Annotated in this window: 53 protein-coding genes (1 of these 53 running past the window's edge); 31 read left to right on the top strand and 22 right to left on the bottom strand. The window is 61.8% G+C overall.

The window, feature by feature from the left end:
- The 6 genes from AC1DCM_RS18485 to AC1DCM_RS18460 form a co-directional block, all read right to left on the bottom strand.
- A protein-coding gene (locus AC1DCM_RS18485) for an ATP-binding cassette domain-containing protein (protein ID WP_477519257.1) crosses the window boundary here: on the bottom strand, positions 1-387 show its 5' end (the start). Its footprint begins 501 nt before the window's first position; 387 of the gene's 888 nt are visible here — the first part of the coding sequence; the start codon lies at positions 385-387; its stop codon lies beyond the left edge, outside the window.
- The gene (locus AC1DCM_RS18480) at positions 384-2,288 is read right to left on the bottom strand and encodes a dipeptide/oligopeptide/nickel ABC transporter permease/ATP-binding protein (protein ID WP_477519256.1); all 1,905 of its coding nucleotides are present in this window, start codon (positions 2,286-2,288) and stop codon (positions 384-386) included. Before AC1DCM_RS18480 ends, AC1DCM_RS18485 begins: the two co-directional genes overlap by 4 nt.
- Positions 2,285-3,226, bottom strand: a complete 942-nt coding sequence (locus AC1DCM_RS18475; RefSeq protein ID WP_442004133.1) for an ABC transporter permease — start codon at positions 3,224-3,226, stop codon at positions 2,285-2,287. The genes AC1DCM_RS18480 and AC1DCM_RS18475 overlap by 4 nt, the downstream gene beginning before the upstream one ends.
- A 6-nt stretch (positions 3,227-3,232) precedes the next feature.
- A complete protein-coding gene (locus AC1DCM_RS18470) occupies positions 3,233-4,768 on the bottom strand; it encodes an ABC transporter substrate-binding protein (protein ID WP_477519255.1) in 1,536 nt (511 codons plus the stop codon).
- A 244-nt stretch (positions 4,769-5,012) separates the two neighbouring features.
- A complete protein-coding gene (locus tag AC1DCM_RS18465) occupies positions 5,013-6,020 on the bottom strand; it encodes a Gfo/Idh/MocA family protein (RefSeq protein WP_477519254.1) in 1,008 nt (335 codons plus the stop codon).
- 51 nt (positions 6,021-6,071) lie between these two features.
- Positions 6,072-6,917, bottom strand: a complete 846-nt coding sequence (locus AC1DCM_RS18460; RefSeq protein ID WP_477519253.1) for a sugar phosphate isomerase/epimerase family protein — start codon at positions 6,915-6,917, stop codon at positions 6,072-6,074.
- A 211-nt stretch (positions 6,918-7,128) separates the two neighbouring features.
- On the opposite strand from AC1DCM_RS18460, the gene AC1DCM_RS18455 reads away from it, so the two are divergent.
- Positions 7,129-8,145 carry a LacI family DNA-binding transcriptional regulator gene (locus AC1DCM_RS18455; RefSeq protein WP_477519252.1) on the top strand — a complete coding sequence of 339 codons (1,017 nt, stop codon included), beginning with the start codon at positions 7,129-7,131 and terminating at the stop codon, positions 8,143-8,145.
- Positions 8,146-8,571: 426 nt separating this feature from the next.
- Here AC1DCM_RS18455 and nadE read toward each other — a convergent pair whose 3' ends face one another.
- Together nadE and AC1DCM_RS18445 are read right to left on the bottom strand one after the other, a co-directional pair.
- Complete coding sequence (gene nadE / locus AC1DCM_RS18450; protein ID WP_442002714.1) at positions 8,572-9,393, bottom strand: ammonia-dependent NAD(+) synthetase; 822 nt, start codon at positions 9,391-9,393, stop codon at positions 8,572-8,574.
- Positions 9,394-9,574: 181 nt separating this feature from the next.
- Positions 9,575-10,291, bottom strand: a complete 717-nt coding sequence (locus AC1DCM_RS18445) for a FadR/GntR family transcriptional regulator (RefSeq protein ID WP_477519251.1) — start codon at positions 10,289-10,291, stop codon at positions 9,575-9,577.
- A 305-nt stretch (positions 10,292-10,596) separates the two neighbouring features.
- Between AC1DCM_RS18445 and eat the strand changes: the two genes are divergently transcribed.
- The 9 genes from eat (at position 10,597) to AC1DCM_RS18400 (ending at position 19,335) form a co-directional block, all read left to right on the top strand.
- Positions 10,597-12,027, top strand: coding sequence for an ethanolamine permease (eat, locus tag AC1DCM_RS18440; protein WP_477519250.1), 1,431 nt, complete (start codon positions 10,597-10,599; stop codon positions 12,025-12,027).
- A gap of 50 nt (positions 12,028-12,077) precedes the next feature.
- Complete coding sequence (locus AC1DCM_RS18435) at positions 12,078-13,460, top strand: glutamine synthetase family protein (RefSeq protein ID WP_477519249.1); 1,383 nt, start codon at positions 12,078-12,080, stop codon at positions 13,458-13,460.
- On the top strand, positions 13,441-14,211 hold the full coding sequence (locus tag AC1DCM_RS18430) for a gamma-glutamyl-gamma-aminobutyrate hydrolase family protein (RefSeq protein ID WP_477519248.1): 771 nt from the start codon (positions 13,441-13,443) through the stop codon (positions 14,209-14,211). Before AC1DCM_RS18435 ends, AC1DCM_RS18430 begins: the two co-directional genes overlap by 20 nt.
- The gene (locus AC1DCM_RS18425; protein WP_477519247.1) at positions 14,208-15,578 is read left to right on the top strand and encodes an aldehyde dehydrogenase family protein; all 1,371 of its coding nucleotides are present in this window, start codon (positions 14,208-14,210) and stop codon (positions 15,576-15,578) included. The genes AC1DCM_RS18430 and AC1DCM_RS18425 overlap by 4 nt, the downstream gene beginning before the upstream one ends.
- A 32-nt stretch (positions 15,579-15,610) precedes the next feature.
- Entirely contained in the window at positions 15,611-16,393 is a 783-nt protein-coding gene (locus tag AC1DCM_RS18420) for a 3-oxoacyl-ACP reductase (protein ID WP_280626356.1), read from the top strand.
- 143 nt (positions 16,394-16,536) lie between these two features.
- Positions 16,537-17,193 carry a PadR family transcriptional regulator gene (locus tag AC1DCM_RS18415; RefSeq protein ID WP_477519246.1) on the top strand — a complete coding sequence of 219 codons (657 nt, stop codon included), beginning with the start codon at positions 16,537-16,539 and terminating at the stop codon, positions 17,191-17,193.
- Positions 17,194-17,273: 80 nt separating this feature from the next.
- Positions 17,274-18,032, top strand: a complete 759-nt coding sequence (locus tag AC1DCM_RS18410; protein ID WP_477519245.1) for a MerR family transcriptional regulator — start codon at positions 17,274-17,276, stop codon at positions 18,030-18,032.
- 44 nt (positions 18,033-18,076) lie between these two features.
- On the top strand, positions 18,077-18,682 hold the full coding sequence (locus AC1DCM_RS18405) for a TetR/AcrR family transcriptional regulator (RefSeq protein ID WP_477519244.1): 606 nt from the start codon (positions 18,077-18,079) through the stop codon (positions 18,680-18,682).
- A 101-nt stretch (positions 18,683-18,783) separates the two neighbouring features.
- Positions 18,784-19,335 (top strand): hypothetical protein, encoded by a 552-nt coding sequence (locus AC1DCM_RS18400; protein WP_477519243.1) that lies wholly within the window; start codon positions 18,784-18,786, stop codon positions 19,333-19,335.
- A gap of 403 nt (positions 19,336-19,738) precedes the next feature.
- On the opposite strand, the gene AC1DCM_RS18395 is transcribed toward AC1DCM_RS18400, so the two are convergent.
- Positions 19,739-20,107 carry a nuclear transport factor 2 family protein gene (locus AC1DCM_RS18395; protein WP_477519242.1) on the bottom strand — a complete coding sequence of 123 codons (369 nt, stop codon included), beginning with the start codon at positions 20,105-20,107 and terminating at the stop codon, positions 19,739-19,741.
- Positions 20,108-20,293: 186 nt separating this feature from the next.
- Between AC1DCM_RS18395 and AC1DCM_RS18390 the strand changes: the two genes are divergently transcribed.
- The 16 genes from AC1DCM_RS18390 (at position 20,294) to AC1DCM_RS18315 (ending at position 37,875) form a co-directional block, all read left to right on the top strand.
- Positions 20,294-20,890, top strand: coding sequence for an RNA polymerase sigma factor (locus tag AC1DCM_RS18390; RefSeq protein WP_477519241.1), 597 nt, complete (start codon positions 20,294-20,296; stop codon positions 20,888-20,890).
- The gene (locus AC1DCM_RS18385) at positions 20,856-21,872 is read left to right on the top strand and encodes a CU044_5270 family protein (protein ID WP_477519240.1); all 1,017 of its coding nucleotides are present in this window, start codon (positions 20,856-20,858) and stop codon (positions 21,870-21,872) included. The genes AC1DCM_RS18390 and AC1DCM_RS18385 overlap by 35 nt, the downstream gene beginning before the upstream one ends.
- Before the next feature lie 138 nt (positions 21,873-22,010).
- Positions 22,011-22,619, top strand: coding sequence for an RNA polymerase sigma factor (locus AC1DCM_RS18380; RefSeq protein WP_477519239.1), 609 nt, complete (start codon positions 22,011-22,013; stop codon positions 22,617-22,619).
- The gene (locus tag AC1DCM_RS18375; protein ID WP_477519238.1) at positions 22,616-23,416 is read left to right on the top strand and encodes a peptidase M56 family protein; all 801 of its coding nucleotides are present in this window, start codon (positions 22,616-22,618) and stop codon (positions 23,414-23,416) included. The genes AC1DCM_RS18380 and AC1DCM_RS18375 overlap by 4 nt, the downstream gene beginning before the upstream one ends.
- A gap of 814 nt (positions 23,417-24,230) precedes the next feature.
- On the top strand, positions 24,231-24,524 hold the full coding sequence (locus tag AC1DCM_RS18370) for a DUF3311 domain-containing protein (protein ID WP_477519237.1): 294 nt from the start codon (positions 24,231-24,233) through the stop codon (positions 24,522-24,524).
- Positions 24,521-26,197, top strand: a complete 1,677-nt coding sequence (gene mctP / locus AC1DCM_RS18365) for a monocarboxylate uptake permease MctP (protein WP_477519236.1) — start codon at positions 24,521-24,523, stop codon at positions 26,195-26,197. Before AC1DCM_RS18370 ends, mctP begins: the two co-directional genes overlap by 4 nt.
- Positions 26,198-26,257: 60 nt before the next feature.
- Positions 26,258-27,097, top strand: coding sequence for a sulfurtransferase (locus tag AC1DCM_RS18360; protein ID WP_477519235.1), 840 nt, complete (start codon positions 26,258-26,260; stop codon positions 27,095-27,097).
- 83 nt (positions 27,098-27,180) lie between these two features.
- Positions 27,181-27,339 carry a hypothetical protein gene (locus AC1DCM_RS18355; protein ID WP_477519234.1) on the top strand — a complete coding sequence of 53 codons (159 nt, stop codon included), beginning with the start codon at positions 27,181-27,183 and terminating at the stop codon, positions 27,337-27,339.
- Positions 27,340-27,580: 241 nt separating this feature from the next.
- Entirely contained in the window at positions 27,581-29,314 is a 1,734-nt protein-coding gene (locus tag AC1DCM_RS18350) for an FAD-dependent oxidoreductase (protein WP_477519233.1), read from the top strand.
- Positions 29,315-29,431: 117 nt separating this feature from the next.
- The gene (locus AC1DCM_RS18345; RefSeq protein ID WP_477519232.1) at positions 29,432-30,328 is read left to right on the top strand and encodes an RNA polymerase sigma-70 factor; all 897 of its coding nucleotides are present in this window, start codon (positions 29,432-29,434) and stop codon (positions 30,326-30,328) included.
- Positions 30,329-30,417: 89 nt separating this feature from the next.
- Positions 30,418-31,161, top strand: coding sequence for an SDR family oxidoreductase (locus tag AC1DCM_RS18340; protein ID WP_477519231.1), 744 nt, complete (start codon positions 30,418-30,420; stop codon positions 31,159-31,161).
- Positions 31,162-31,269: 108 nt separating this feature from the next.
- The gene (locus AC1DCM_RS18335) at positions 31,270-32,013 is read left to right on the top strand and encodes an SDR family oxidoreductase (RefSeq protein WP_477519230.1); all 744 of its coding nucleotides are present in this window, start codon (positions 31,270-31,272) and stop codon (positions 32,011-32,013) included.
- Between the two features lie 207 nt (positions 32,014-32,220).
- Positions 32,221-32,514, top strand: a complete 294-nt coding sequence (locus AC1DCM_RS18330) for a hypothetical protein (RefSeq protein WP_477519229.1) — start codon at positions 32,221-32,223, stop codon at positions 32,512-32,514.
- Between the two features lie 174 nt (positions 32,515-32,688).
- Positions 32,689-34,200: an aldehyde dehydrogenase family protein gene (locus tag AC1DCM_RS18325; protein WP_477519228.1), complete on the top strand. Its 1,512-nt coding sequence runs from the start codon at positions 32,689-32,691 to the stop codon at positions 34,198-34,200.
- Positions 34,201-35,841 (top strand): GMC family oxidoreductase, encoded by a 1,641-nt coding sequence (locus AC1DCM_RS18320; RefSeq protein WP_477519227.1) that lies wholly within the window; start codon positions 34,201-34,203, stop codon positions 35,839-35,841.
- Positions 35,842-36,246: 405 nt separating this feature from the next.
- Positions 36,247-37,875, top strand: a complete 1,629-nt coding sequence (locus AC1DCM_RS18315) for an APC family permease (protein WP_477519226.1) — start codon at positions 36,247-36,249, stop codon at positions 37,873-37,875.
- Between the two features lie 78 nt (positions 37,876-37,953).
- Here AC1DCM_RS18315 and AC1DCM_RS18310 read toward each other — a convergent pair whose 3' ends face one another.
- Positions 37,954-39,174, bottom strand: coding sequence for an acyl-CoA dehydrogenase family protein (locus AC1DCM_RS18310; protein WP_477519225.1), 1,221 nt, complete (start codon positions 39,172-39,174; stop codon positions 37,954-37,956).
- Between the two features lie 136 nt (positions 39,175-39,310).
- On the opposite strand from AC1DCM_RS18310, the gene AC1DCM_RS18305 reads away from it, so the two are divergent.
- From AC1DCM_RS18305 to AC1DCM_RS18295, 3 genes are read left to right on the top strand one after another with little or no spacing between them, the layout of a single operon-like run.
- On the top strand, positions 39,311-41,029 hold the full coding sequence (locus tag AC1DCM_RS18305; RefSeq protein ID WP_477519224.1) for an AMP-binding protein: 1,719 nt from the start codon (positions 39,311-39,313) through the stop codon (positions 41,027-41,029).
- Between the two features lie 24 nt (positions 41,030-41,053).
- Positions 41,054-41,563, top strand: coding sequence for a MarR family winged helix-turn-helix transcriptional regulator (locus AC1DCM_RS18300; protein WP_477519223.1), 510 nt, complete (start codon positions 41,054-41,056; stop codon positions 41,561-41,563).
- A 57-nt stretch (positions 41,564-41,620) separates the two neighbouring features.
- Entirely contained in the window at positions 41,621-42,625 is a 1,005-nt protein-coding gene (locus AC1DCM_RS18295) for a hypothetical protein (protein ID WP_477519222.1), read from the top strand.
- A gap of 482 nt (positions 42,626-43,107) precedes the next feature.
- On the opposite strand, the gene AC1DCM_RS18290 is transcribed toward AC1DCM_RS18295, so the two are convergent.
- The 7 genes from AC1DCM_RS18290 to AC1DCM_RS18260 form a co-directional block, all read right to left on the bottom strand.
- On the bottom strand, positions 43,108-43,404 hold the full coding sequence (locus tag AC1DCM_RS18290) for a DUF4190 domain-containing protein (protein ID WP_477519221.1): 297 nt from the start codon (positions 43,402-43,404) through the stop codon (positions 43,108-43,110).
- 131 nt (positions 43,405-43,535) lie between these two features.
- Positions 43,536-44,315 carry an enoyl-CoA hydratase gene (locus AC1DCM_RS18285; protein ID WP_442002745.1) on the bottom strand — a complete coding sequence of 260 codons (780 nt, stop codon included), beginning with the start codon at positions 44,313-44,315 and terminating at the stop codon, positions 43,536-43,538.
- Positions 44,316-44,350: 35 nt separating this feature from the next.
- A complete protein-coding gene (gene mmsB / locus AC1DCM_RS18280) occupies positions 44,351-45,292 on the bottom strand; it encodes a 3-hydroxyisobutyrate dehydrogenase (RefSeq protein WP_442002746.1) in 942 nt (313 codons plus the stop codon).
- 71 nt (positions 45,293-45,363) lie between these two features.
- Positions 45,364-46,434, bottom strand: coding sequence for an enoyl-CoA hydratase/isomerase family protein (locus AC1DCM_RS18275; RefSeq protein ID WP_477519220.1), 1,071 nt, complete (start codon positions 46,432-46,434; stop codon positions 45,364-45,366).
- Entirely contained in the window at positions 46,434-47,933 is a 1,500-nt protein-coding gene (locus AC1DCM_RS18270) for a CoA-acylating methylmalonate-semialdehyde dehydrogenase (RefSeq protein ID WP_442002968.1), read from the bottom strand. The genes AC1DCM_RS18275 and AC1DCM_RS18270 overlap by 1 nt, the downstream gene beginning before the upstream one ends.
- 168 nt (positions 47,934-48,101) lie before the next feature.
- Positions 48,102-49,472, bottom strand: coding sequence for a cryptochrome/photolyase family protein (locus tag AC1DCM_RS18265; protein ID WP_477519219.1), 1,371 nt, complete (start codon positions 49,470-49,472; stop codon positions 48,102-48,104).
- Positions 49,473-49,565: 93 nt separating this feature from the next.
- A complete protein-coding gene (locus tag AC1DCM_RS18260) occupies positions 49,566-49,907 on the bottom strand; it encodes a hypothetical protein (protein ID WP_477519218.1) in 342 nt (113 codons plus the stop codon).
- Between the two features lie 288 nt (positions 49,908-50,195).
- Here AC1DCM_RS18260 and AC1DCM_RS18255 point away from each other — a divergent pair, with 288 nt between their 5' ends.
- Complete coding sequence (locus tag AC1DCM_RS18255) at positions 50,196-52,349, top strand: amylo-alpha-1,6-glucosidase (protein ID WP_477519217.1); 2,154 nt, start codon at positions 50,196-50,198, stop codon at positions 52,347-52,349.
- 107 nt (positions 52,350-52,456) lie between these two features.
- Here the strand turns inward: AC1DCM_RS18255 and hxlA are convergent, their stop codons facing one another.
- Both hxlA and hxlB read right to left on the bottom strand, forming a co-directional pair.
- Positions 52,457-53,080: a 3-hexulose-6-phosphate synthase gene (gene hxlA, locus AC1DCM_RS18250; protein WP_442018248.1), complete on the bottom strand. Its 624-nt coding sequence runs from the start codon at positions 53,078-53,080 to the stop codon at positions 52,457-52,459.
- A gap of 86 nt (positions 53,081-53,166) precedes the next feature.
- Complete coding sequence (gene hxlB / locus AC1DCM_RS18245) at positions 53,167-53,757, bottom strand: 6-phospho-3-hexuloisomerase (RefSeq protein ID WP_442018249.1); 591 nt, start codon at positions 53,755-53,757, stop codon at positions 53,167-53,169.
- Positions 53,758-53,905: 148 nt separating this feature from the next.
- Between hxlB and AC1DCM_RS18240 the strand changes: the two genes are divergently transcribed.
- Positions 53,906-55,198 (top strand): helix-turn-helix transcriptional regulator, encoded by a 1,293-nt coding sequence (locus AC1DCM_RS18240; protein WP_477519216.1) that lies wholly within the window; start codon positions 53,906-53,908, stop codon positions 55,196-55,198.
- Between the two features lie 28 nt (positions 55,199-55,226).
- Here AC1DCM_RS18240 and AC1DCM_RS18235 read toward each other — a convergent pair whose 3' ends face one another.
- The 3 genes from AC1DCM_RS18235 to AC1DCM_RS18225 form a co-directional block, all read right to left on the bottom strand.
- The gene (locus tag AC1DCM_RS18235) at positions 55,227-55,850 is read right to left on the bottom strand and encodes an MBL fold metallo-hydrolase (protein WP_477519215.1); all 624 of its coding nucleotides are present in this window, start codon (positions 55,848-55,850) and stop codon (positions 55,227-55,229) included.
- Positions 55,850-56,953 (bottom strand): S-(hydroxymethyl)mycothiol dehydrogenase, encoded by a 1,104-nt coding sequence (locus tag AC1DCM_RS18230; protein ID WP_431117795.1) that lies wholly within the window; start codon positions 56,951-56,953, stop codon positions 55,850-55,852. The genes AC1DCM_RS18235 and AC1DCM_RS18230 overlap by 1 nt, the downstream gene beginning before the upstream one ends.
- Before the next feature lie 51 nt (positions 56,954-57,004).
- The coding region (locus tag AC1DCM_RS18225; protein ID WP_477519214.1) for a beta/alpha barrel domain-containing protein at positions 57,005-57,671 on the bottom strand (667 nt) is incomplete at its 5' end.

The raw sequence follows: 57,671 nt of genomic DNA, 5'->3' as shown, positions 1-57,671 counted from the left end.
CATGCCTTGCACGCCCAGTGGTTCAGCCAGGATGTCGCCGATTTCCAGCGCCGGGTTCAGCGAAGTGTAGGGGTCCTGGAACACCACCTGGAGGTCCCGGCTCAGCGTCCGGCGTTCCTTGCGCGAGGCGTTACTGATGTCGTTGCCTTCGAAAATCACCTTTCCGGAAGTGACGGGGGCGAGTCCCAGAACGGCCCTGCCCAAGGTGGTCTTGCCCGAGCCGGACTCCCCCACCAGACCAAGGGTTTCGCCTTGGCCGATGGTGATGTTGATGTCCGTCAGCGCCCGGAAAGGCTTGGCCCGGAACCGCTTGCTGGGATACTCGACCACCAGGTTCTCTACGGAGAGCAACGGGGCGCTTTCCGGCGATGTAACTGAGATGCTCATGCCACCGGCTCCTTCTGTGCTGCTGATCCAGGCTTGGATACCAGCATCGTCATGGGGGTCTTTCCTTCGAGCATGGACCCAAGAAGGGTCTGGGTGTACGGCTCTTTCGGGTTTCGGAGGATATCCCGGACGGTTCCTTCTTCAACAAGCCGGCCGTTCTGCATGACCACAACACGGTCGCAGAGATCGGCGACGACGCCGAAGTTGTGGGTCACCAGGATCACGCCGATGTTCAGTCGCTGCTGAAGCTCGCGCAGCAGGTCCAGCACATCCGCTTGGACGGTGACGTCCAGCGCCGTGGTGGGTTCGTCAGCAATCACCAAGTCCGGTTCGCAGCTGATGGCACCGGCGATGAGCACGCGCTGGGCCATGCCACCGGAAACCTCGTGCGGGTAAGCGTTGAAGGTTAGTTCCGGGTTGGCAATACCGACGTCGGTGAGCAGCTTGAGCGCACGCTGGCGGGCTTCGGACTTCGAGATTCCCAAGACACGGACCATGGGCGTGACCAGCTGGTAGCCAATGGTGAAGGCCGGGTCCAGGTTGCTCATGGGTTCCTGTGGAATGTAGGAGATCCTCTTACCGCGCAGCTTGGACAACCGCTCCTGGCTGACGCGGTCCTCGCCCGGGGCAACGGTGTAGTTGCCGTCGAACTGGATGGAGCCGCCCACGATCCTGGCGTTGTCCGGCAGCAGGCCCAGGATGGAGAACGCGGTCTGGGACTTGCCCGAACCCGATTCACCCACGATGCCCAGGATTTCGCCGCGGTCCACGTGGAACGAGACGTCGTCCACTACTTTTTTGATGGAACCATCAGCCTGCGGATATCCGACGCCGAGGTTGGTCACCTTGACCAGGTGGTGTTCGGTTCCGGTCTCGACGGCGGCCACGGACTTACGTGACTGGCGCGCCTTGGCGGGTTCCGCCGTCGTGCGTTCTGCAGCATTACGTTCAGCTTTGGCGACCTTCTTCTTGCGGTGCTTGATCTTTTCGCCGTCTTCCAGGGCGTCGCGGATGGCGTTGCCAAGCAGGACGAGTCCACCGATGGTGAGTGCCATGGCAAGTGCCGGCCAGAGAAGCAAGGTCGGCGTCAGATAGACGTTCTTGAAGCCTTCCGAGAGCATGACGCCCCAGGTTGCCTTGGTCGGATCCCCAAGTCCCAGGAATTCAAGGCCGGACTGGATGGCGATGGCCACGCCCGCGATTGCTGCGGTCTGGATGATGATGGGTGCGCGGACCACGGAGAAGATATGGCGGGCGATGATGCTCATGTCCGAAAGGCCGGAGACACGCGCGGCATCGACGTAGAGCTCGTTGCGGACAGACTGGACTGCTGTGCGTGTCAACCGGAAGTAGGACGGGCTGATGAGGACGCCGAACGCGATCATGGAAATCCACACGGACGGGCCGAAGGCTGCGCGGATGGTAAGCAAAACGATCAGGCCGGGCAGGCTCATCAGGATGCTCACTACCCAGTTGGAGACCGCTTCGAACTTGCCTGCGTAGTAGCCGGCGATCAGGCCCGCGGGGAGTCCGATGGCGATGGCCACACCTGCGCACAGCAGGGCGGACACCAGGGTGAGCTGGGAGCCGAAGAGCAGGCGGCTCCAGGTATCGCGTCCGGCGCTGTCGGTACCCAGGATATTCACCGAGTCCGGAGCGGCCAACGTCTTGGAGATGTTGGCGAAGTTCTCCTCAAAGGGAGCCAGGACCGGGGCGAAAATAGCCAACAAGGCGATGCTGCCCAGGATGACCAGCGAAGCGATACCCAGGGGGTTCCTGATGAGGCGGCGCATCACGCCGGAACGGACCACGGTACCGCTTTGTCCATCGGGGACCTTCGCTGCCACACCCATGGAGTCGGGACTTGCGGAAATTGCCGCTGAATCTACGGAATCGCTCATGACACACGTACTTTCGGGTTGAGCCAGCCATTGAGAATGTCCACCAGGAGGTTCACCACGATGACCACCACTACGGTGTACATCACCACTCCCATGACTACGGGAAGATCGGACTGGCCTGTTGCAGTAACTGCGAGGGGACCCATTCCGGGGAGGGCGAAGATCTGCTCGATGATCACCACGCCTCCCAGCATGCCGATCAGTTGCAGGCTCAATACTGTGAGGCCGGCCGGAGCGGCGCTGCGGAGCACATGCTTGAAGAGGATTTCACGCTCTCCAATGCCCCGGCTGCGCAATGTGCGGACGTAGTCACGCTCGAGCTGCTTGATCACGGCACTGCGGATTTGCTGAGCCCCGCCGGTGACTCCATTGATGAGCAGGGCGATGACCGGAAGGGTCATGGAGTACACCCAGGCCTCGGGCCCTACCTCGGGAGAGATCGTACTGGTGGCCGGGAAGAGGCCCAGCTGGATGGCCAGGATAGTCACAAGGAACACGCCGATCACGTATCCCGGGATGGAATCGCCGATGATGGCGCCCACCTGGACTGCCCTGTCCACCCAGCCGCGCTTTACGGCTGCAGCAACACCGATCAGAGCTGCGCAGATGGCGATCAGGATCATTGCGGAGAAAACCATGGTCATGGTCACCGGGATCCGGGTGGCCAAGGAGTTGGCCACCGGCTCCGACGTGAACCACGAGGTTCCAAGGTTTCCGCTCAAGGCATCGCCCAACCAGGCGAAATAGCGCGTTGCAAGTGGCTGGTCGAGACCGAGCTCCTGTTCCTTCATGGCCACCTGTTCAGGTGTGGCTTGGTCACCCAGGATATTTTGGGCGATGCTTCCGCTGGAGGTGTACAGCAGGATGAAGGTGAGAGCCGAGACTACGAACAACACCACCAGTCCGCTGCCCAGCCTTTTCGCAATGAACTTGATCATGGGTTCCTACTTGGCGGGCGAGTAGTTATAGATGGACGGAACGGCCTGCTGGACTTGCGGGGTGACGTTCACTTTGTCGTTGTGGTAGTACATCTGGTTCACGCGGAAGAGCGGGGCGAACCATGCCTGTTCCACAACATACTTGTTGACTTCCTGGGCCAGCTTGCCGGCCTCATCGCCACCGGTGCGCACAGCCTGGATCTTCGCCTCAAGCTCAGGGGTGGTGTTCTTGAAGGGGTTGTACAACGCCTTGGTGGAGACGATCTGGTCGATCGCAACTGTGGGCTCACCCTGGAAGAGGTTGAAGAAGAGCGCCTGGTACTTCTGTGCCGCGACGTCCGCGGTGAACGTGTTGGTGATGGCGGCGCCCGGTTTCAGGGTGATTCCAACGTCTGCGAGTTGTTGCTGCATGACTGAGATAAGGGTTTCAGCTCCAGGCAGGGTGGGAACGTCAAGGGTTACCTTGCCCTCGAAACCAGAGTCCTTCAACAGTTGCTTGGCCTTGGCGGGATCGTAGCTGTAGTAGTTCTCCAACTCCTCCGTCCAGGCGCCACTTTCCTTGCCGAACGGCTGCGAAGTGGGCGTTCCCTGGCCCAGCATGACCTGGTCCAGAATGGTCTTGCGGTCGAACGCATAGTTGATGGCCTGACGGACCTTGACGTTGGCAAGTGCGGGGTTCTTAGTGCCGTCCCGGTCCAGAAGGAGCAAACCGGACCAGTCAACCTGATTGGTTTCCAGCTTCATCTTGGCACCCTCTGCCTGCTTGCCGTTCTTGGGATCCAGGAGCGTGGCATCAATCTGGCCGGAAACGAGGGCATTGGTGCGGGCCGTTGGATCGGTGAGGATCTTCAGGGTGAGCTTCTTGTACTTCTGCAGGTCCTTGTTCCAGTATCCCTCGCGGGCAGTGAAGACCGTCTGGGAGTCTTTCACGGATGCTGATTTGTCCATCACGTAGGGTCCCGAACCAACCGGTACAGTCTTGATCGCATCAGTGCCGAGTGCTGCGGGGCTGCCCATCAGGCCGGCGGCCTGGCTCAGGAAGTACTCCAAGGCCGGCTCTGGAGCGCTGAGGTTGATGTCGATGGTGTCCTCGTCCACCACGGCGATGTCCGATACGGATCCGAGCTGGGCCATCTGCGGGCCGTTGGCCTTCTTGAAGTGGTCAAGGTTGGCCTTGGCTGCTGTGGCGTCGAACTTGGCGCCGTCGCTGAACGTGACGTCCTTCCGGAGGTCCACGGTGAGCTTGGTGTTGGTGGTGTTGTACTTCCACGCCGTGGCCAGCATGGGGCTGAGCTTGCCATCCGGTTCGCGCAGGATCAGGGAGTCATAGGCTGCTTGATAGGGCTGCAGTGCGTGGCCGACGTGAGCCTGGGCAGGATCCCACGAAGTAATGTCACGGAGCGTGCCCAGCGTCAAGGCTGTGACAGTCTTTCCACCACCAGCGTTTGAGCCGGCTCCGGCGCCTCCGCCGCCACATGCGGTGAGCGCCAGGGAGGCGCTGAGTACGAGGGCGGTTGCTGCCGCCTTTGGACCTAACTTCATTGTCGGCTCCTACTGAATCTTGGCCTGATGCGAATCAGAACGAAGGGTGTGGTGTGAACCACATTTTTGTGGGTGTGGGACTTACATTACGGAAGTAATCCGAGCTTGGCAACCGATTGTCAAAAGTTTCTGAAAATGTTGCCAAGTTGCCAGGAGGCTGGGCGGGGTTCCCTGAATTGGAGACGAAAACGGCCGGAAACCCCCAATGGCTCCCGGCCGGAATCGCCGGCAGGCACTGCTGCGTTCAGCTCACCCGTTCCAACTGGTCCGGATAGCTCTGTGCATAAATATCCTTGACGATCCGGAGCGACTTTCCTGCCTCTGCAGGACTAATCCAGAAAGGTCCCTCGTCGTCGAGTCCGGCGTAAAAGTCCTTGATCAGGAGCTCATGCGAGACGCCCCAATAGGACCTGCCGCCCGTTTCCGCCACCCGCTCCGGGATGACATCCACGGTGCCGTCGTCGTAAGTCACAGTGAGGTCCCCGCGCAGGCTGAGCGTCGCCTTTTCGGTCACGATGTCCAGCGCTACGGGCGCATTGACCGCGTTTGCCAAAGTTGCATAGAAGACGCTGCGGGCACCGTTCACGTGCTCGGCAACAAACTCCGCCGTGTCTTCCACCTCAATCACGCCGCCCAGAGATCGGGTCGACGCCCGGCCTTCCACCTTGGCAACATCGCCCACCAACCACTGGAGCAAATCGACGGTATGGATTGCCTGGTTCATCATCAAGCCACCCCCGCCCTCCAGCCAGGTGCCGCGCCAAGGCCGATCACGGTAGTAGTCGCCGTTCCTATGCCACATAACAGTGGCCGATGCGCCGATTACCCGACCCAGCCCACCGCCGTCGAGCATTTTCCGCATTGCCTGCGATGTCACGTTGTAGCGGTTCTGGAAGCAGACGGCGATCTTCGCCTTGCTCCGTTCAGCCGCTTCAATGAGCCGCTTTCCCTCTTCAAGCGTGTGCGCGAGGGGCTTCTCGACGATTACATTGACGCCGCGCTCCAGGCAGTCGGCTGCCAGTGACGCATGGAGGTGGTGTGGGGTACAAATATGTACGACGTCGGGACGCGCCTTCTCCAGCATGTCCAGGTAGTCCGTGTACCCCGGCACGCTGTGGGCGGCTGCCGCCGCTTGCAACCGCTCCGGATCGGTGTCGCATACCGCCACCAGTTGGACGTCGTCCAAGGTTGAGAGCGCCGAAAAGTGGATCGTTGAGATGTCACCGCAACCGATGACTGCCGCTGTAGGCATTTCCTGCTCCTTTGAAGGATGGTGCTGGTGGGCTTGCGGTCGATCCGGCGGTCAGACCAGTTCGACGCCATTCCTGGCTGCCAGGGCTGCGAAAGCCCGCGCGGCGATGCCGAAGGCTACGGGTCCGGAGTACCCACCCAACTCGTGGGCGTTGTCGAGGTGCGGCTCCAGGGACGCGAAGCCTGTGAAACCGTCGGCCTGGAGTGCGGCAATTGTGGCATCAAGTTCGCCGTCGCCCTGCCCGGCAGGAACCACTTCGCCCGTATCGGCCAGGGCATCCTTTACCTGCAAGTACTCAAGGTACGGACGCAGCATCGCATACCCCTCGGTGTAGGGCTTGACGCCTACCTGTACGAAGTTGGCGTTATCCCACGCCGCGCGAAGTGCCGGGGAGGCCACAGTCTCCATGATGTCCAGGACCCGCTCGGGCGTATCGCCGTAGATGCCTTTTTCGTTTTCGTGGAGCAGAACAATTCCACTGGCTTCAGCCTCTGCAGCCAATGCCCTCATGCGTTCCATTACGTCATCCCGGATTTCTTCCTGGCTCTGGCCTTCCGCGCGGTAGAAGGAGAAGATCCGGACGTACTTGGCGTCAAGGCCCTTGGCCACGGAGATGATCTGGTGGAGCCGGCTGACCTCATGCTCCACGGGAAGGCTGACGTCCACCTTGCCTATGGGGCTGGCAACAGCTGAGACTTTGAGGCCTTTTTCGTCAAAAATCCCCTTGAGTCGCTCTACTGCTTCCTTTTCGAGCTCGGACACGTTGACGTCCCAGGCGCTGCGGACTTCGATGTGGCTGGCGCCCAGGGCCAGGAGTACAGCGGCCTGGACTGCGGGATCGGGGTCTATCTCATCACCGAAGCCGGACAGGCTCCACACGGCATTGGGTTGAGTCACGAAATCTCCTAGATAGTGCCTGTGGCGGCTTGTTCCTGACGCCGCCGCAGGGTGCGGTGACGTAGTTCACAGGCGGTGTTGTCCCCTGAGTTTAGCCAACTTGGCATCCTAATGACAACCGATTGCCATAATCTGCCATGCTGTGGCATTCTTGATAAACGGTGTGGCAGCAATCACAGCCGGATGACCCGTTGTTCAGAGAGGAACACCTATGGCGACGCAACCCGTGGCATCAAACCGGCCCGCCACCATCCATGACATTGCCGCCCTGTGCGGAGTCGCGGCCTCCACCGTGTCCCGGGCGCTCACCAATCCGGACCGCGTCAATATCCGCACCCGGCAGCGGATCCAGGCTGCCGCCGTCGAACTTAACTACACGCCGAACTCCCAGGCAAAGGCGCTGAGCTCAGGCCGAACCGGAGCAGTGGGCGTGCTGGTGCCCGATATCACCAACCCGTTCTACTTCGACCTCATTCGCGGAACGCAGTTGCAGCTCAAGGCTGCAGGGTACACACAGTTACTGGTGGACACCGAGGAATCCGACGAAGTTGAGGCCAGCACCCTCGAGCAGCTGCGCAAGAGTGCTGACGGCGTGATCGTTGCAGCCTCCCGCTTGAATGACGAGTCACTCGCCGCTGCCGCCGCCAAGATGCCCATGGTCACGGTGAACCGGGACGTCGGCGGCGTTCCTGCAGTCATCATCGATACTCCATCGGCCATGCCGCAGGCGTTGGATCACCTTATTTCGCTGGGGCACACATCCGTGGCCTACGTAGCCGGACCTGCAGTCTCGCAATCCAGCGCCCGACGCTGGGTGGCATTGTCCGAAGCCGCCGAGGACCGTGGGGTGGACGTTCGCAGCCTCGGCCCTTTTGCGCCGAAGACGCAATCCGGCGCCGCCGCTGCCGATGCCGCAGTCCACAGTGGGGTGACTGCCTGCATTGTGTTCAACGACCTCATAGCGATCGGCATGTTGCAGCGGCTTCGCGAGCGCGGCCTGCGCGTGCCAGAAGATATGAGCATAGTGGGCTGTGACGATATCTTTGGGGCTGATTTCTGCAATCCCCCGCTCACCACCATGAGCTCACCCATTGAGCAAGCAGGCCGCGTGTCCGTGTCCATGCTGCTGGCCCAGCTGAACCCGTTGGCGGGGGGCGGTAACCGCAGCCGCTCAGTCATGCCCACCCACCTCACGGTCCGGGGTTCCACAGGTCCCGTCCCGGCCTAGGTCCCGCCCAGCGGTTGCTCTCTCACATCCTGCCGGTTTCGGACGTTTCCTCTCTCACGTCCTGCCCGTTTCGGGCGGTTGCTCTCTCACGTCCTGCCCGTTTCGGGCGGTTGCTCTCTCACGTCCTGCCCGTTTCGGGCGTTTGCTCTCTCACGTCCTGCCCGTTTCGGGCGGTTGCTCTCTCACGTCCTGCCCGTTTCGGGCGGTTGCTCTCTCACGTCCTGCTCGACGGCGGGATGGCCGCCGTCGCTAAAGTCCGACGTCGACACTCACTGCGAGTAGTAGGCCTGGGATGAGAAAGGTGCCAACGGTCACCGCGATGCGCGTCGAAGCCCGGTTGTATGTGCGAGAGAATCGACCAAAATCCCGTTGGACGTGAGAGAACGATCGCCAAAAAACCCTTGGATGTGCGAGAGGATCCGGGAGTTATTTCCACCAGGTATCGAAGATCGTGACCGGCACCGTGCGCTTGTGGCGCGTACGGAGGTACTTCTGTTCGATGATTTCAGCGACGCCGTCGGGCACTTCGCGGCCTTCAAGGTAGTCGTCGATCTGGTCGTACGTGACTCCGAGCTCGTCTTCATCGGTACGGCCCGGCTTGTCGTCCAGGAGGTCAGCTGTGGGAACTTTCTGCCAAAGCCGCGCGGACGCACCCAGCTCGGCCAGGAGTTCGCGGTTCTGGCGCTTGTTCAGGCCGAACAGCGGCAGGATGTCCGCACCGCCGTCGCCATATTTGGTGAAGAAGCCTGTGACGGACTCGGCGCCGTGGTCTGTGCCGATGACCAAGTAATTGTGTTCGCCAGCCAGTGCATACTGGGCAACCATGCGCGCGCGGGCCTTGGTGTTGCCCTTGTGGAAGTCGGAGATTTCAGCGCCGGTGGCTTTCTCGAACTCTTCCTCGAATCCATCCACTGCGCGGGAGATGTTGAAGGTCCGCTCGTTTTTGGCCTTGATGAAGTCCAAGGCGGCTTGGGCGTCGTCTTCGTCGTGCTGGATGCCGTAGGGGAGACGCATCGCGACGAAGTTCGCGTTGACGCCTTCAGCTTCCAGTTCCTCGACTGCCAGCTGCGCCAATCGGCCGGCAAGAGTGGAATCAAGTCCACCGGAGATGCCGAGCACAAAGCCGTTGGTGCCCGTGGCTTTCACATATTCTTTCAGGAACGTGACCCGTTTGCGGACCTCCTCTTGGGGATTGATCCGGGGCTGGACGCCCATTTCCTCGATGATCTTGGCCTGGAGTTCGCGCATGTGTCCAACACTAGTCAGCCCCATGACAAAGGCTCAACCATATTGCGCCGTGATTCGGCCTCGCTGTGATTCGGCCCGGCGTGATTCGGCCCCGGCGGCATTGGACGTGAGAGAGCGATGACAAAAAACCCGCAGGACCTGAGAGAAGGATCGCCAAAAAGCAGCAGGATGTGAGAGAACGTCAGGCGAGGAAGCCGCGCAGCAGTGAAGCCGTTCCCTCCAGGTGTTCGATGGTGGCCTGTTCAGCGGCGGGGGCATCGCCGCGCAGGATAGCCTCGGCGATCTCGGCGTGTTGTTCGTTGGCGTGCTCGAGGTTGGTGCTGAGCAAGGGAATCCGGTCCAGGAGTTCGTTGAGCCTGGATCGTGTTTCGGCCACGGCGCCCACCAAGCTTGCGGAGCCGGACAATTCGGCGACGGCGATATGGAACCGGGCATCGCGGGGCCGGTAGCCCACGGCGGGGGAAGCGCTCACTTCGGAGAGGCAAACCTGCAGGTGCCTCCGGGCAGCCGCGGAGAGGTCCGCTTTGGCGGCCAAAGAAGCAGCGGCAGGCTCGATGATGGACCTGAACAGCAGGACGTCCTCCACTTCGGCGGGGTCGAGCGGCCCTTGGTCCGGCTGGCGCTGGACTGCCGTTGTGGAGACATACGTACCGCCGTACCGGCCGCGCTGGACTTCCAAATAGCCGGCGCTCTGCAACTCCCCCAACGCATCCCGAAGCGTGGCGCGGCTGACACCTAATTGTTCGGCCAGTTCGCGCTCGGGCGGCAGTTTTTCGGCGGGAGCGAAGATCCCCAGCTTGATGGTCTGCAGGATGTGTTCGATGGTCTCTTCGAACGCGTTGCCGCCCCTGACTGGGCGCAGCATCGAGAACGACGGGCCAAACGGTGAGTCCGGCACGGCATCTCCTTCCACGGAATGCGGGCTGCGCCCATCAGTGAGGTCATTCACCGATCAGTGAGGCCGTTCACAGGGCGCTGCTGCCTCCATGCTACCCACGCCAACCAATAAAGGTCATCAAAAAAACCATTGGACACGCCCTCAATTGTGATCCAAGTCATCAGGTTTTTCAGAAAAGTCTTGACTCGTGGCGAATCACGCTCCAGACTTTGAAGCACACTTTGGACTGAAAACAGTCCTTTAGGATCTGAATGATCCTCCGCTCGACTCTTCCCAGAAGCATTCCTCAGACGATAGGAAAACGCATGGAAACAGTGCTCCAGCCGCCCGGCGGCGAGGATGAGTATTTGAAGCACCGGCGCCTTAAACGGGGTGCCGCCGGTTGGGTTCTCCTCGCGGGACTTGGGGTGGCCTACGTGATCTCCGGCGATTTCGCGGGCTGGAACCTGGGCCTGGCACAAGGAGGCTGGGGCGGTCTGCTGATCGCCTTCCTGCTCATGGCCGTTATGTACACGTGCATGGTTTTCGGGCTCGCTGAACTTTCATCAACGCTCCCGACGGCGGGGGCTGGCTATGCGTTCGCCCGCCGAGCCCTGGGGCCACTCGGGGGATTCGCGACAGGTATGGCGGTCCTCATCGAATACGCGGTGGCCCCGGCAGCTATTGCCACGTTCATCGGCGGCTATGTTGAAGCGCTTGGCCTCTTCGGCCTCACCAACTCATGGCCGGTCTACCTGGTCACCTACGTCATCTTCATCGGAATCCACATCCGCGGAGTCGGCGAAGCATTGAAGATCATGTTCGCCATTACCGCGGTGGCAACCATCGCACTGGCCGCCGCCGTCGTTGGCCTGCTTCCCAAGTTCGATTCCGCCCGCTTGTTCGATATTGTTCCCGATGGTTCCGCCGGCTCCAGCGCCTTCCTGCCCATGGGTATCGGCGGCATCCTGGCGGCGCTGGTCTACGGAATCTGGTTCTTCCTGGCAGTGGAGGGCGTTCCCCTCGCGGCTGAGGAAACGTCCAACCCCAAGCGGGACATGCCCCGGGGAATCATTGTGGCCGTCATCATCCTGGTCATCTTTGGCGCCCTCATGCTGGTCCTGGTCCCGGGGGCAGCCGGCTCGCAAGCCATGAGCGAATCCGACAACCCGCTCCCTGAGGCACTACGCATTGCCTACGGTGGCAACACTTTCCTGGCCGACTTCATCAACTACGCCGGCCTGGCCGGACTGGTAGCCAGCTTCTTCTCCATCATTTACGCCTACTCACGGCAGCTGTTTGCCCTGTCACGGGCGGGATACCTGCCCCGTTGGCTGTCCCTGACCGGCGCCCGGCGCACCCCGTACTGGGCATTGATCGTCCCGGGCACGGTCGGCTTCCTGCTGGCAGCCCTGACCCGTGACGGTGCCCTGCTCATCAACATCGCAGTCTTTGGCGCCACAGTTTCCTACGTCCTGCTGAACCTCTCGCACATCGTCCTTCGCAAGAAGGAACCCAACCTGGAACGCGGCTACAGGACGCCGGGCGGAGTCGTCACGACGTCGATTGCCCTGGTCCTGTCCGCCGTGGCAGTCGTGGCGACGTTCGTCGTCGACGTCTTTGCCGCTTCCATTACGGCAGCGATTTTTGCCGCTGCCCTCGTTTACTACTGGCTCTACAGCCGGCACCGGATCGTGGCGGGCGCACCCGAAGAAGAGTTCGCCCAACTCGCCATGGCCGAGGCCGAGCTGAAGTAACAGCCAGCAGAACCTGACATCCACTCACAGAACCACACTGCGGAGACATCATGAATTCCCACATCCAAGAGTCCAGCCGGAACCGGCAGCTCACCGTCGACGAACTGCGCGAATCCGTAGCTAGCGGCGAAATTGATACCGTCATTGTCGCCATCACCGATGCGCTGGGTCGCCTCCAGGGTAAGCGTTGTGGTGCACGCTCCTTCCTCGAAGACGTTCTGGACCACGGCGCAGAGGGCTGTAACTACCTGCTGGCCGTGGATGTCGAAATGCAAACCGTGGACGGTTACGCGATGTCGTCCTGGGAGACCGGGTACGGCGACATGGTAATGATGCCGGACATTTCAACCCTCCGGAGAGTCCCTTGGCTCGACGGCACAGCCATCGTGCAGTGCGATGTCCTGTGGACGGACCGGACGCCGGTAACCGCATCACCACGGCAGATCCTGAAGGCCCAGATCGAGCGGCTCGAAAAGCTGGGCTACCGGGCCCACGCAGGGACCGAACTGGAGTTCCTGATGTTCGATGACTCCTACAACCAGGCCTGGCAGAAGAACTACACCGGCCTCGCGCCGTCGACGCAGTACAACGTGGACTACTCGCTCCTTGCCACCGCCCGGCTGGAACCAGTGATCCGTTCCATCCGCAACAACATGGAAGCGGCGGGCCTGGTGGTCGAGTCGTCCAAGGGCGAGTGCAACCTCGGTCAGCAGGAAATCACGTTCCGCTTCGATGAAGCCCTCGCCGCCTGCGATAAGCACACGTTCTACAAGAACGGCGCCAAGGAAATCGCGGACCAGCACGGCAAGAGCATCACGTTCATGTCCAAGTTCAACGAACGTGAAGGCAACTCCTGCCACATCCACTTCAGCCTCACCGACCTGGACGGGAACCCCGCGCTGGCGGGCGACGGCGAACACGGCTTCAGCCCCCTGATGGAACGGTTCGTCGCCGGTCAACTCGCGGCGCTGCGCGAACTCGCCTATTTCCTGGCACCCAACATCAATTCCTACAAACGCTTCGTGGAGGGCAGCTTCGCGCCAACAGCGATCGCCTGGGGCTTGGACAACCGCAGCTGCGCGCTCCGCGTGGTGGGCCACGGCCGCGGCCTTCGCACTGAAAACCGTGTGGGCGGCGGCGACGTGAACCCCTACCTGGCCGTGGCTGCAATGATAGCCGCTGTCATCCATGGCATCGAGAACGATCTCCAGTTGCCGGCAATCACCAAGGGCAATGCCTACGAGTCCGACGCGGAACGGCTGCCCACAACCTTGCGGGATGCGCGGGACCTCCTGGCCGAAAGCAGCATTGCGCGCAAGGCTTTCGGCGACGACGTTGTGGACCACTACGTCCACGCCGCCAACGTAGAGCTCACCGCTTATGACAGCGCCATCACAGATTGGGAGCGGGTCCGTGGCTTCGAACGTCTCTGAAACCTACGGGCAACCGTACAAGCCCAGAATCGCGCTCACCAGTTACCTTCAGGACGCCTCCTGGGGAGTGTGGAATACGACGGCGGCGATTCTCCCCGGATCGTACGTGGAGGCGGTGGTCGCAGCCGGAGCAACACCTATCCTGCTGCCTCCGCTGGGCACCGACGAATCCGTGCTGGATCTGGTGGATGGCTTGATCGTGGTGGGAGGTCCCGACGTCGATCCTTCCCTGTACGGTCAGGCACCGCATCCCACCACCAAGTCCCAACCACTGCGGGACAAGCATGACTCAGCCCTGATCCGTGCCGCGCTTGAACGTGGGCTCCCGCTGTTCGCGATTTGCCGGGGAGCCCAGCTCCTCAACGTGGTTTTAGGCGGGACGCTGATCCAGCACATCCCGGACGTCCTTCCCGGCAGCAACAGTCAGCCAGCACCTGGGGTCTATGGTGAGGCGGCATTTGACACCACGCCGGGCAGCCTCATCCACCACCTCCTGGGTGATTCCGCCACTTCGCCGTGCTACCACCACCAGGCCATGGACGACGTGCCTGAAACCCTGCGGGTGACAGCCCGCTCCGCCGATGGCCTGGTGCAGGCCATTGAAACCACGGAGGGCGGCTGGGTTCTTGGCGTCCAGTTCCATCCGGAACACAACCCCCATGATCTCCGACTGTTCCGTGGCTTTGTGGACGCCGCCGCCGGCTACCGCTCAGACCAGACCGCAACCATGAAAGCGATGTCCCCCGCATGACAGCAACAGTGTTTGATGTGATCAATCCGGCCACCGAGGAGGTCATCCAGACCGTCCCGCTCGCTGGCGTGGCCGAAACAGACGCCGTCATTGCCAAGGCAGCCGACGCCTACGAAACGTGGCGCGCCGTGGCCCCCGCGGACCGGGCGTTGCTGCTGCGACGGTTCGCTGCCGCCGTCGACAATGACCTGGAGAACCTCGCGCAACTGGAGGTGCGCAACGCGGGCCACACCATTGGAAACGCTCGATGGGAAGCGGGCAACGTACGCGACGTCCTCAATTACTACTCCGCCGCCCCGGAACGTCATTTCGGCCGCCAAATTCCCGTGGCAGGCGGCGTCAACATGACCTTCCACGAGCCGCTGGGCGTTGTTGGCATCATTGTTCCCTGGAATTTCCCGATGCCGATTGCCGGATGGGGATTCGCGCCCGCACTTGCGGCAGGCAATACGGTGGTGCTCAAACCGGCGGAGGTGACACCGCTGACCGCGATCCGCCTTGGTGAATTGGCTCTGGAAGCGGGCCTTCCTGAGGGCGTCTTCCAAGTGATTCCGGGCAAGGGTTCCGTGGTGGGCCAGCGGTTCGTCACGCATCCGGCGGTCAGGAAGGTGGTGTTCACCGGCTCAACCGGCGTTGGCAAGCAGATCATGGCAGGCTGCGCTGACCAGGTGAAGCGCGTGACGCTGGAACTCGGCGGCAAGAGCGCCAACATCATTTTCGACGACGCCGATCTTGAGATGGCTGCGGCCGCCGCCCCCGGCGGTGCTTTCGACAACGCCGGGCAGGACTGCTGCGCACGCTCCAGGATCCTCGTGCAGCGCAGCGTCTACGAACGCTTCCTGGAACTGTTGGAGCCAGAGGTCCTCGGCATGCGTGTCGGAGACCCCGCAGATCCGGCCACCACCATGGGGCCGCTCATTTCGGCCCAGCAGCTGGACACGGTTTCGGCTTTCGTGCCCGACGGCGCCCCGGTCGCCTTCCAGGGAAAGGCCCCGGAAGGACCGGGCTTCTGGTTCCCGCCCACTGTGCTCACACCGGATCTGAAGGCGCCGTCCTTTACCGATGAAATCTTCGGCCCGGTTGTTGCAGTGATCGCATTCGACGACGAAGCAGATGCCATCCGGATCGCCAACAACACCGAGTACGGCTTGTCCGGCTCCATCTGGACGTCCAAGGTTGACCGGGCACTCCGTGTGGCCCGGGGAGTCGAATCGGGCAACCTCTCCGTGAACTCCCATTCCTCCGTCCGGTATTCCACCCCGTTTGGCGGCTTCAAGCAGTCCGGCCTCGGCCGTGAGCTCGGCCCGGACGCCCTGGATGCCTTCAGCGAAGTCAAGAACGTCTTCATTTCCACCCAGTCCGCCTGATCTTTTTCCACTTTTTTCAAAGGAGAGCACCCATGCAAGCAGTAGTTTCCAACCGTCTCGCCGGCCGCAGCGCAGTCATCACTGGTGGTGCCAGCGGCATCGGCCTGGCCACGGCACGCCGGATGGCAGCTGAGGGCGCCAACGTGGTGATCGCCGACATCGAACCGACCTCAGGGATTGCGGCCGCCAGCGAAGTAGGCGGCCTGTTCGTCAAAGTAGACGTGACCAGTGAAGAAGAAGTCCGCAACCTCTACGCCCAGACCAAGGAGACGTACGGCAGCGTTGACATCGCGTTCAACAACGCGGGCATCTCTCCCGCCGACGACGCTTCCATCCTGGACACCGGAATCGACGCCTGGCGCCGGGTGCAGGAAGTGAACCTGACCTCCGTCTACTACTGCTGCAAGTACGCCATTCCTTACATGCAGGAGCAGGGCAAGGGATCCATCATCAACACGGCATCGTTCGTGGCCGTCATGGGCGCGGCAACATCCCAGATTTCCTACAGCGCCTCGAAGGGCGGCGTCCTGTCCATGAGCCGGGAACTCGGCGTCGAGTTTGCACGGCAGGGCATCCGCATCAATGCGCTGTGCCCGGGACCGGTGAACACTCCCCTACTGAAGGAACTCTTCGCGAAGGATCCTGAGAAGGCAGCACGCCGCTTGGTGCATGTTCCTCTGGGCCGCTTCGCGGAACCGGAAGAGCTGGCTGCAGCCGTCGCGTTCCTTGCCAGCGATGACGCTTCCTTCATCACGGCCTCCACATTCCTGGTGGATGGCGGCATCTCGGGCGCTTACGTCACTCCTCTCTCGTAGCATCTCTCCGGCTGCCCCTGCCCTCCTTGGGCGGGGGCAGCTTTCGTATTTAATGCTCTTGACGTCGCGATAGTTACCGATATATCGTTAACTATCGCCGATAATCCTTCGGCGAACACTCACACCGAAAGGACGATGCTGTTATGAAAGGCATCCACGAACACGACAACACCTTCCCGGAGCATGGCTCCGGACTCCCCGAACACAGCCAGGGAAGAGGCCGCTTCAATCGGGGCAAGGGGCGCCGCGGTCCCCACGGACACGGCGGACCCGGCTTTGGACCCGGCGGCTTCGGGCCTGGTTTTGGACCCGGCGGCTTCGGCCCGGGCGGTTTCGGCCCCAGGGGCTTTGGTCCCGGTGGCGGGCGGCGGGCAAACCGCGGCGACGTCAGGGCTGCCATCCTGTCTCTGCTGGCCGAGTCGCCATCCAACGGCTATGGGCTGATCAGGACGATTGCAGAAAAGACGTCCGGAACATGGCGGCCCAGCCCTGGATCCGTCTACCCCACCTTGCAGCAGCTTGTTGATGAAGAGCTCATCACGGCCGTGGGCGAGGGACGTCGGACAGAATTCACGTTGACGGACGACGGCCGCGCCTACGTTGCCGAGCATGAGGAAGAGCTCGCCAATGCCTGGAACACCGAGGCCGACGGAAACATGCAGGAGTTCCACCAGAGCATCGGGAAACTCATGGGCGTCGTCCACCAGTTCCGCGCCGCGGCAACCGACGAACAACGGAGGGCAGCAATCGAGAAACTCGATGAAACCCGCCGTGCGCTGTACCTGATCCTGGCCGACTAATTCCCCCTTGACCTTGACGTAACGTCAACCATTACTGTCAAAGGACAAGCCAGGAACGAGAAGGCCAGGACGGAGGACTCATGGACTGGTCGATCCAGGAAATCGCAAAGATGGCAGGGACCACCAGCCGCACGCTGCGTCACTACGACGACATAGGGCTGCTCAAGCCAAGCCGGACCGGGCATAACGGCTACCGCTATTACGACGGTCCGGCCTTGGTGCAGCTCCAGCGGATCCTCCTGCTCAGGGAGCTTGGACTGGGTTTGCCTGCAATTGCCGACGTGCTTGCCCGGGAGACCGACACCGTCAAGGCGTTGAGCGGCCACTTGGAATGGCTTGGGCAAGAGCAGGACCGACTGGCGCGGCAAATCGCGTCGGTCCGGCAAACCATTGACACATTGAAAGGGGATGGAAAGTACATGGCACAGGACATGTTTGATGGCTTCGACCACACGCAGTACAAGGACGAGGTAGAGGAGCGCTGGGGCAAGGACGCTTACGCCACAAGTGACGCTTGGTGGCGCGGTATGAGCGCCGAAGAAAAACAGCAATGGAAGGAACGCTCCCGCAAACTCGGGAACGACTGGATCTCCGCCGCCACGGCCGGAATTGCACCCGACAGCGCTGAAGCACAGGAACTGGCAAGGCGCCACGTCGAATGGCTCCGCGGAATCCCTGGAACCCCGACGGCGGCACCTGGCGGAGACGTGAAGGGTTATGTCACAGGCCTCGGCGAGATGTACGTTGCGGACCCCAGATTTGCCGCGAACTATGGCGGGGAGTCAGGAGCCACGTTCGTTCGGGATGCCCTGCGGGTTTACGCGGAGGAGAACCTGTAGGCAGCCGGGATGCGTTGACCGGGGTTTGGCAATAGTCTGGCCGAATGGGTACTAGCACCGTAAAGTCCAGCGAACAGGTTGACCGGCAGACTCGCATTCTCGAAGCGGCCCTGGAACTGCTGTCCCGCCACGGCATTTCGGGTATTAATATGCGGGCGGTGGCGCGTGAAGCCGGCGTCGCCTTGGGGCTCGTGAACTACTACTACGAAGACAAGTCGAGCTTGATCCGTGCGGTACTTCACCGGATTGAAGAGCACGACCTCATGCTGGTGGAGCCGGAGCCGGCCTCAACCCCTGAGGAGCAACTCCGAGAGTCACTTCGGCGCGTTGCGGACCCCGATCTCCTGACCACGCCGTACCTGTCCCTCCGCCTCCACCTGTGGGCTCTCGCCCAGGCGCATGAGGACTTCGCACGGATCAACGCGGCGGCGTTCGACCGGTATCTGGACGGGCTAGCCACACTCATAGGGAATGCCAAACCCGAGCTTTCCGCCGATGAGAGTAAGGAGCGCGCAGCAGACATCGTCGTCGTGCAAAACGGCATGTGGCTCACCACGCTCCTGGGTATCGACAAGGCTGCCATCGAGCGAGGCATTGCCCGCACGGAGCAGATCGCTTTCGCTCCTTCGCGTCACGCCGACCGGCATTGATGAAGCGCGATTCTGGACCTTCTACGCCCGCCATCCCGCTCTAGTTGACTGGCTGGGGCCTTCCGGGCAGGCTGTGAGGACATCCGGCAAGGGGGACCACGATGACTTATCGACGCTCGTTGGCGGCTACCGCGGTGCTGCTTGGGTTTGCCCTTTCCGGATGCCAGCCTGTTGCCGGGCCGCGCACGGTCGGGTCTCCCGCAGCAGCTGTGCCCAGCCCGTCGTCCTCTGAGCTTTCGGTCATCATCCAGACGGCCGTTGAGGACCGCAACGGCACTGCCCTCGGCGTTCCCCCGGCACCGCATCTCAGCGACGTGCAATCGACGGCGGCCTACCGGGCGAAGCGCGCGAGGGACCTTCCGGTGGTGGCGAGGTCAAAGGCCGGCTTCAAGTCGATGGGTTTCTGGTACACGCACTTTTCGACGACGATCACGGTGGAGTCAATCGAGGTGGCCGGCTCGGAAGCGAGCGTCCATTTCAAGGAATTGACCGAGGAACACCAGGCCTCGGCAGCGAATGGACCAAGCAACATCCCGTCCGGCTACTCGCTGCCGCAGACGGCGATGTTCCGGGCATCCGCGGATGGCTGGCAGCTCGACAGCATCACGCCGTCAGTACATGGTGGCGGCTTACCCATGTCCGTCGTCGAGTAGTGGGAACGGGGCTGGATGCCCTGTAGCGGCTCGGGCCGCGATTAGTACCAGTACCGTCTTCCGGCAAGAGGGCGTCCGATTGCACCGAGCACCAAGAGGATGAGGCCGATAACAGCCACAATCCACCCAATAGTTATCAGGATTCCAATGTTGAAGATATAACCAAGGATTAGTAGAACAACTCCGAGTATGAGCATTTCAGTCCTTACCTTTCCAAATATTCTGACAAACCCTAAGTTGCAAGGGGGTTGCTTGCCCTCGTCTCATTCGTACCACACTGGGTTATCGAGTGGAACAGGAACCTTCAACAGATGTTCGTCCCAGCACCGTCCTTTTTTGGCGCATATCCTGAGCTCGATGAAGATGCCGTTTACACCCGGAACATAGTTAACCCTGGGCGTGGCTAGAGAAGCGGACCTGCATGTCCGGCGACCAGTAGCGTGCTGCCCTCTTCCCGGATCCAGACTTGGGTCATGGGCATGCGATTTTGCCTCCGGCCGGCCGTTGTGGACACATCGTCAGAAGCGATGCAGGTCAAGACAGCTGTTGTACAGAAGATCGTGATCGTGGGCTGTTCGAGGGTTTGCGAGTGCCAATTGTTCTGGCCGCCGATGTTTGATCGAACGTAGGTATCGCGGTCGAATCGCTCGCCTTGATGCGAGATCCAGCAAAACTTGGGGTGCAGCAGACGAATCAAAGATTCTCCGTCACGTCGCGCTAGGGCGTCGGCCCTTTCTACAGCAGCTTTGAGCACCTCGTCCTGAGTGAGCATTCATTGAGTGTGTCAGTCAATGGCTGGTGTTGGGAACTGACAGTTCCGAGAACTAATCAAGAAACGGTCATTTTTCCTTGCCACTTATCGGGTTTTTGCCGTGCCACTTATCGAGTCGTCCGACGATGGTGCGGTTTCGACCTAGACTGCCGTGAACTCTTTTCCTGCCAAGGGGCAATACAGTTTGTGACTACCGATAGCGACTTGATTCGCCGATCCAGCAAGGACCCGCAGGCCTTCGCTGCGCTTTATGACAAGTATTCGCGGGCGGTGTACCGCTACGCGGCTACCCGGGCAGGTGACTCAGTAGCTGAAGACGTCATGTCGCAAACGTTCTTGGTCGCCTATGAAAGCCGGGAGGCTTTTGATTACGAGTGGGATGATGCCAGGCCATGGCTATTCGGCATCGCGACCAATCTTCTCCGCCGGCATCACCGTACTGAAGCAAGGCGGCTAAGAGCCTTCGCGAAAGCTGCAGGCAGAGACAGCTACGAGGACGGTGCCGATCGTGTGGCTGAGCGGCTGGACGCAGCCGTGAAGTCTTCCAATCTGGCCGCAGCGATCAGGACGCTTTCGACAGCAGATCGGGAATGCTTGCTGCTCTATGCGTGGGCTGACCTGACTTACGAGGGCATAGCACTGGCAACCGGCGTTCCCGTTGGCACTGTCCGGTCACGGCTTAACAGGGCGCGGCGCATCATTCGAGGTGCCGCCGGCCTGCTGAACATAGATGAAGAGGAGATTGAGCATGGACGAGCTATCACTCCTGCGCGAAATGCGTGACAGGACTCCCATTGCCACCGATGCGGCTATCGACAGGGGTCGGACCAAGTTACTGCAAGGTATTGATCCCCACGCGGTAAAGCTTCAGAAGAACCCGCGTCGCCGCATGGCAATGAGGTGGGGGCTTGTTTCAGCGGCAACGGCTTTAGTCGCTGGCCTCCTGGTCAGTGGCGACGTCTTTGGGCCCGGCCCACTGCGGGGAGCAGCCACCGCGCAGGCCGCGGAGGTGCTCAACGCCGCTGCCGAGACGACCATCCAGACAGCAGACCTTGTACCGGGCCCTGGACAGTACTTGAAGATCCAAAGCACCAATATGTGGGGTAGTGCCGCGGTTACGGCAGATGGCAGCGAGTATGAGTGGCTGGACACTGAAAAGAGCGCCATGTACATCCCAGCCAACCGCGAGGAGGAGTGGGTCTGGGAAAGATCAGGAAGAATCCCCACAACGTTCTTTGATGAGAAATCGAAAGAATACGCCTCCAGTATGGAACCTGCCGAAGCATACGTGCTCCGGGGCAATAACGGAGGCTTCTACGGCACCCCACCTGAGCAGTCCAGCTTTCCATCGCAGGATGCCCTGGCCACCTTCCCACGCGATCCAAACGCCCTCCTGGCTGAGATCCAGCGGCAAACAAACGGCAAGGGCCAGTCCAAGGATGGCGAGGCGCTGGTGTTCATCGCAGACCTGCTCAGGACGGGCATAGTCCCTGCCGATCTCCGCGCTGCACTGTACAAGTCTGCAGCGCTCATCCCAGGGGTGACCGTCACCGACGAGCAAGCCACGCTCGATGGAAGAAAAGGCATCGCCATCGGGCGAGTGGAGACAGCTTCCAACCGCCGTCAAGACATCATCATCGACCCCAAGACAGGTCTGTTGATCGGCGAACGTGAAGTGCTGACCGAACCCCGGGGATCTATTCCTGCGGGAACAGCTACGACTTGGACCGCGATCGAAACGACCATTTCGGAGACCGCACCGTAACGCTCCGCCTGTTCCCTCATGGATGATGGCAGCGAGACGAGAGTAACGAGGGAAGAAGACCGGCATCGTGTGTGCCGGTCTTCTTTAACTTTTTCTGATTCGGTGAAACCTTTTGGGCATTGCCGGACACTAAAGGGCATGGGGAACAACAGAGACAGCGAAGAGGGGTTGTGGCACCAGAGTCTTTCGGGCCATGGCGATGCCTTTGGCGCCTTGTACGACCTGCATCGGGACCGGGTCTTCCGCCATGCGTACCGGCTCTGCGGGAACCACCACGACGCTGAAGACATCATGGCTGCCTCCTTTCTTGAGCTCTGGCGGCGGCGAAAGCAGGTCCGGGTCGTGGAAGGATCGATCCTTCCGTGGTTGCTGGTTACGACGACGAACATGTCACGTAACAGCGCCCGGACGGCGTTGCGCTACCAACGCCTCCTGAAAGCCCTTCCCCGCAGCGGCGACCTGACGGACCCAACGTCAGATTCTTACCGCTCTTACCAGGACAACCTTGACCATGACCTTGCCCAGGCTCTTGCGACACTGACGCCCGAGGATCTGCACCTGGTCACGCTGGTCGTTTTCGAGGAGCACACCATCGTTGCCGCCGCCACTGTCCTGCATCTGACCCCTGCTGCAGCGAAATCAAGGATGCACCGAGCCCGCCAGCGGCTCAGAGCAGCCCTCAACGGTGATGCATCAACAAACACGCCCACGGCTCCAACCCCGGTCTTGGAAGGAGAACGGCCATGAAGCAGCTCTACGTCGACGATCACTTCAGTGACGCCCTGCGGGCGGAACTCGTCTCCCAGGTCAAGAAGGAAACGCTGTCTGCGAAGCGGAGGCGCACCAGGGTGTGGCTTGGTACCGGCGCTCTGGCCGGTGCGGGACTGCTTGGCATTGGAGCGGCGGCAGCAGGACTCTTCTTCATCCCTGGAAGCGAGAAAGTGACCCCCTTGGCTTCACCTGTGACCACAACCTACGCCGGCACAGCAACCGTTGAGCTGGGCACTCCGCCCGAGGGAACCACGGGGATTCRAATCGAACTTAGGTGCCTGACCCCTGGCCGGTTTGAGTTTCCCGACGGTGCCTCGAGCAGCTGCTCAGATGTGGATGCCGCAAGCGACCGGGTGGGCTGGAGCGGCTACACCATTGCACTCACTCCCGGCCAGGACAGCATCACGATCAAGGCCGACCCCGAGGCCCGCTGGCAGCTCACCGCCGAGTATGTGAAGCAGGAACGAACACCCCTGGGCATCAATGCGAAGGGCGAAACCTACGGCGTCGAAAGCCAGGAGAACGGAACCCCCGACTTGATCGCTGTGATGGCCACCAACGGGCAATCCGGTTACGCCTACGCCAGCGACCTATACGACGGCCCCATGCCGACCAGCCCTGAAGACGCGGTCAAGAACTTCAACAGCCCTCGCCCTCCGCGCGAGGTCCCCGTCTTCCAAAGCGATGGAGAAACCCAAATCGGCGTCTTCATGGCCTCCGGCTCCGGCGGGGGAATAGCCTCCTACCCAACGCGAAGCGCCCCGCCCGGATGAACCGATTAGTCGCTCGGTCAGCATCCACCTTTGAGGGAGCACAATGAAACCCGTTCGGTTATGGCGATGCCTGATCCTGCCCCTTTTTCTCACCATGCTGCTGACATCGTGCGGCAACGAGTTGGCGGGCGATCCGGTAACTACTGAGCCCACGACGAAGGCCACTGGCTCAATCCCTGGTTCTAGCAGTAGCCCCGTTCCAAGTGGTGGCCCCTTTGCGTGCGTGGACTGGGTACGGTTTGCGACCCCTCAGGACCAATACGACAAAGCCGGCCTGGTGCTCATCGGAAAGTCTGTAAGACGGGCAGGAGGGACCACAATTTATGGTCAGGAGGCCACTACCCACGTTGTGGAAGTCGAGCAGGCACTGAAAGGGGATCCCGGACACGGGAACGTGCGCATCACCTCTACACCCCCGACCTGCACGGCAGGAGGGTCCTACCCTGATGGCGACCCACTGGACACTGCTGAAAGAGTCATCATTTTCGCCACCAAGCAGGGCGACGAATGGTTCACCATAACCCCCGCACAGGGAGTGCTGTCTTTCCCCCAGGGGTCAGAACTTCCCTTTCACTGAATCAGCCCATACGTATTGGACTAGCAATAAATCCCGCGCCACCTCCCTAAGGCCTGAACTCAACGGCCCGGAGCCGCGATTTTCGCACCGGACAGACGAAAATAAGGAGCCTTATCTATCAAAGAATTAGTCCAGAATCTATTCTGTGTTTATGGGTATGTTTAGCGCCCATCAGGCCACCGGCACACCCCGGGAAGCCCATCCCGATCCGGGGGCCGTCTCTATAAGGAGGCGTCGATGTCAACTCCCGATCTGCCGACTCGCGGGCCAGCAAGGCCCGGTCCGTATATTGTGGCCGGAATCCTGCTAGCCATCTCCGTTCTGGTTCCCTTGTTCGTCCCGGCGTACGCAATGGATAAGCCACGGCTCGCCGGTATGCCGTTCTTCTACTGGTACCAAATGCTCTGGGTCCCGATCACCGCGGGCCTGGTCGGGGTCTCCTACTGGCTGGTTACCAAGGAGGACCGCCGCCGCCGTGCGGCCGTCCGGGGCACACGCTCGCAGGAACAAGCCGAGGAGCAGGAACAATGAACGCGCTCGCCGTACCGGTAGAGACCACCGGCGATCGTCCCGTCAACGGTATCGCGCTCGCCATCGTCGTCGCTCTCTTTATTCTCGTGGCGGTTTTGGGTTTCTTCGCTGCACGGTGGCGTGCGGACAGAGAGACCGGTTTGCACAGCCTCGATGAATGGGGGCTGGGTGGCCGTGGTTTTGGAACGTGGGTGACGTGGTTCCTCCTCGGTGGCGACCTCTACACGGCCTACACGTTCGTGGCAGTCCCGGCGGCAATGTGGGCAACGGGAGCAGTGAGCGGCTTCTTCGCGGTGCCGTATACGATCGTGCTTTACCCGATCGTGTTCCTGTTGATGAGCCGGCTGTGGTCGGTCTCGCACCGGCATGGGTTCGTTACCCCGGCGGACTTCGTTGGTGGGCGCTATGGCAGCAGGGCGCTGACCGTTGCCGTCGCCCTTACTGGCATTGTCGCCACGATGCCGTACATCGCGCTGCAATTGGTTGGCATCAAAGCCGTGCTCACGGTGCTAGGCCTCGGCAGCGCCGAGAATGCACTGTTGACAGACTTGCCGCTGATCATCGCTTTCGTAGTCCTGGCCGCCTACACGTACACCTCGGGCCTGCGCGCCCCGGCGCTTATCGCCGTCGTGAAGGATCTTTTGATCTATCTGGCCGTCATCGTCGCGGTGATCTATATGCCGATCAAGTTCGGGGGCTGGGACAACATCTTTGGCGCCGCCCAGACGAAACTCGACGCCGTTAGTCCCGCTACAGGCAAACCGGCTGGCATCTTTATCCCAGGCGCTGCCAGCTACTCGGCGTATTGGACGCTCGCTCTTGGCTCGGCGATGGCGCTGTTCATGTACCCGCACTCGGTGACGGGGGTCCTGGCGACCAAGAGCAGGAACACGATCCGCAAGAATGCGGCAGTGCTTCCGTTGTACTCGCTGATGCTGGGATTCCTTGCCCTCCTGGGCTACGCAGCCATCGCTGCTGGCACCAAGCCCGTTGACCTCAACGGTGCCGTAAATCCGCAACTAGTGGTTCCGCAGTTGTTCTTGGACAACTTCCCCGCATGGTTTGCAGGGATCGCCTTGGCCGCCATCGCGATCGGCGCCCTGGTTCCAGCAGCCATCATGTCGATCGCAGCTGCCAACTTGTTTACCCGCAACATCTACCGCGACCTGATAAAGCCCGACGCCGACCCGCGGCAGGAAGCGAGGGTCTCCAAGATCGCGTCGCTCGTGGTGAAGTTCGGAGCACTGATCTTCGTCATCGCGATGGACCAGTCTGCCGCAATCAACATGCAGCTTCTCGGCGGTATCTGGATCCTGCAGACATTCCCGGCGATCGTGGCAGGACTCTACACCCGCTGGTTCCATCGCTGGGCGCTCTTCGGAGGCTGGGTAGCCGGAATCATCTACGGAACCGTTGCGGCTTACAACGTGGTGAATCCGGTGACGAAGGCCAATTTCGGTGGCTCCATCGCCGCCATCCCCGGCACCAACGTGCAGGTTTACATCGCCGTAGTGGCCTTCGCGATCAACCTGATTGTTGCCGTTATCCTGACACTGCTCTTCCGTGCGATGAAGCTCCCCGACGGAAAGGACATTACGCGAAACTCCGACTACGGAGCGGACGAGAACGACCCCAAAGTCGCCAAGCTCCAGCGCGAATACCCACTCAGCTAAGATTCCGCATAATGAGACGTTTTTGCTCGCATAATGGACGCATCCTTTAGCCTGCACTGTATGGATGACAGTCTGATAACCCAAGTGGACCTTCCGCCCTTTGTAGATGCCGCGTGGCTTACGGCGCACCGAAGCAACGTTGTTACCGCTGATGTTCGGTGGTACCTCGACGGCGCGTCGGGCCGTGCAGCGTACGACGGCGGGCACCTTCCAGGTGCGGTGTTCGTGGACCTGGATTCATGGCTGTCTGGGAGTTCGGGACCACACGGGCTGAACCCGCTTCCCGACTATGAGGTGTTCGCACAGGGAATGTCCTCGTTGGGAATCGGCGACGACACGACCGTCGTCGCCTATGACGACGCCGGAGGAGTCATCGCCGCGCGGCTCGTGTGGATGCTGCGTGCGCTCGGGCACCGGGCGGCGTTGCTCGACGGCGGGATTGCCGCGTGGACGGGACCGCTGGAGACGAAGCCCGTGACGCCGACGCCCGCGACCTTCACGCCGTCTCCGTGGCCGGAGGAGCATCTCGCCCAGCTTGGGGACATCACGGCAGGGGTTGCCGGGATCATCGTCGACGCCCGCAATGCCGACCGCTTCGACGGAAGCCTCCAGCTGCCCACCGACCCCCAAGCCGGACACATCCCCGGGGCTGTGAACGTCCCGTGCCGTGGAAACCTGGCCCCTGATGGACGCCTGCGCCCGATCGCCGAGGTCCGACGAGCGTTTGCGAAGGTTGGGATCGAAGACGCGAGTGCCGTCATCTCTTACTGTGGATCGGGCGTCACGGCCTGCCACAACCTTCTCGCCCTGGAGCATGCAGGACTCGGCCGCGGCCGACTCTACGCAGGCGGTTGGTCAGAGTACGGAGCCGAGCCTCACCGCCGAGCCGAGCTTGGCTGACAACTGACCTACGCCTTCCAGCCTCCGTGGGAATCGCTGGTGGCTTGCGTAGCATTGGGGCTCAACAACTATTGGGGGTAGTAGTGAATTTAAGTCCAGCCTTCGGAATCCTCGGGATCCTTTACGCGGTCTTCGTGATCGCGGTGTCCGTCCTGGCGGTGTACGCCCTGGTCTTGGCCATCATCTTCTTACGGCTGAGGATCGCTGAGTTGAAGAGGGCAGCACGGCCCGAGGACAGCTGACGCCGCTGCGCAATTGCGGGATACGGGTGTTCCGGAGTGCCCGCCCTGATCGACCAATACCATTCGCGCGGGTACGCGCAGCCCTGGCCGTCGTTTCTTCTGTCACAAATCCGAGGGCTGTCCGGTCTTAGTCAGTAACGAGACCGGAGGACTTGCTGCGCCAATGAAATCCAAGATGAGATACCGGCGCGCGCCTCAAGGAATCTTAACTTCAGATATCCCGAGTGAATGGAATGTAGTGATGAAGCCTCAGGAACTGCTCGTGTCGACGTCGGTGCTCGTCATTGGCACGGGAGGTGCCGGACTCCGCGCCGCGATCGAACTGGCCGAGCTGGGTGTGGATGTGCTCGCTGTCGGCAAAAGGCCCAGAAGCGACGCCCACACTTCGCTCGCGGCGGGAGGCATCAACGCCGCTCTCGGCACAATGGATGCGGATGACAGTTGGCAGCAGCATGCCGCAGACACAATCCTGGAGAGCTACGATCTTGCGAACCCTGAGATCGTGGAGATTGTCACCAAAGGTGCCGCGCAGGGAATCAGCGACCTGGAACGTTACGGCATGCCGTTCGCCCGCGAGGAAGACGGGCGGATCAGCCAGCGTTTCTTCGGTGCTCATACGTTCCGCCGGACAGCTTTCAGTGGCGACTACACAGGGCTTGAAATTCAGCGCACGCTTGTGAGTCGCGCCGCGGAGCTCGACATTCCAATATTGGACGATGTTTACATAACGCGCATTCTCGTCACCGAGGGCCAGGTCTTCGGTGCCTATGGCTTCCGGCTCTCGGACGGGACGCGCTATCGGATCCATGCCGACGCCGTGGTGCTCGCTGCCGGAGGGCATACCCGCATCTGGCGACGCACGTCCAGCCGGCGGGACGAGAACACTGGTGATTCCTTCCGCCTGGCAGTGCTCGCAGGCGGCCGCATCCGCGACCCCGAGCTGGTCCAGTTCCATCCATCAGGCATTCTTGAGCCAGAGAATGCTGCAGGAACGCTCATCTCGGAAGCCGCGCGCGGCGAGGGCGGCATCCTCACCAACGCCCTCGGCGAACGATTCATGGCCAAATACGATCCAGAGCGCATGGAGCTCTCCACCCGCGATCGTGTCGCATTGGCTTGTTATACAGAGATTCAAGAGGGGCGCGGCACGGCCAATGGTGGCGTGTGGCTGGACGTTTCACATCTGCCTCGGGAGACGATCATGCGTCGCCTGCCGCGTGTTTATCAGACCATGCTCGAATTGCAGATGCTCGATATCACGACGACGCCAATGGAAATCGCACCAACAGCGCATTACTCCATGGGCGGCGTCTGGGTCCGTCCCGACGATCACAGCACGGATGTCGCGGGTCTCTACGCAATCGGGGAGGCCTCAAGCGGCCTGCATGGCGCCAACCGATTGGGAGGCAACTCGCTGATCGAGCTACTGGTCTTCGGTAGGATCGTCGGCAATGCCGCCGCTGAGTATTCAGACTCCCTAACTGCACACGTGCGGTCAGCGGAAGCGGTGGATGAAGCTCGGAAAGAGATAGATAAGCTGCTCAACGCCAAGGGACGTGAGAACGTCCGCGTACTTCAGCGGGCCATCCGAGACACCATGACCGAGCATGCGGGTGTTGTGCGTAACGAAGAAGGTCTTAAGCAGGGCTTGGCCGAGCTCGACGACATTGAGGCCCGCATCATCGACGTGGGCGTGCATCCCGACATTGCCGGATATCAGGATCTTGCACACGCTTTCGACTTGAAGGCAGCCGCTCTTGCCGCCCGTGCGACGCTCGAAGCTGCCCGTGAACGCCGTGAAACACGAGGCTGTCATAACCGCAGCGACTATCCGGATCTTGATTCAAGCTTGCAGGTGAATCTTGTCTGGTCTCCTGCTCGTGGCATCGAGCACGAAGCCATCGCGCCTGTATCGCACGAGATTGCGAAGCACATGCGTCGACCGGTCATGACCGCTGACAAACTCGTCGAGTGAGTGGGGGGGTAAGAATTGGAATACCAATACGCGGCCAGATTCGCCCGCCGTCGTAGGTCACCCAGGCTCAGGCTTCCACGGCCAGCGTCCAATCCTTCGAGCAGTAACATTGGGCGCATGGATGCCGACACGGGGTCAGCGGCCGAATTGGAAACGGCATCGACTATTTTCGCTGAAGTCCGTCCTCGATTGTTCGGGATCGCCTACAGGATGCTCGGAAGTGTCAGCGAGGCCGAAGACATCGTCCAGGAGACGTGGGTCCGGTGGCAGACGTGCGATCGCAGCCTGGTTCGGCATGCGCCGGCCTTCCTGGCGACTACCGCCACCCGCCTTGCCATCAATGTCGGGCAGTCAGCACGTGTCCGTCGTGAGACGTATGTGGGTCCGTGGCTGCCCGAGCCTGTGGACACAAGCGCGGACCCTGAACTGGGTGCCTTGCGTGGTGAAGCGCTCGAATTTGCGGTGTTGCTGATACTGGAAAAGTTATCGCCCACCGAACGTGCAGCGTACGTGCTGCGGCAGGCATTCGACTACCCGTATGAGCAGATCGCTGAGGTCATCCAACAGACAGAAGGCAATGCCCGCCAGCTCGTTAGCCGGGCACGCAAACGCCTTGCTGAGGAGAAACGTGCTGAGGTGAGCGTGAGCGAGCAGCGGAATCTGCTGGAGGCATTCCTGGCTGCTGCGCGAACCGGCAACCTGGCCGCGCTGGAGGCGCTGTTCGCCGCTGACGTTGTCAGTTACTCCGACGGCGGCGGGAAGGTTCGGGCTTCGAAGTTCCCTGTTGTCGGACGGGAACGGGTCGCGAAGTACTATCAGGCGTTCGCGTCGCGTTTCTGGCTTGGTGTCGATACCCAGGCTTTCATGGCCAACGGCCGGCCCTCCGCACGCCTGGCGCGGGACGGGGTGGTTTTTGCGGTGGTGACCCTCACTGCGTCCGCCGACGGTATTGATCGGCTGTTGTGGACGATGAATCCAGACAAACTCTCCGGCGTGACGAGGGTTGGGGGCTGACTGTCACAGATTGATCCGGTATCCGGTCATAGCTGGTGGACGGAATGGCCCTACATTCCGCTACGCCAACATCGGAGGGAAAGATCATCATGAAGATCGTTGTAATCGGCGGCACTGGCCTGATCGGCAAGCAAGTTGTGGAGATCCTCAGCAGTCAGGGTCATGAGGCGAAAGCGGCGTCCCCCTCCACCGGGGTGGATTCGGTGACCGGCCATGGATTGGATGAGGCGATGGTGGGGGCGGACGTCGTTGTCGACTTGACGAACACGTCGGATTTCGACGAGAAGGTAGTCGTTCCCTTCTTCTCCACTTCATCCCGCAATCTTCTCGCTGCCGGGAAAAGGGCTGGCGTGCGGCATCATGTGGCACTGTCTGTCGTTGGAACCGACCGTATCGACGTCGGCTACTTCGCCGGAAAAACCGCCCAGGAGAAGGCTGTTAGAGATGGCGGAGTGCCGTACACCATTCTGCGGGCAACTCAATTCTTCGAGTTCATCCCGATCATCGCCAATGCAGGAATGCGCGACGGCTCCATTTATGCAACAAATTACCTGATGCAGCCGATGGCTGCTGCCGACGTTGCCCGCATCGTGGCGGAGACGGCCGTCTCGCCAGCGATCGACGGCGTCCTGGAAATGGCGGGTCCTGAGCGCTCAGGAATTAATGAATTCGTAGGCCGGGTTCTCGAGGCCCACAATGATCCCCGCCCAGTGGTTGTTGACACCCAGGCCGGCTACTTCGGCATACCGATCGAAGAGACGAGCATCGTTCCCGTGGGTGAATCCCGGATCGGGGACATCACCCTCAAAGAGTGGCTGAACGTGACGTCCTAGCACGGCCTGTCTTTGCTCAGCCTGTCACAGATTGTGTTGGTACCCGGTCATACCTGGTGGACGGATGTCACTGCATCCCTTCACGCCCACTTATCGGAAGGAAAGATCATGAAGATCGTAGTTATCGGCGGCACTGGCCTGATCGGCTCGAAGCTGGTCAGCAAGTTCCGCGAACATGGACACGAAGCAGTTGCCGCTTCCCCTGACTCAGGCGTGAACACGCTCACGGGCGAGGGCCTCGCGGATGTCTTGCAGGGAGCGGACACCGTAGTCGATGTGTCGAACTCGCCCTCGTTTGAAGATGCGGCTGTGCTCGATTTCTTTACAACCTCCACCCGCAACCAGCTCGCTGCGGAGAAGGAGTCCGGTGTCGGGCACCATGTCGCGCTTTCGGTCGTGGGCACCGAGCGACTGTTGGAGAGCGGCTACTTCCGGGCGAAAATCGCTCAGGAGAAGCTCATCAAGGAATCGGGCGTCCCCTATTCGATTGTTCATGCGACGCAGTTCTTCGAGTTCGTCAAGAGCATCGCCCAGGCCGCGACCGAGGGAAACATTGTTCGTCTGTCGCCCGCCCGGATCCAGCCAATGGCCGCGGAGGACGTGGCCACCGCAGTTGCACGCACTGCCGTCGGAAGTCCACAAAACGCCATCGTTGAGGTCGCCGGTCCCGAGCAGTTCGGTCTCGACGAGCTCATCCGCAAGGGCCTCAGCTTCCGTGGCGACCCCCGCGAGGTTGTCACTGACCCCAGCGCGCGCTACTTCAACGCCATGCTCCAGAATGGCGAGCTGCTTCCCGGCACCGAGGCGACCATTTATGACACCCGCTTTGAGGAGTGGCTGAGCCAGCAGTAGCCGGACCGTGTGCGGGGTGTCCTTTACAGAGGACCGTTGAAAAGGGCGCTCCGCTCCCGGCTTTTCGATTAAAAATGTACTCAAAATGGCCCCTGTGGAGGAGACCCCTTACTCAGTGTCAGCAGTCTATTGACCGAGTATTTGGGCAGGTCTAGCGTTGCGAATGGCAGTGGGACTATCCCCCGCCGTTCCCATTGGAGGTCCATTATGGCCGTTGCAGTAATCATGGATTTCACCGAAGGCACACTTGAGGATTATGACAAAGTGGTGCAGCGACTAGGACTCGCTCCCGGCGGACCCGGGGCCCSGGGCGGGCTCTTCCATTGGGCATCAGGGACCGACAACGGTGCCCGGATCGTGGATGTGTGGCGGACCCGCGAGCAGGCCGATTCCTTCTACCAAGAGAAGCTCGGCCCGGTTACAGCCGAACTCGGAATTGCGCAGCCGGAGATCAGCTATTTCGATGTCCACAATTTCCAGACCGCAGGACCTGAGGCCTGACAGCCCTCGCAGGACGCAGACGACGACGGCGCCCTCCGGCAACCGGAGGGCGCCGTTGTTGTCCGCCCGGAAGGGCAGTGCCTGATCACCCCGGAGCGCGCAGCCAGCACCACTTTGAACATTTGTTCATATTTTCTCTTGAACAGATGTTCAAGATGCACTAATCTCCAAGGTATGACCCAAGCCACATTCTCCGATTCCGCATCCACGCTTTTCATCAACGGCTCGTGGGAGCCGGCCGCGTCCGGTGCGGTCCGCCAAATCCACAACCCGGCCGACGGCGAACTGGTCGCCACGGTGTCCGAGGCTGGCCGCGAAGATGCCGAGCGCGCCATTTCTGCCGCTCGTGCAGCCTTCGACTCCGGCGTCTGGTCCTCTGTCCCGGCGCCCGATCGCGGCGCGTTCCTGCTGAAGGTCGCCGCTGAACTGCGCGAACGCCGGGAGAAGTTCGCCCGGGCCGAATCGCTGGACACCGGCAAGCGGATCATCGAAAGCCGCATCGACATCGACGACATCGCTGCCTGCTTCGAATACTTCGGAAGGCTCGCTGGGCAGTCCGCGGGCCGGGTAGTCGACGCCGGGGACAACGCCGTCGTCAGCAAAGTTGTCTACGAGCCCGTTGGCGTCTGCGGGTTGATTACGCCGTGGAACTACCCACTGCTGCAGGCTGCATGGAAGATCGCTCCCGCCCTGGCCGCTGGCTGCACCTTCGTCCTCAAGCCCGCCGAGCTGACCCCGTCCACGGCAATCCTTGCCATGCAGTTGCTTAAGGACCTTGGCCTGCCGGACGGCGTCGCCAACCTCGTGACGGGCCCGGGCGCCAAAGCGGGCGCCCCCCTTTCGGAGCACCCTGACATTGATCTGGTCTCCTTTACGGGTGGCCTGGAAACCGGCAAGCGCATTGCCGCGGCCGCCGCTGGCACTGTAAAAAAGATAGCCCTGGAGCTCGGCGGCAAGAACCCCAACGTTGTGTTTGCGGACGCTGACTTCGACGCCGCCGTCGACAATGCGCTGAACGGCGCGTTTGTGCACTCAGGCCAGGTCTGCTCCGCTGGGGCGCGGCTGGTGGTGGAGGAATCCATCGCCGAGCGCTTCGTCGACGAGCTGGTCCGCAGGGCACAGGACATCCGCCTCGGCGGCCCGTTCGATGAGTCCGCCGAAACCGGACCGCTGATTTCCGCAGCCCACCGCGAGAAGGTCGATGCCTACGTCCAGCGTGGCGTGGCGGAGGGCGCACGCCTGCGTTGTGGCGGCGCGGCGCCTGAAGGCGAGAAGTACGACGCCGGTTTCTACTACCAGCCGACTATCCTGGACCGCGTCCAACGGGGAATGTCGGTTGTCATCGACGAAGCCTTCGGCCCTGTAGTAACTGTGGAAACCTTCCGCACGGAAGACGAAGCCGTCGCCACTGCGAACGACACCATCTACGGACTGGCGGGCGCCGTCTGGACGCAGGATGCAGGCAAGGCACAGCGGGTAGCAGGCCGGTTGCGGCACGGCACCGTTTGGATCAACGACTACCACCCCTACCTTCCGCAGGCCGAATGGGGCGGCTTCGGCCAGTCCGGCGTCGGCCGCGAGCTCGGTCCCACTGGACTCGCTGAATACCAGGAAGCCAAGCACATCTACCAGAACACCAACCCGCAGGTAACCGGCTGGTTCGCTGAGCGCAGCAAGGAGAAATAGATGCACACCGACAACATCGAGAACCTCAATGACCGAGGGTTCGACTACGTGGTCATCGGCGGCGGCTCTGCCGGGGCCGCTGTAGCGGCCCGTCTGAGCGAGGATCCTTCCGTTACCGTGGCGCTGGTTGAAGCCGGTCCGGATGACCGCGGCCTCCCCGAGATCCTGCAGCTTGACCGTTGGATGGAACTGCTGGAGTCGGGGTATGACTGGGACTACCCGGTGGAACCGCAGGAGAACGGCAACTCCTTCATGCGCCACGCCCGCGCCAAGGTCATGGGTGGCTGCTCGAGCCATAACTCCTGCATCGCTTTCTGGGCTCCTCGCGAAGACCTGGACGAGTGGGAGTCAAAGTACGGCGCCACCGGCTGGAACGCTGCTGCCGCCTGGCCGTTGTACCAACGCCTCGAAACCAACGAGGACGCCGGCTCGGATGCTCCCCACCATGGCGACTCGGGGCCAGTGCACCTGATGAACGTGCCACCGACGGATCCCACCGGCGTCGCGCTCCTTGACGCCTGCGAGCAAGCCGGCATCCCCCGCGCAAAGTTCAACGATGGCAGCACTGTGATCAACGGCGCCAACTTTTTCCAGATCAACCGCCGTTCGGACGGCACGCGTTCCTCCAGCTCGGTCTCCTACATCCACCCCATCATCGATCGTGAAAACTTCACGCTGCTGACTGGCCTGCGTGCCCGCCAGTTGGTGTTCGACGCAGACAAGCGCTGCACCGGTGTGGACGTCGTTGATTCGGCTTTCGGCCGGACCCACCGTCTCACAGCGCAGCGCGAAGTCATCCTGTCCACCGGCGCCATCGACTCCCCCAAGCTCCTCATGCTCTCCGGCATCGGCCCGGCCGAACATCTCGCCGCACACGGCATCGACGTGGTGGTCGATTCCCCCGGCGTCGGCGAGCACCTGCAGGACCACCCGGAAGGCGTGGTGCAGTTCGAGGCCAAGCAGCCGATGGTGCAGACCTCCACCCAGTGGTGGGAGATTGGCATCTTTACTCCCACCGAAGAGGGTTTGGATCGCCCGGACCTGATGATGCATTACGGCTCTGTCCCGTTCGATATGAACACCCTTCGGTACGGCTACCCCACMACGGAGAATGGCTTCAGCCTCACGCCGAACGTCACCCACGCCCGTTCCCGCGGGACCGTCCGCCTGCGCAGCCGGGACTTCCGCGACAAGCCGATGGTTGACCCCCGTTACTTCACGGATCCGGAGGGCCACGACATGCGCGTCATGGTTGCTGGCATCCGCAAGGCCCGGGAAATCGCCGCTCAGCCGGCCATGGCTGAATGGGCCGGCCGGGAGCTCTCCCCTGGGATCGAGGCACAGACGGACGAGGAACTGCAGGATTACATCCGCAAAACGCACAACACGGTCTACCACCCGGTCGGCACCGTCCGCATGGGACCAGTAGAGGACGACATGTCACCACTGGATCCCGATCTGCGGGTCAAGGGCGTCACCGGCCTGCGCGTTGCCGACGCCTCCGTCATGCCGGAACACGTCACCGTGAACCCGAACATCACCGTCATGATGATTGGTGAGCGGTGCGCAGACCTCATCAAGGCAAGCCGGACGGATGAAACCACGACGGCGGAGGCGGACTTCAGCTTGGCCCCCGCCTGAGCAGGTGATTGGCGCAGAAACACCGGTGGATGGCGCACCCAGCGCCCCACCGGCGTTTCAGCGCACACGTTTCCATCCCCACGTTTCCCGCCCCACGTTTCCGGCCCGCGAGCGCAAAGCCGGAGAAGGACGCCCGCATTATTCTTGAACATTTGTTCATGCACAAGTCTTGAACGCCTGTTCAATCTGAACTAACCTCTTCTTATGACCCACGCCACACCCATTCGGTTGCGGCTTGGCGGGCGTGGCCTGGGCCTTCGACCACATAGAAGGCCCAGCCAGCCCCGTTACAACAATGGGGAACAGCCGGAGGCACACAGTGGTGCCCGGCCTTTTGATTTCGACTGCGACCAATGGCGGCCGCAGGTCATCACCATTCGGTGCACGTCTGAGTTAGGAGTTCGAATGTCAGAACCCAGCAAATTAGGACCTAGCAAGAGCGATGCCAGTGGCATGGACGAGTTTGGCTACGCCCAAACCCTTGACCGCAGCATCGGCAAGTTCGCCAGCTTCGCCGCCGGCGTCAGTTACATCTCTATCCTCACCGGCGTTTTTCAACTCTTTTACTTCGGCTTTTCCACGGCCGGTCCCGCCTATGCGTGGTCATGGCCAATCGTCTTCGTCGGCCAGCTAATGGTCGCTCTGTGCTTTGCGGAACTTGCTGGCCGCTACCCAGTGGCTGGATCGGTCTACAACTGGGCTAAACGACTCTCCACCGGAACGTGGGCCTGGCTGGCAGGCTGGTTACTCCTCATTTCCTCGATCATGGCTCTGGGTTCCGTTGCCTTGGCCCTTCAAATCACCTTGCCGCAGATCTGGAGTGGCTTCCAACTGGTGGGCGATGGAACAGGCCCATACGACTTCGCCGTCAACGGCGTCATCCTTGCCAGCATCATGATCGGTATTTCCACGCTCATCAATGCATTCGGCGTGAAGCTCATGACCATGATCAACAGCGTTGGCGTATTTGTGGAACTGGTTGCGGCCGTCCTGCTGATCGCGGCGCTGATCTGGCATTCCGTGCGGGGACCGGAAGTCCTCCTGGACACGGCCGGTTTCGGCGAAGGACATCCTCTGGGCTTCTTCGGGGTGTTCATGATTGCTGCCATGGCCTCCGGCTACGTCATGTACGGGTTCGATACCGCCAGTTCCCTGGGCGAGGAAACCAAGGACCCCAAGCGCACTGCTCCCAAGGCCATTCTGCGTGCCGTTACGGCGTCCTTCCTCTTGGGAGGACTGCTCCTCCTGGGCGGCATCCTGGCCGCACCCAATCTTTCAGATCCCAAGCTTGGAGCTGCCGATGGCGGGCTCCAGTACATCGTGCTTTCGGTGCTGGGCGGCCCCTTCGGCAAGGCCTTCCTGGTTTGCATCGTGGTGGCCGTCGTGGTCTGTACACTGGCCGTACATGCAGCAGCTATCCGCATGATGTTCGCCATGGCCAGAGACAACAACCTTCCCTTCAGCCGCCAGCTCAGCAAAGTGCATCCCACCCGCAAGACCCCGACAGTGGCTGCCATCGTTATCGGCGTAGTGGCAGTGATTCCGCTGATCGTCAACATCTCCCAGCCGGCCATCTTCACCATTCTTTCCAGCATCAGCATCGTCCTGATCTACCTCTCCTACCTGCTGGTCACCGTGCCGATGCTGCGGCGCCGGTTCCTCAAGAAGTGGCCGCTGAAGGACGATGGGTCAGAACCGGGATTCAGTCTCGGCAAGTGGGGACTGCCCGTGAACATCATGGCAGTGCTCTGGGGCGGCGCGATGACGCTGAACCTGATCTGGCCACGGCCGGAGATCTACAACTCAGTGCCGCCCTTCGAGTGGTACCTGCAGTGGGGCGGCGTCATGTTCGTTGCTGCCGTAGTCATCGGCGGAACGCTCCTCTACCGCCTCCGTATCAGGCACCGGACAGGGGTCCTGGCCGAGCACGCCGCTGCGGCCCCCTCCCCGGAGCCAGCCTCCCCGAAACCAGCGGCCCTGGACGCGGAGCCAGCGTCCTCGGAGCCCGTCCACGTCCTAACCCAAAGTTCATAGCCGTCACTTCAGAGTCACACCAACGAGAGCATCTCTTCGCCAGCGTTCCATCGGCGAAGAGATGCTCTCGTTTTCGGCTTAAACGAACGCTGACTTTCCCGTTACCGCCCTGGCCACGATCATGGAGTTGATCTCGTAGCTGCCTTCGTAGGTGTACAGGATCTCGGCGTCGCCGAAGAGCTTGCCCATCTCGTAATCCGTGGTAATGCCGTTTCCGCCCATCAGCGATCGGCCCATAGCCACGGACGAGCGCGCCAAGCGCGTTGTGGTTGCTTTGCACATCGCGGCCTGCACCATTTCCAGCTTCCCGGCCTGCTGGATGCGTGCCAGTTCCACCATCAGGGACAGCGAGGCATTGGCATTGCCCAGGATGTCCGCAAGTTGCTGCTGGATGAGCTGGAACCTGGCCAATTCCTTGCCAAACTGCTTGCGTTCCAGCGCGTAGGAGCGGGCAATATCGAAGGCCGCCAATTGGATGCCCGCAGCCTGCCAACCAACCCAGGCCCGCGAATCCCGCAACAGGTCATTGGCCCGCGAGAACGCTGTGGCGCCGGGCAGCAGGTTATCCGCAGGAATCCGGACGTCGTCCAGCGTGATGTCCGCATTCTGCATGATGCGGAGGCCGATCTTGTTGGTGATCTTTGTGGCCGAGTAGCCTGCCCGGTCCGACTCCACAATGAACCCCTTGATCTGACGATCGGACACGTCGCGCGCCCACACCAAGGCGAAGTCAGCAATCGTGCCTGCCCCAATCCAGCGCTTGGCGCCATTGATGACCCATTCGTCGCCGTCGCGTCGCGCCGTCGTCGAGAGTCCTCCGGCGATGTCCGAACCGTGATCCGGTTCCGTGAGCGCGAAGGCGCCCAACTGGGTGAAGGCCTCCAGCCCTGGAAGCCATTTCCGCTTCTGTTCGGGAGAGCCGAGTTCGTGGATCATGCCGACAATCAGCTCGTTGTGGATGCCCACGAGTGCGGAAAGCGATACGTCTGCCCGGGCAATCTCGGTGTACATGAGGCCCTTGAACAGCTTGGAGGAGCCATCGGTCTGCAGCCCGCCGAGCCCATATTTGGCCATCTCGGCCAGGAGCCCGAACGGGAACTCTTCGCGGTTCCAGTATTCGATGCTGGCTGCGCGGATCCGCGATTGCAGGAACTCCCGCACTTCCGCATACCGTGCACGCTCCCCCGCGGGAAGCAAGTCCACCACATGCATCAGGTCCGCCTCCGGATAAGGAGGGAGGACTTTCTGTGTCGGTTCGCCGCTGGTAACGGTGCCGGCAGCTGCTTTTTCGTCGAGCATTTGACCCCTTCGTCATGTCCAACGCAGGCTCTTCCAAACCCTTGGATGTCCTAGTATATTGCAAGGTGATGTGGACCACTAGGCGGGATGCTCCGGCGACGGCGCCGAGGCACGATCCCCCAGCGAAAGGCGGACTATGACAGTCACAGAAGACTTCCGTGCGGCGCGGGACCGGCTGCTGGAACTGCGCGAGGACTACAAGCAGGCGCACAGCGAATTCGAATGGCCACATTTTGATGAGTTCAACTTCGCCCTGGATTGGTTCGACCAGATCGCTGCCGATCCGGAACGGGGAAACAAGCCCGCACTGGTCATCGTTGAGCAGGACGGCAGTTCCACCCGGCGCACGTTTGCGGACCTTTCACAGCGTTCCTCCCAACTTGCCAACTGGCTGCGCAACGAGGGCGTCAAGCGCGGGGAACACATGATCATCATGCTCGGCAACCAGGTGGAGCTCTGGGAGCTCATGCTGGCTGGCATCAAACTGGGCATCGTCATGATCCCTACCACCACCCTTATGGGTGCCCGGGATCTGCAGGACCGCGTGGAACGCGGCGGTGCCAACTGGGTGGCCGTGGGTAGCGCCAACATCGGGAAGTTCACCGCTGTGGAGGGCGATTACACGCTCATCGAGATCGGCGGTGAACGCACCAACGCGGAAGCCAAACAGTATGGAGATTCCTTCTCCGCACCGCAGGAGTTCACGCCTGACGCCCCCACCAAGGCCGACGAGACTATGCTGCTCTACTTCACCTCCGGCACTACTTCGCGGGCCAAACTCGTGGAGCACACCCACACCTCCTACCCCGTGGGCCATCTGTCCACGATGTACTGGATCGGCCTTGAACCCGGCGACGTGCATCTGAACGTCGCCTCCCCCGGCTGGGCCAAGCACGCCTGGTCCAACGTCTTCACACCCTGGATCGCCGAGGCCTGCGTCTTCATCTACAACTACGAACGCTTCAATGCGGCCGCCCTCATGGAGCAAATGGGCCGCGAAGGAGTCACGAGTTTCTGCGCACCGCCCACCGTCTGGCGCATGCTCATCCAGGCGGACCTCACGCAGTTGACCTCGCCGCCGCAGAAAGTGGTGTCCGCCGGCGAACCGCTGAACGCCGAGGTCATCGGCCAGGTGGAGGAAGCGTGGGGCGTGACCATCCGCGACGGTTTCGGCCAGACCGAATCCACCGTCCAGATCGCAAACACCCCCGCGCAGCCGGTGAAGATCGGTTCCATGGGCAGGCCGCTGCCTGGTTACGACGTCGTACTGGTCGATCCCCTCACCGGGAAGGAATCCGACGACGGCGAACTCTGCCTGCGCTTGGACCCCCGTCCCGTGGGGCTCATGAAAAGCTACTTCGGCGACGAAGCGAAAACAGCAGAAGCCTTCCGTGACGGTTACTACCACACCGGAGACATGGCCAGCCGGGACGCCGAAGGGGTCATCACCTATGTGGGCCGGGACGACGACGTCTTCAAATCCTCCGACTACCGGTTGTCGCCTTTCGAACTCGAAAGCGTACTCATCGAACACCCCGCAGTGGCGGAGGCCGCCGTCGTGCCTTCACCGGATCCCGTGAAACTGTCGGTGCCGAAAGCGTTTGTAGTGCTCGCCGCCGGCTACGAACCCGGACCCGCTGTTGCGGAGGACATCCTGCGGTACTGCCGCGAGCATCTGGCGCCCTTCAAACGGATCCGGCGACTCGAATTCGGCGAACTGCCAAAGACCATTTCGGGCAAGATCAGGCGTGTGGAACTACGCGGCACAGAAGTGGCCCGCCACGGTAGCGGACCCCTGCCGGCGGGTCTCGGCCTGGAGTACACCGAGGAAGAGTTCCCGAATCTGAAAGACTAGCCACCCGAGCAACGAAGGAGGCCCATGGGCACCCCACTCCCCCGCGACCCCATCGCCGACGCCCAACGCAACTGGGAACGGCATGGTTGGGGCGATGTTGCCGCGCCCATGGCTGCCATTACCGCGATCATGCGCACCCAGCAGATCCTGCTTGCGCGCATCGAAACCGTCCTCAAACCGTTCGGACTGACCTTCGCACGCTACGAACTCCTCGCGCTGCTGAGTTTCGCCCGCAGCGGCGCACTCCCCATGAACAAGGCGAGTGCGCTCCTGCAGGTACACCCCACCTCGGTGACCAACGCCGTCGACCGTTTGGAAAAGGCCGGCCTGGTGGCCCGTTCCCCGCACCCAACCGACGGGCGGACCACCCTGATCGAACTCACCGCCGAAGGCCGCACCTTGGCGAAGAAGTCGACGGCGGCCCTCAACTCTGAAGTTTTCGGCAACTCGGGCTTCGGGGCCGACGACGTCGATCACCTCATCCGCGTCCTGGGCACCTTCCGCAGGGATGCTGGAGACTTCACGGAGGAGTGACTCACGGCGCTCGCGAGCGTATCCTAAAGTTCCATTGCCGCAGTTGGGGGTGGAGCCATGGCCAAGGACCCGGGACAACGCCGAAGAGGACAGCGCCGCAGCGCACTTCTGCGCGCTTTCCTCTTGGCTGTGCTGGGGTCCACCGCATGGATGATGTGGCTGGCCGGGCCTTCCTCAGCAGCGACGGACATTGGGCCGGTCATTCCGCCGCTGCCGGGCGGTACCACGGCGGTCACGCAGACTTCCGACACGTTGCTGGCGCCGTCCCTTAAGTCCGTGACCGGCACGTTGGACTCAGTGGTTTCCACTCTGGACCCGCTCCCGGTGGTTCCCGAAGTTCCCGCACTACCTGCTGCTCCGGCGGTTCCCGCGCTACCTGCTGCTCCAGCGATCCCAAGTGTTCCCGCCATTCCCGTACTCCCGTCGGTGGCCGTCCCCGAAGTCCCGGTGGTCGGCCAGCTTCCCGAGGTACAGGGGCTACTTCCAGTGGAGGACGTCCCGGGGGTCCTGCCCGAAGTACCTGACATACTTCCAGTGCCCGCGCTGCCTGGCTTACCCGACGTGCCGGAGTTGCCCGGGCTGCCCGGCCCGGTTCCAAACCCGCTGCCAAACCCCCTGCCGGGTTCGGTGCCAAACCAGCTACCAACCCCGCTCGACGTCGCCCCGCCTGCGGTGCCGACCCTCCAGGACGCCACTACCTCGCCCGCAGGCGCTCCCACGCTGCCCCTCGCCGTCGTACTCCAATCCACGCAAGCCGGGGCACCTTTGCTCGGAGGCATCAGCCTGCCCCTGCCCTTTTCAATGCATGATCCGGTGGGCATTCCGCCCGCGGCAATGCCCAGTCCCGTGAATCCCGTTCCGGACCCGCCGCTTCATCCAGCCTTGACGCCAAGCGCTGCGGGCTCATCAGGAGCCCGGGGCTCAAGCGCCTCGGCCCCCGGAGCATCCGACATTCCGGACGTCCTCTCACCGTTGCCCCCGCCTCGAGCTGGACCTGTCATGGACCCGCAACGAAGCGCAGCACCACAACCTTCGTACGATCCAGGGTCCCGACCTGACTGATGCGGTGGCTCCTGCTTTGGCAGGCACCACCACCTGCGACAACCGCCGCAGGCATATTCATCAGTCAGGAGGCACTCATGCTTCGCAAGATCCAGATTCCCGTCCGCAACCACGCAAGGGTATCCGCCAGCCGGGATATCGGCTTTTGGCCCGACTTCGTCGGCAACTGGCCGGACCCGATGCACGCGGAAAGGAGCCGGACAATCTGCTGAATGGGCCACATAGCCCAAGAAAATAACGACGCCGGCCGGATAGTCAGTCTGACTGCCCGGCCGGCGTCGTGCTGTCCGAAGCCACAGCAAGCGGCTCATCCTCAGCCTGCTCCGGGCATGGCTCAGGAAACTCCCCAAGCTGTGTCCAGTGCCAGCCTTGCAAGCAGTCATCGTTATTGCAGAACCGAGCCGTCATCGCGTCCCCCACCTCGTTGCCTGGCTATCCCTTCTTTAAGAGGGGGCAACTAGCGGGTCGTGACGGAGAAAGCCTTAGTGAATACCGGAGGTAAACGCGAAAATGAGGGCTGAGCCCAAGGACAGCAGGCCGATGCCATAGCCAACAACCAGGGCACCAATCGCGAAGGGACGTCCGCGTTCTCCACGTTGCTGGATCTGGTTGAGGGCCACGTGACCCGCGCCCACAACGAAGATTGCGATGACGGCCATCCCCGCGAAGAACAGACCAACGAGGGCCAGCACTGCCATCGCTGCTGCCACGATGGCCTGGCGGTTGATCGGTTGGACGGATGCTTCAGTGTGGCCGGTTTGAACGATCTCCGTTGACATGTTCTCTCCCCATTTGTCGGTGCCAACGAGTCTATCCTCGCGCATCCCAAAACTTCGTTGCGGGGCCTGCTTTGCGCGCTATGAGTCGCGTTTAGGGCGCAAAGCGGGCCTCACAACGAAAGCAGGTGAAACTAGCGGTGCTTGAACTCGGGCTGCCGCTTCTCACTGAACGCGGCCATGCCTTCCTTCTGGTCCTCAGTGGCGAAAAGCGAGTGGAACACGCGCCGTTCGAAAAGCACGCCCTGTGCCAGACCCATTTCAAACGCGGCGTTGACGGCTTCCTTGGCCACCATGGCTGCGGGCTTGGATTTGGAAGCGATGATCTCGGCGGCTTTCACTGCCTCGTCTATCACTTCAGCTGCGGGAACAATCCGGGAGACAAGCCCGGAGCGTTCAGCTTCCTCGGCATCCATGAAACGGCCCGTAAGGACCATGTCCATCGCCTTCGCCTTACCCACCGCACGTGTGAGCCGCTGGGAGCCGCCCATTCCCGGAATGACACCCAGGTTGATTTCCGGTTGGCCGAATTTGGCGTTGTCCCCGGCAATGATGAAGTCCGCCATCATCGCCAATTCGCAGCCCCCGCCGAGGGCAAAGCCGGAGACCGCGGCAATGACGGGGATGCGGAGCCTGGTCAGGTCCTCCCAGCGACGGAACCAGTCCGCCGCATACATTTCCATGTAGCTCTTGGAGGACATCTCCTTGATGTCGGCGCCTGCCGCGAACGCCTTGGCGGATCCTGTGATGACCACTGCGCCGATGTCAGGATCGGTGTCCATCGCTGTCACGGCGTCCACAAGTTCGTTCATGAGTGCAGTGTTCAACGCATTCAACGCCTGCGGCCGGTTCAGGGTCACCAAACCCACGCGGCCCCGGCGTTCCACCAGGATGTTCCCGTACTGCTCCGTCATGCTCTCCCTCTCACCCAACGTCATGTACAGAACTCTCACACAGACTTATCGCGAATGTCCGTGATGATGCCCGAGAAGTCACGTCCAGCGCCTTCCCCGGCTGCAAAAGCATCGTAGATCCGGGATGCCAACGGCCCCATTTCTGCAGCAACTCCAGTGCTTTCCAACGCGTTTACGGCCAGCCGAAGATCCTTGGCCATCAGCGCCCCGGCAAAGCCGGGCTGGTAGTCGCGGTTGGCCGGGCTGGTGGGCACGGGCCCGGGAACAGGGCAGTTGGTGGTCAGGGCCCAGCACTGACCGGAAGCGTTGGAAGCGACGTCGAACAATGCCTGGTGCGTGAGTCCAAGTTTCTCGCCGAGCACGAAGGCTTCTGCGACAGCAATCATGGACACGCCCAGGATCATGTTGTTGCAGACCTTGGCTGCTTGCCCGGCACCGTGATCGCCGCAGTGCACGATCCTCTTGCCCATGAGTTCCAGGATGGGTTTGACGGTCTCAAAGTCCTCCGGCAAAGCGCCCACCATAAAAGTCAGGGTGCCGGCCTCGGCACCCACAACGCCACCGGAAACCGGCGCATCCACGGAACGGTGTCCCGCTTCCAAGGCAATGACGGCGGCCTGCCGGGCCTCGTCGACATTGATCGTGGAGCAATCCAGGAACAACGTGTTCGGCGCGGCAACCGACAACAGCCCGGGCCCGTCAACACCGCGGTACGCCTCCAGCACGTGCTTGCCGCTGGGCAACATGGTCAACACCACGGCCGCGCCGTCCACGGCTTCCTGCGCCGTGGACGCCATGGGAATCCCGTGGTCCTTGGCTGCCTCAACGGCGGCCGGCACGGGGTCATAGCCGATCACGTCGTGCCCGGCTTTGATCAGGTTGGCCGCCATGGGTCCGCCCATATGGCCGAGTCCGAGGAAAGCGATGAGTCCCGTCGCCGGGGCTTGGATATCTGGCACGGCTGCGTTCTCTGTCATGTCGTCTCCTTCAACTGGCTAACAAACTGGCTGGGCAACTTCCTGGACAATCTGGCTGGGCAAGCGGAGTGTCACGTAGCGTCAGCACCCAAGGCGGCGAGCCCCAACTCCCGCTCACCGAGCGATGCAAAGTAGCCCTCGACGTCGGGCTCGCGCACCTCAGCAAGCGTGGCGGGCTTCCATTGCGGGTTCCGGTCCTTATCCACTACCTGTGCGCGGATCCCCTCCCGAAAATCGGGCCCCGCCAGGCAGCGCAATCCCACCCGGTACTCCTGGTCCAGCGCTTCCTCCAGCGACATCCCTCGCACGCGCCGCAAGGATGCCAAAGTGACCTTCACGGAAGTGGGCGACTTCGTCTCAATGGTGTCGGCCGCGGAAGCTGCGTCGGGCGCAGAATCCCCCAGCGAGCGCAAACTTCGTACGATCTCCTCCGCGTCGTCATGCGCATAGGCCGCGTTGATCCACTCCTGCTGTGCTGCCAAAACCGAGTCCGGCGCTGCTTGGGCAAAGCGCCCGACGGCGTCCTCCGCCGTCGAGCTTTCCAACGCTTCCGCCAGTGCGGGCAGGCTTTCGGACGGCACAAAGTGATCCGCCAGGCCGAGGAACAGGGCATCTGTCCCCGTGAGGTGGGCGCCGGTCAGGGCCGCATGGGTTCCCGTCTCCCCGGGTGAGCGGGACAGCAAAAGGGTGCCGCCGACGTCGGGCACGAACCCAATGGTGGTCTCAGGCATGCCGGTGCGCGTCCGCTCAGTAACGATGCGCACCGAGCCGTGCGCCGAAACCCCAACGCCGCCGCCCAGCACCAACCCGTCCATGAAGGCGACATAGGGCTTGGGGTAACGGGCAATGAGCGAGTTCAGCCGGTACTCGTCGGCCCAGAACTCCGCCGTTTCCGTTCCGCCCTGCAACATGTCCTTATAGATGGCCACGATGTCCCCGCCGGCGCACAGCCCACGGTCGCCCGCGCCGCGCACCAGGACGGTTGCCACGGCGTCGTCGTCAGCCCAGGCAGTCAACTGCTGGAGCATGGCTTTCACCATTCCCGCGCTGAGGGCGTTGACTGCCTGGGGCCGGTTGAGCGTCACGATGCCAAGGTGGCCGCGGCGCTGGAAAAGAACGTCTTCTGTGTCCAAAGCCCCCATCAGCTGCCTGCCGGCATGATGAAGCTGGCGCCCTGTCGAATGCCGGAGGGCCACCGCGACGTCACGGTCTTGGTCTTGGTGTAGAAGCGGAAGGCATCGGCGCCGTGCTGGTTGAGGTCGCCGAAGCCCGAGGCTTTCCAGCCGCCAAACGTGTAATACGCGATCGGCACCGGAATGGGGACATTGATGCCCACCATGCCCACTTCCACGCGGCTGGCGAAGTCGCGGGCGGAGTCGCCGTCGCGGGTGAAAATTGCGACGCCGTTGCCAAACTCGTGCTCGCTGCAGAGCCTAAGCGCTTCGTCATAGTCAGCCGCGCGCAGCACGCTGAGGACCGGGCCGAAGATCTCTTCCTTGTAGATCTTCATGTCCTTCGTGACGTTGTCGAAGAGTGTAGGGCCAACCCAGAAGCCGCCGTCGTAGCCTTCCACGGTGAGCCCGCGGCCGTCGGTGACAAGGGTTGCGCCTTCGTCAACGCCGGACTGGATGTAGCCTTCGATCCGTTCCTTGGCGGAAGCAGCAACCACGGGACCAAAGTCAGCGTCCTTGTCCAGGCTGTGCCCAACCTTCAGGTCCTTGACGCGCTCGGTCAGCTTGGCCACCAAGGCATCTGCTGTTTCCTGGCCCACCGGGACTGCAACGGAGATCGCCATGCAACGTTCGCCTGCGGAACCGTAGCCGGCACCAATCAGGGCGTCGGCAGCCATGTCCAGATCGGCGTCGGGCATGATCACCATGTGGTTCTTCGCCCCGCCGAAGCACTGGGCCCGCTTGCCGTGCGCTGCCGCCGTGGCGTAAATGTACTGGGCGATCGGCGTGGAGCCAACGAAGCCGATGGCCTTGACGCGCGGATCCTCAAGCAGTGCGTCAACGGCTTCCTTGTCACCGTTGATCACGTTGAAGACGCCGTTGGGAACGCCGGCTTCGCTGTACAACTCGGCGAGCCGCAGCGGAACAGAGGGATCCCGTTCGGAGGGCTTGAGGATGAAGGCGTTGCCGGCTGCGAGCGCTGGCCCAGACTTCCAGAGCGGGATCATGGCCGGGAAGTTGAACGGCGTAATGCCCGCAACCACGCCCAGCGGTTGGCGCAGGGAGTGCACGTCAATGCCCTGCCCCGCGTTGTCCGAGAACTCACCCTTGAGCAGGTGCGGCGCCCCTGCGGAGAATTCGACTACCTCGATGCCACGCTGGATGTCTCCCTTGGCATCGGCAAACGTTTTGCCGTGTTCGGAGGAGAGGAGCTTGGCGAGCTCGTCCATGTTCTCGTTGACCAGGTCCACGAACTTGAGCAGGATGCGTCCCCTGCGCTGTGGGTTCATGGCCGCCCATTCGAGCTGGCCCTTTTCGGCATTTGCGATCGCGTTGCGGACCTCGTCCGCGCTGGCCAGAGGAAGCCGTGCCTGCACTTCGCCCGTGCAGGGATCGTAGACATCGCTGAACCGACCGGACGTGCCGTCGATCCTTTGGCCGTCTACGTAGTGTGAAAGCTCGCGCACCATGGTGGAATGCTCCTTTGCATCGTGAATGACTGCCGTGCGGCTGGTTCCAGTAATCGGCAGGAACGCCTCAGCGACTGTGAGCCAAGTCATCTCTGAACCGAATATACTCGGACTTCCTACTAATTTCCATAGGAGGTTTTTCCGGCCCTATTCGACAGCGGGCACTAGCTAGTGCACCTCTTTGAGTCCCTTGTAGGCCTCCAGGGCATCCTGCCGGGTGGTCTTAAGATCCCCGATTTCCTCCGGGTAATCCGGCGTGCCGAACTCCGGGATCCAGCGCGCTATGTACTTGCCGTGGGGATCGAATTTGATGCGTTGGGCCTGGGGATTGAAGATCCTGAAAAACGGCGAAGCGTCTGCCCCTGAGCCCGCCACCCATTGCCAGTTGGCAGGGTTTGAGGCCGGGTCAGCATCCACAAGGGTGTCCCAGAACCACTGTTCGCCGAGTTGCCAATGGATGCCCAGGTTCTTCACCAGGAAGCTCGCCGCGACCATCCTCACCCGGTTGTGCATCCACCCCGTCTGCCAGAGTTGCCGCTGCCCGGCGTCCACCAAGGGGAATCCGGTGGAGCCCCGCTGCCAGGCGCGGAGCTCCCCGGCTGCAGACTCATGACCATCGCTATCCGGCCACGCCCAGGGGAAGCGGTCAAACTCCTTGCGCAGGTTCGCTGTGGCGAGATCCGCGTTGTGGAAGTACTGGTGCCAACAGAATTCGCGCCAGCCGAGTTCGGAAGCGAAAATACTTGTGCTTGCCGATCTGCTGGTAGCCAGCGCCTGCCAAACCTCAAACGGGCTGAGCTCACCCCACCGCAAATAAGGCGAGAGGCAACTGCTGCCATCGATATCCGGGCGATTTCGGCCTTCGTCGTAATTGGTGAGTCCATCCGTCACGAACTGCTTGAGCCGTTGGTGTCCGGCAGTCGATCCTGGCGTCCACGCCTCCCGCAACCCTGCGGACCAGTCCGGCGTGGTGGGCAGCAGGTGCCATGACTCCAGCGAATCGTACGCCGGGAGTTGGCCAGCGTAGCCTCGCCCTTCGTCCGGCACAGCCAACGGGTCCCGGAAGTCCCGGGCTGAAACAGTCCGCCAGAACGGGGTGAAAACCTTGTACTGGCCGCCCGTCTTGGTGGTGACTTCCCACGGCTCATGCAGCAGGGACGCCTGAAAACTCTCCACATGAATACCGGCATCACGAGCGCACGCCTTGATCCCGGCGTCGACCGTCCGCTCCGCCGGACCGTACCGGCGGTTCCAGAACAGCGCGCCCGCGTCGATCGCCGTCGTGATTTCCTGAACGACCGGGGCGGCCGGTCCCCGACGAAGCAGAAGCGGCACTCCAAGCGCTGCGAGCTCGTCCCGCAGCGCCGTCAACGAGTGGTGCAGCCACCAGCGTGCGGCAGCACCGTGGGCGCGGATGCCGGGCGATTCTTCGTCCAGAATATATAGCGCAACCGCCGCGCCATCATCGACGGCGGCACACAGGGCAGGGTTGTCCGTGACCCTCAGGTCGTCACGGAACCAGACGATGGCCGGCTTCACTATTACCCTCTTCCGGGCTCGTGTATGGCTGATGCCCCTAGGAACGCATCCTAAGGGCATCAGCTGTGCTCAAATTCGGGAACTCAAAGGGGGTTACCTCAAGGAAGGAACCGAGTCCTCACTCAACTGGGTTAACACGGGTACCCTGTTGTCGGTTTCAGTCCAGGCAGGGACACTGTTCATCACGTAGTCCCTGGCTGCGGCGCCCACCATGTTCAGGCCGGGGTAGACGCGCTGGCCATGATCTTTCCTGGCGCGCAATCCTTCAAGTTCAAGGGCGGTCCTGAAAGCGGAATCAGGAATGGGCACTTTGCGTCCGAGGACGCACCAACTGATGTAAAGGCCGTAGAGGGTGTCAAAATCCAGCCCCTCCTCGGTGTCATCATCAAACACCACACAGTCACTCAGAAAACTACTGATTTGGGTGTCGGTCATTGCGGGGCCTCCGGTGGCGGAAGTTAAAAACGGGCCGCCGGGCTGCATCAGCGAATGTCCTGTTCCCCCACTATAGTCCTCTTGAGCTTCGCCTGTACTGGAAAGTAGGTGAACTCTGGATTGCATCGGCGTTGCGTCCCTGCTAAACGAACCTTCATGCCTCTGGTGCCCACTGCCGCATCGGCGTAGCTTCGGATACGTCTACACATACGGCCGAGCCGACTCCCAGACAAGCCGAGCAAAACCGCTTGTGCGGGCCATCGTTCCGCCCTGATTGGAGGCACAGACGTGGCTGGATGGAACGCCGATACTGCCGCCGGGCCCCTTGGCTCCGGCACGGTCACGCTGGTGGAAGGCTCATCATTCTGCATTTCCGCTGCCAACGGAGACATCCATCCCGAGCTACCGCAGGGGGTATTCCATTTGGATACCCGGATCCTGTCCAAATGGGAATTGACGGTCAACGGACAACCACTCGAGCCACTGGCCGCGGAGACCAAGGAACCTTACCGGGCGCTCTTTGCCTGCCGGGTGCCCCGTTCGGATGGATATGCGGACAGTCCGCTGCTGGTGGAGCGCCTGCGCGAGGTCGGAGCCGGAATCCTGGAGAAGATCACAGTCCGGAACTACTCCACCAAGGCAGCTGATTGCCGGATCCTGCTGACGGTCGAGTCTGACTTCGCGGACCTCTTTGAAGTGAAGGAGGCCAGGATCACCCGTCATTGGACCGAAACCCGGCTTCCTGAGGGCAATTCCCTGGAAATCCGTGGCCGGTGGGAGGGTTTCCGAAAAAGCGTCGTCATCCAGGCCGAAGGTGCGGGTGCAGGAGCAAAGGCTTTGGGCTTCAGGACCACGATTCCACCTTTCGGGGAATGGAGCACTCGCGTCACTGTTTTGCCAACCGCCGACGGCGTCGTGGCACCCTTCGTCCATCCAGCACGCGGGGAAATGTCGCCCAGCGACCGGCGTCGGCAAGATTGGGTGGATAAGATCCCCGTCCTGCATATTGGCAATCGATCCATTGAGCGGACCCTGCGGCGCAGCTACGAGGACCTCGGTGCCCTCAGGATCCAGGATCCGGACCATCCGGACAGGGTGGTTGTGGCCGCCGGCGCCCCATGGTTCATGACGTTGTTCGGCCGCGACTCCCTCTGGGCATCCGAGATGGCGTTGGCCGTTGACCCCTCCCTCGCTTTGGGGACGCTCCGAACGTTGGCCGACCGCCAGGGAACAGTGGTGGATCCGGTCAGCGAGGAAGAACCGGGCAAGATCCTGCATGAGGTGAGGCTCGATGTCTCCAGCGGCCTCGCTCTCGGCGGAAAGTCCACTTACTACGGCAGCGTTGATGCCACCCCGCTCTTCGTGGTTGTCCTGGGATCGGTCAGCCGCTGGGGTTTCGGCAAGGAAACCATTGCGGCCCTGCTTCCCAATGCGGACCGCGCCCTTGAGTGGATCCGCGATTACGGCGACCGGGACGGCGATGGCTTTGTGGAGTACGGTCGCCCCAATGAGCACGGGCTCATCAACCAAGGATGGAAGGACTCCTGGGACGGCATCAACTTTGCCGATGGCACCCTTGCCGAACCGCCCTTGGCGCTGTGCGAAGTCCAGGCGTACGTGCACGGCGCCTATACGTCCCGGGCCTGGATAGCGTACGACGCCGGCGACCTCACCTTGGCCGCGGAGCTTCAGGAACGCGCGGATCGCCTCAAACAAAAGTTCAACGAAGAGTTTTGGCTTCCGGACAAGGGCTATTACGCCGTCGCGTTGGACCGCGACAAGCGGCCTGTGGACGCATGTGCTTCCAACATGGGCCACACCATGTGGTTTGGCTTAATGGATGAGGACAAGGCCCCCTCTGTGGTGGAGCACCTGATGTCCCCGGAAATGTTCAGTGGATGGGGAATCCGGACGTTGGCCAGCAACATGGGCGCCTACAACCCGGCCAGCTACCACAACGGTTCAGTCTGGCCGCACGACAATGCGTTGATTGTCCAAGGGCTGCTGCGGTACGGCTTTGTGGAAGAAGCACAACGGATTGCCACAGCCCTACTGGAAGCCGCCGAGTATTCAGGTGGCCGGCTCCCGGAACTCTTCTGCGGCTTCGACCGGAAACAGTTCAGCGAGCCCGTTCCCTATCCAACCGCCTGCTCACCCCAAGCATGGGCCGCTACAACGCCCATTCAACTGGTCATGGGCCTCATGCGCTACGACACGCACATTTCGTTGGGCGGCGTCTGGCTCGACCCCGTTTTGCCGCCGTCCTTCGGAGACCTGCACATCGGCAACGCCCCCATGGGAAGCGGCCGCATCACCATCGACATCAGCGGTTCCAAACCCTCGGTCCAAGGCCTGCCGGAGGGGTTGACGTTCCACCATGCCCAGCGGCCCTGGCTCACTGAGCTATTGGAACAGGCGCACCTTCCGAGCCCGGAAAAGTAGGCCTCAAATAAGGGAGTCCCAAAAAAGCGAGCGGCCCGGAAAGTACCTTTGAAAGGGTACTCTCCGGGCCGCGGCATCCAGCGGGTTGAGTGAGGTAGTAACAGGCCTTACTGGATAGCGGCTTTAAGTTCCTTTGCAGCCAGTTCCGGATCAAGGGCGCTGTAGATGGCGCTGCCGGCCACGGCTACGTCGGCACCGGCCAACTGCACGGCCTGGATGGTGGACAGGTTGACACCGCCTGCAACCGAGAACGGTACACGGGCTTCTTCACCGGCGTTAAGGAGACCGCGGAGGTCGAAGCCAGGCTGGGCTTGCTCGTCCAGGCCGGCGTGGAATTCGATGAACTTGGCCCCGAGAGCGCGGGCTTCCTTTGCACGGGTGACCTTGTCAGCGACGCCGATCAGGTCAACCACGATGCCCTTGTTGTGCTCCTGGGCTGCCTTGACGGCCCCTGCAATGGTGGAGTCGTCTGCAGTTCCGAGCACTGAGACGAGGTCGGCGCCGGCCTTGAAGGCGATGTCGGCTTCAAGTTCTCCCGCGTCCATCGTCTTCATGTCGGCGAAGACGATCTTGGTGGGGTGTGCTTCCTTGATCGCGGTCACTGCGGAGAGGCCCGCTGCCTTGATCAGCGGCGTGCCCAGCTCGATGATGTCAACGTGCTCGGCTACTTTGCCGGCCAGTTCCAGGGCTGCCTCGGTGGTGAGGAGGTCCAGTGCGACTTGAAGTTTCATAGTGTTCTTACTTTCTTTGTGGGTTGTTGGTGAGTTGGAGTCGGCCCCAAGCAGCTAGCTCAACTGCGCAGCTAAGTCAGCGGGGCCTATTCGAGGTTTGCGTGACGCAGCCAGAGCTGTTCAGCGGGTTCGTCGGCGGCGTCCCAGAGGGTCTGGAAAACCGACTCCGTGGCGAGGAACAGCGCCTGCTCAAAGAGGCTGCCGGAGTACTGGCGCGAAATGTTGGAACCGTGGTCCGTCTTTTGGGCGGCCGGGATAATCACCAAGGCGTCGGCCAGCCCCGCCAGGGGCGAGGAGGCGTTGGTGGTGATGGCAGCAACCTGTGCACCGGCCTCAAGTGCGGTTTGGGCAGCTTTGACCACACCCGACGTCGTACCCGAACCGGACGCGACCACCAGCAAGTCTCCGGAACTGATGGCCGGCGTGGTGGTGTCACCTGCGACGTGGACCGTCAGGCCAAGGTGCATCAGCCTCATGGCAGCCATCCTGAGGACCAGGCCGCTGCGCCCGGCTCCGGCGAGGAACACTCGGCCGGCCCCACTGATCCTGTGTGCAAGATGGGCCAACTGAGCGTAGTCAATGCCCGAGGTAGTGTCAGCGACTTCGCCGAGGATCAGGGATACATTGCCGGCTACGTCCGCGCTCGTGGCAGTTGCTGTTTCTGCGGTGACGTTCACATTCACTCCTTCGTGGATAGGTGCTCAAGCCTTTCGGGCCTATGGACAAGTCTTCCGGCTAGTTCGGGTAGGGGGAACGCCGAAAACGAGCAGTTCATACCACCCTTTTGGGTAGTTAACGTGGCTCATATTCCTTTAGGCTGCTTCCATGACCCAGCTGACCGATAGCAAACGCCGCTCGGATACCGGGGCCCTTCCGTGGCAGCTTCTGGACGCCGTCGCGGCAATAGCGCAGGCACCCCTGATGCGTATTGCAGAGAGCCTGCGTGGTGCGCTGGCCCCGTTCATCAAGTCCAGTGCCTTGGTGATTTTCACCGAGGACTGCACGGGCCGGCCGCAAAAGAAGGCGGGCGAGGAAAGCATTGTCAGCAGGGTTTCCATTCCGGAACTGGACCGTGTACGTGCCGCGATTCCAGACGAGGAACCGTGGCGGGGCAAGGCTGTTGTCGGGGGGACGGAGCGGGATGTACTGGCCTTGGGCTACGCACCGAGTAACGCCCTCCTGGTCCTCACGGATCCTGCAGAAGGCTTGGCAGAAGATGCGGAGCGTGTCCTCTCCTACCTTTGGCGGCTCACAGCGGGCCGTATCCAGGAGAAGGTCTCAGACGCGCCGCCGTCGTACCTTCTGGAGTCCCGCGCCGCATCAGCGGAGCGGATCCGCGTAACTGCCGAGCTGGTGGATCAGCACTCCACCACCTTGGAAACTGTCCTCGCGGCCTTGAGATCCAACTCCATGGACGACCACGCAGCCCGCACGGCCGTGACCGACATGACCGTCAAGGCGCTGATCAGCCTGCGAACCTTGAACGACCGCACCAGCGATCTTGTGGAGGAACCGGTCAGCACGGCATTCGAAAGGCTTCGCGAGGACCTCCGGCCACTGATGCACTTCAGCAACATCGATATCCAGTTCATCGAACCGCCTGCGAACGGCAGGGCATTGCCGGGCGAAGTAGCCCACGCCGCCCGCGCCGTGGTTCGAGGCCTGGTCCTGGCCATCGCCGAGCAACCTGACGTGCATCGTGTCCGCGCACAGTGGGACTGCGATGGCGAGAACCTGCTCATCAATGTCCGTGACGACGGCAGGGGCGAGCTATCCCCCGAGGCTCCCAACATCGAACGCTTGCGCCAACGCGTGCAAGCCGTCAACGGCAGGATGAGCCTGGACGTCATGCAGGGCTGGGGAGCCGACATCTCCGTTGTGCTGCCGCTGGATCCGCCATCAGCGCCAGCAGGGGATGTCGCGGCGTGGGGCCTTGCGGCAAGGGAATTGGAAGTCCTTCAATTACTGGCGGCCGGCCAACGCAACCGGGCCATCGCAGCTGAACTCAACGTCAGCGAGAATACTGTGAAATTTCATATCCGGAATCTCTTCCGGAAGCTCGACGTCCGGTCCCGCACTGAGGCCATCGCTTTGGCACACAGTGCGGGACTCCGGTAGTCGAGGCGCTTTGTCCTGCTTTAAAGGACTAGTCCTGCTTTAGAAGCGCCAGCGTCTCGCGCTCCGCTCCGGTCGTGGTGTTGTCCCCATGCCCGGTGCGCACCACAGTGTGGGCCGGCAGGGTGAGGAGACGTTCCCGGATGGATGCCAGGATGGTGGGGTAATCGCTGTAGGACCGCCCGGTTGCTCCCGGACCACCGTTGAACAGGGTGTCTCCGGTGAAGACCGTCTCCTGCTCTTCAAGCAGGAAGCAGGTGGACCCCGGTGAGTGGCCCGGCGTGTGGATAGCCCGCAATTCAACTCCCGCAACGGTGAAAACGTCGCCGTCGCTGAGGTACTTGTCCGGCGTGGTGTCCGGATAGACCTGCTCCCACAACACCAGGTCCTCGGGATGCAGGTAGATGGGCGCTTGAACGGCGTCAGCAACTTCCCGTACGGCCCCAATGTGATCGTTGTGGGCGTGGGTCAGCAGGATGGCCAGGACTTTGCGGCCCTGTACCTGCTCGATGATGGCCTGGGCATCGTGCGGGGCATCGATGATGACGCATTCCTGCTCGTCGCCCACGATCCAGACGTTGTTGTCCACGTCCCAGGTGCCGCCGTCGAGCGAGAACGTTCCGGAGGTGACCCGGTTCTGTACGGTGACGGCCATCAGAGCGCCACCGCCGGCTCGATTTCCACTACGGAGCGAAGGACTTTGCCCTCCTGCATCCGGGCGAAGGCTTCCTCCACCTGGTCGATCGTGATGCGTTCTGTCACGAAGGCGTCCAGGTTCAGGTTGCCTTGCTTGTAGTGCTCCACCAGCATCGGGAAGTCGCGGGAAGGCAGGCAGTCGCCGTACCAGGAGGACTTCAAGGATCCGCCGCGGCCGAAGACATCGAGCAGCGGCAGCTCGAGTGTGGCGGTGGGCGAAGGAACACCAACCAGGACAACGCGGCCTGCGAGATCGCGGGCATAGAAAGCCTGCTTGTACGTTTCGGGACGTCCGACGGCGTCAATCACCAGGTCTGCGCCGTTGCCTCCCGTCAGGGCCCGGATAGCTTCTACCGGGTCCTCGAGGCTGGAGTTCACTCCGTGGGTGGCTCCCAGGGACTTGGCCATGTCCACCTTGTTTGCATCGATATCCACGGCAATGATGGTGGTGGCACCGGCCAGCTTGGCACCGGCAATCGCCGCAATGCCGACGCCGCCGCACCCGATGACGGCCACGGACTCGCCGCGCTTGACCTCACCGGTATTGATAGCTGCCCCGATGCCCGCCATCACGCCGCATCCCAGCAAACCTACTGCGGCGGGATCCACCGAGTCATCTACCTTGGTGCATTGACCCGCAGCCACGAGGGTCTTCTCAGCGAAGGCACCGATTCCCAGTGCCGGCGAAAGCTCAGTGCCATCTTCCAGCGTCATCTTCTGGGTGGCGTTGTGGGTGTTGAAGCAGTACTGCGGCTGGCCCTTGGCGCAGGCACGGCATTGACCGCACACCGCACGCCAGTTCAGGATCACTCTGTCGCCGGGGGCGACTTCCGTGACATCCGGGCCCACCGCGCTTACCACGCCTGTGGCCTCGTGGCCGAGAAGGAACGGGAAATCGTCCGAGATGCCACCCTGCTGGTAGTGCAGATCGGTGTGGCACACCCCGCAGGTGAGGATATCCACCAACGCCTCACCCGGCCCTGGATCCGGCACGAGGATGGTTTCCAAAGTGACCGGAGCGTTCTTTTCCTTGGCGATGACAGCTTTTACTTTGTGAACCACGATCGGTTCCCTTCTCAGTCGCAAAACGGAACGGTGGGCGTCCTACGAAACTTACCAGCCGCGCTCGGCGAGGCGGTGGGGCTGCGGGATTTCGTCGACGTTGATGCCGACCATCGCTTCGCCCAGGCCGCGGGAGACCTTCGCTATGACATCGGGATCATCGTAATAGGCGGTGGCCTTCACGACGGCGGCAGCGCGCTCGGCGGGGTTGCCGGACTTGAAGATGCCCGAACCGACGAACACGCCATCGGCGCCGAGCTGCATCATCATCGCAGCATCTGCCGGGGTGGCGATGCCACCGGCGGTGAACAGCACAACGGGGAGCTTGCCCGTGGCGGCGATTTCTTTGACCAGCTCGTACGGGGCCTGCAGTTCCTTGGCCGCGACATACAGCTCGTCTTCGGGGAGGGCGGCGAGTTTGGCGATTTCGGAACGGATCTTGCGCATGTGGCCTGTGGCGTTGGAAACATCGCCGGTGCCGGCTTCGCCCTTGGAACGGATCATCGCCGCGCCTTCGTTGATGCGGCGCAGGGCTTCACCGAGGTTGGTGGCGCCGCAGACGAAGGGAACGGTGAAGTTCCACTTGTCGATGTGGTTCACGTAGTCGGCCGGGGTCAGGACCTCGGACTCGTCGATGTAGTCCACGCCGAGGGACTGCAGGACCTGGGCTTCGACGAAGTGGCCGATGCGGGCCTTGGCCATGACCCTTGGCCATGAC

This window comes from Paenarthrobacter sp. 10N417 (assembly GCF_056394745.1).
Note: the sequence above shows the minus strand (reverse complement) of the source record. Positions and strands in the feature narration are given on the sequence as shown.

Bases quoted from the DNA above. Each gene is read 5' to 3' on its own strand.
- AC1DCM_RS18480 (WP_477519256.1), bottom strand. From the start codon at position 2,288: ATGAGCGATTCCGTAGATTCAGCGGCAATTTCCGCAAGTCCCGACTCC.
- AC1DCM_RS18475 (WP_442004133.1), bottom strand. From the start codon at position 3,226: ATGATCAAGTTCATTGCGAAAAGGCTGGGCAGCGGACTGGTGGTGTTG.
- AC1DCM_RS18470 (WP_477519255.1), bottom strand. From the start codon at position 4,768: ATGAAGTTAGGTCCAAAGGCGGCAGCAACCGCCCTCGTACTCAGCGCC.
- AC1DCM_RS18465 (WP_477519254.1), bottom strand. From the start codon at position 6,020: ATGCCTACAGCGGCAGTCATCGGTTGCGGTGACATCTCAACGATCCAC.
- AC1DCM_RS18455 (WP_477519252.1), top strand. From the start codon at position 7,129: ATGGCGACGCAACCCGTGGCATCAAACCGGCCCGCCACCATCCATGAC.
- nadE (WP_442002714.1), bottom strand. From the start codon at position 9,393: ATGCGCGAACTCCAGGCCAAGATCATCGAGGAAATGGGCGTCCAGCCC.
- eat (WP_477519250.1), top strand. From the start codon at position 10,597: ATGGAAACAGTGCTCCAGCCGCCCGGCGGCGAGGATGAGTATTTGAAG.
- AC1DCM_RS18435 (WP_477519249.1), top strand. From the start codon at position 12,078: ATGAATTCCCACATCCAAGAGTCCAGCCGGAACCGGCAGCTCACCGTC.
- AC1DCM_RS18425 (WP_477519247.1), top strand. From the start codon at position 14,208: ATGACAGCAACAGTGTTTGATGTGATCAATCCGGCCACCGAGGAGGTC.
- AC1DCM_RS18420 (WP_280626356.1), top strand. From the start codon at position 15,611: ATGCAAGCAGTAGTTTCCAACCGTCTCGCCGGCCGCAGCGCAGTCATC.
- AC1DCM_RS18415 (WP_477519246.1), top strand. From the start codon at position 16,537: ATGAAAGGCATCCACGAACACGACAACACCTTCCCGGAGCATGGCTCC.
- AC1DCM_RS18410 (WP_477519245.1), top strand. From the start codon at position 17,274: ATGGACTGGTCGATCCAGGAAATCGCAAAGATGGCAGGGACCACCAGC.
- AC1DCM_RS18405 (WP_477519244.1), top strand. From the start codon at position 18,077: ATGGGTACTAGCACCGTAAAGTCCAGCGAACAGGTTGACCGGCAGACT.
- AC1DCM_RS18400 (WP_477519243.1), top strand. From the start codon at position 18,784: ATGACTTATCGACGCTCGTTGGCGGCTACCGCGGTGCTGCTTGGGTTT.
- AC1DCM_RS18395 (WP_477519242.1), bottom strand. From the start codon at position 20,107: ATGCTCACTCAGGACGAGGTGCTCAAAGCTGCTGTAGAAAGGGCCGAC.
- AC1DCM_RS18385 (WP_477519240.1), top strand. From the start codon at position 20,856: ATGGACGAGCTATCACTCCTGCGCGAAATGCGTGACAGGACTCCCATT.
- AC1DCM_RS18380 (WP_477519239.1), top strand. From the start codon at position 22,011: ATGGGGAACAACAGAGACAGCGAAGAGGGGTTGTGGCACCAGAGTCTT.
- AC1DCM_RS18370 (WP_477519237.1), top strand. From the start codon at position 24,231: ATGTCAACTCCCGATCTGCCGACTCGCGGGCCAGCAAGGCCCGGTCCG.
- mctP (WP_477519236.1), top strand. From the start codon at position 24,521: ATGAACGCGCTCGCCGTACCGGTAGAGACCACCGGCGATCGTCCCGTC.
- AC1DCM_RS18360 (WP_477519235.1), top strand. From the start codon at position 26,258: ATGGATGACAGTCTGATAACCCAAGTGGACCTTCCGCCCTTTGTAGAT.
- AC1DCM_RS18350 (WP_477519233.1), top strand. From the start codon at position 27,581: ATGAAGCCTCAGGAACTGCTCGTGTCGACGTCGGTGCTCGTCATTGGC.
- AC1DCM_RS18345 (WP_477519232.1), top strand. From the start codon at position 29,432: ATGGATGCCGACACGGGGTCAGCGGCCGAATTGGAAACGGCATCGACT.
- AC1DCM_RS18340 (WP_477519231.1), top strand. From the start codon at position 30,418: ATGAAGATCGTTGTAATCGGCGGCACTGGCCTGATCGGCAAGCAAGTT.
- AC1DCM_RS18335 (WP_477519230.1), top strand. From the start codon at position 31,270: ATGAAGATCGTAGTTATCGGCGGCACTGGCCTGATCGGCTCGAAGCTG.
- AC1DCM_RS18325 (WP_477519228.1), top strand. From the start codon at position 32,689: ATGACCCAAGCCACATTCTCCGATTCCGCATCCACGCTTTTCATCAAC.
- AC1DCM_RS18315 (WP_477519226.1), top strand. From the start codon at position 36,247: ATGTCAGAACCCAGCAAATTAGGACCTAGCAAGAGCGATGCCAGTGGC.
- AC1DCM_RS18310 (WP_477519225.1), bottom strand. From the start codon at position 39,174: ATGCTCGACGAAAAAGCAGCTGCCGGCACCGTTACCAGCGGCGAACCG.
- AC1DCM_RS18305 (WP_477519224.1), top strand. From the start codon at position 39,311: ATGACAGTCACAGAAGACTTCCGTGCGGCGCGGGACCGGCTGCTGGAA.
- AC1DCM_RS18300 (WP_477519223.1), top strand. From the start codon at position 41,054: ATGGGCACCCCACTCCCCCGCGACCCCATCGCCGACGCCCAACGCAAC.
- AC1DCM_RS18295 (WP_477519222.1), top strand. From the start codon at position 41,621: ATGGCCAAGGACCCGGGACAACGCCGAAGAGGACAGCGCCGCAGCGCA.
- AC1DCM_RS18290 (WP_477519221.1), bottom strand. From the start codon at position 43,404: ATGTCAACGGAGATCGTTCAAACCGGCCACACTGAAGCATCCGTCCAA.
- AC1DCM_RS18285 (WP_442002745.1), bottom strand. From the start codon at position 44,315: ATGACGGAGCAGTACGGGAACATCCTGGTGGAACGCCGGGGCCGCGTG.
- mmsB (WP_442002746.1), bottom strand. From the start codon at position 45,292: ATGACAGAGAACGCAGCCGTGCCAGATATCCAAGCCCCGGCGACGGGA.
- AC1DCM_RS18275 (WP_477519220.1), bottom strand. From the start codon at position 46,434: ATGGGGGCTTTGGACACAGAAGACGTTCTTTTCCAGCGCCGCGGCCAC.
- AC1DCM_RS18270 (WP_442002968.1), bottom strand. From the start codon at position 47,933: ATGGTGCGCGAGCTTTCACACTACGTAGACGGCCAAAGGATCGACGGC.
- AC1DCM_RS18260 (WP_477519218.1), bottom strand. From the start codon at position 49,907: ATGACCGACACCCAAATCAGTAGTTTTCTGAGTGACTGTGTGGTGTTT.
- hxlA (WP_442018248.1), bottom strand. From the start codon at position 53,080: ATGAAACTTCAAGTCGCACTGGACCTCCTCACCACCGAGGCAGCCCTG.
- AC1DCM_RS18240 (WP_477519216.1), top strand. From the start codon at position 53,906: ATGACCCAGCTGACCGATAGCAAACGCCGCTCGGATACCGGGGCCCTT.
- AC1DCM_RS18235 (WP_477519215.1), bottom strand. From the start codon at position 55,850: ATGGCCGTCACCGTACAGAACCGGGTCACCTCCGGAACGTTCTCGCTC.